Source organism: Enterobacter sp. DVT3837, assembly GCF_056238685.1.
Genome location: NZ_JBWDLA010000003.1, coordinates 1 through 57,671 on the forward strand (window position 1 = coordinate 1; position 57,671 = coordinate 57,671).

At 43.1% G+C, this 57,671-nt stretch carries 54 protein-coding genes and 1 pseudogene (1 of these 55 running past the window's edge); 49 read left to right on the forward strand and 6 right to left on the reverse strand.

Annotation, left to right across the window (positions count from 1 at the left end; genetic code table 11):
- The 14 genes from AC0XWG_RS23060 to AC0XWG_RS23125 form a co-directional block, all read left to right on the forward strand.
- Positions 1–876: RepB family plasmid replication initiator protein (locus AC0XWG_RS23060; protein ID WP_015063098.1), on the forward strand; the 876-nt coding region annotated here is incomplete at its 5' end.
- Between the two features lie 1,058 nt (positions 877–1,934).
- A complete protein-coding gene (locus AC0XWG_RS23065; protein WP_032610388.1) occupies positions 1,935–2,120 on the forward strand; it encodes a hypothetical protein in 186 nt (61 codons plus the stop codon).
- A gap of 289 nt (positions 2,121–2,409) precedes the next feature.
- Complete coding sequence (locus tag AC0XWG_RS23070) at positions 2,410–2,763, forward strand: hypothetical protein (RefSeq protein WP_015063100.1); 354 nt, start codon at positions 2,410–2,412, stop codon at positions 2,761–2,763.
- A gap of 51 nt (positions 2,764–2,814) precedes the next feature.
- Positions 2,815–3,132, forward strand: coding sequence for a type IV conjugative transfer system protein TraL (locus tag AC0XWG_RS23075; RefSeq protein ID WP_022652151.1), 318 nt, complete (start codon positions 2,815–2,817; stop codon positions 3,130–3,132).
- A gap of 11 nt (positions 3,133–3,143) precedes the next feature.
- Positions 3,144–3,929 (forward strand): TraE/TraK family type IV conjugative transfer system protein, encoded by a 786-nt coding sequence (locus AC0XWG_RS23080; protein ID WP_022652152.1) that lies wholly within the window; start codon positions 3,144–3,146, stop codon positions 3,927–3,929.
- Positions 3,930–3,931: 2 nt separating this feature from the next.
- The gene (locus AC0XWG_RS23085) at positions 3,932–5,170 is read left to right on the forward strand and encodes a TraK domain-containing protein (RefSeq protein WP_015063103.1); all 1,239 of its coding nucleotides are present in this window, start codon (positions 3,932–3,934) and stop codon (positions 5,168–5,170) included.
- Position 5,171: 1 nt separating this feature from the next.
- Positions 5,172–5,612 (forward strand): plasmid transfer protein HtdO, encoded by a 441-nt coding sequence (gene htdO / locus AC0XWG_RS23090; protein WP_015063104.1) that lies wholly within the window; start codon positions 5,172–5,174, stop codon positions 5,610–5,612.
- Positions 5,602–6,960: an IncHI-type conjugal transfer protein TrhB gene (gene trhB / locus AC0XWG_RS23095; protein WP_022652153.1), complete on the forward strand. Its 1,359-nt coding sequence runs from the start codon at positions 5,602–5,604 to the stop codon at positions 6,958–6,960. Before htdO ends, trhB begins: the two co-directional genes overlap by 11 nt.
- Positions 6,961–6,968: 8 nt before the next feature.
- The gene (locus AC0XWG_RS23100) at positions 6,969–7,475 is read left to right on the forward strand and encodes a hypothetical protein (protein WP_015063106.1); all 507 of its coding nucleotides are present in this window, start codon (positions 6,969–6,971) and stop codon (positions 7,473–7,475) included.
- Between the two features lie 105 nt (positions 7,476–7,580).
- A complete protein-coding gene (gene htdT / locus AC0XWG_RS23105) occupies positions 7,581–8,333 on the forward strand; it encodes a protein-disulfide isomerase HtdT (protein ID WP_185757620.1) in 753 nt (250 codons plus the stop codon).
- A gap of 9 nt (positions 8,334–8,342) precedes the next feature.
- Positions 8,343–9,293 (forward strand): TraV family lipoprotein, encoded by a 951-nt coding sequence (locus AC0XWG_RS23110; RefSeq protein ID WP_015063108.1) that lies wholly within the window; start codon positions 8,343–8,345, stop codon positions 9,291–9,293.
- Positions 9,294–9,301: 8 nt separating this feature from the next.
- Positions 9,302–11,983, forward strand: a complete 2,682-nt coding sequence (gene trhC / locus AC0XWG_RS23115; protein WP_015063109.1) for an IncHI-type conjugal transfer ATPase TrhC — start codon at positions 9,302–9,304, stop codon at positions 11,981–11,983.
- Positions 11,984–14,387: 2,404 nt separating this feature from the next.
- Positions 14,388–15,641, forward strand: a complete 1,254-nt coding sequence (locus AC0XWG_RS23120; protein WP_015063110.1) for a ParA family protein — start codon at positions 14,388–14,390, stop codon at positions 15,639–15,641.
- A complete protein-coding gene (locus tag AC0XWG_RS23125; protein WP_040115168.1) occupies positions 15,638–16,642 on the forward strand; it encodes a ParB family protein in 1,005 nt (334 codons plus the stop codon). The genes AC0XWG_RS23120 and AC0XWG_RS23125 overlap by 4 nt, the downstream gene beginning before the upstream one ends.
- A gap of 185 nt (positions 16,643–16,827) precedes the next feature.
- On the opposite strand, the gene AC0XWG_RS23130 is transcribed toward AC0XWG_RS23125, so the two are convergent.
- The 5 genes from AC0XWG_RS23130 to AC0XWG_RS23150 form a co-directional block, all read right to left on the reverse strand.
- Positions 16,828–17,220, reverse strand: a complete 393-nt coding sequence (locus tag AC0XWG_RS23130) for a hypothetical protein (RefSeq protein ID WP_015063112.1) — start codon at positions 17,218–17,220, stop codon at positions 16,828–16,830.
- A complete protein-coding gene (locus AC0XWG_RS23135; RefSeq protein ID WP_015063113.1) occupies positions 17,217–17,738 on the reverse strand; it encodes a hypothetical protein in 522 nt (173 codons plus the stop codon). Before AC0XWG_RS23135 ends, AC0XWG_RS23130 begins: the two co-directional genes overlap by 4 nt.
- Positions 17,731–18,570, reverse strand: a complete 840-nt coding sequence (locus AC0XWG_RS23140) for a hypothetical protein (protein WP_015063114.1) — start codon at positions 18,568–18,570, stop codon at positions 17,731–17,733. The genes AC0XWG_RS23135 and AC0XWG_RS23140 overlap by 8 nt, the downstream gene beginning before the upstream one ends.
- Positions 18,570–19,328 (reverse strand): metallophosphoesterase, encoded by a 759-nt coding sequence (locus AC0XWG_RS23145; RefSeq protein WP_475681131.1) that lies wholly within the window; start codon positions 19,326–19,328, stop codon positions 18,570–18,572. The genes AC0XWG_RS23140 and AC0XWG_RS23145 overlap by 1 nt, the downstream gene beginning before the upstream one ends.
- 236 nt (positions 19,329–19,564) lie before the next feature.
- Positions 19,565–20,545 (reverse strand): IS5-like element IS5 family transposase, encoded by a 981-nt coding sequence (locus AC0XWG_RS23150; RefSeq protein ID WP_000019403.1) that lies wholly within the window; start codon positions 20,543–20,545, stop codon positions 19,565–19,567.
- Between the two features lie 82 nt (positions 20,546–20,627).
- Between AC0XWG_RS23150 and parM the strand changes: the two are divergent.
- The 11 genes and pseudogenes from parM to trhN form a co-directional block, all read left to right on the forward strand.
- Positions 20,628–21,401: pseudogene (gene parM, locus AC0XWG_RS23155) on the forward strand (plasmid segregation protein ParM domain-containing protein); the annotation flags it as partial.
- Positions 21,402–21,427: 26 nt separating this feature from the next.
- On the forward strand, positions 21,428–22,105 hold the full coding sequence (locus tag AC0XWG_RS23160; RefSeq protein ID WP_015063117.1) for a hypothetical protein: 678 nt from the start codon (positions 21,428–21,430) through the stop codon (positions 22,103–22,105).
- A 564-nt stretch (positions 22,106–22,669) separates the two neighbouring features.
- Positions 22,670–23,122: a hypothetical protein gene (locus tag AC0XWG_RS23165; protein ID WP_015063118.1), complete on the forward strand. Its 453-nt coding sequence runs from the start codon at positions 22,670–22,672 to the stop codon at positions 23,120–23,122.
- Positions 23,112–23,546: a hypothetical protein gene (locus AC0XWG_RS23170; RefSeq protein ID WP_022652166.1), complete on the forward strand. Its 435-nt coding sequence runs from the start codon at positions 23,112–23,114 to the stop codon at positions 23,544–23,546. The genes AC0XWG_RS23165 and AC0XWG_RS23170 overlap by 11 nt, the downstream gene beginning before the upstream one ends.
- Before the next feature lie 2 nt (positions 23,547–23,548).
- On the forward strand, positions 23,549–24,106 hold the full coding sequence (locus AC0XWG_RS23175; protein ID WP_022652167.1) for a hypothetical protein: 558 nt from the start codon (positions 23,549–23,551) through the stop codon (positions 24,104–24,106).
- Between the two features lie 120 nt (positions 24,107–24,226).
- Positions 24,227–28,525 carry an IncHI-type conjugal transfer protein RSP gene (rsp, locus tag AC0XWG_RS23180; protein ID WP_475681132.1) on the forward strand — a complete coding sequence of 1,433 codons (4,299 nt, stop codon included), beginning with the start codon at positions 24,227–24,229 and terminating at the stop codon, positions 28,523–28,525.
- Between the two features lie 278 nt (positions 28,526–28,803).
- Positions 28,804–29,316 carry an IncHI-type conjugal transfer protein TrhF gene (gene trhF / locus AC0XWG_RS23185; protein WP_015063122.1) on the forward strand — a complete coding sequence of 171 codons (513 nt, stop codon included), beginning with the start codon at positions 28,804–28,806 and terminating at the stop codon, positions 29,314–29,316.
- Positions 29,303–30,811, forward strand: a complete 1,509-nt coding sequence (gene trhW / locus AC0XWG_RS23190) for an IncHI-type conjugal transfer protein TrhW (protein WP_015063123.1) — start codon at positions 29,303–29,305, stop codon at positions 30,809–30,811. The genes trhF and trhW overlap by 14 nt, the downstream gene beginning before the upstream one ends.
- A gap of 1 nt (position 30,812) precedes the next feature.
- Positions 30,813–30,944, forward strand: a complete 132-nt coding sequence (locus tag AC0XWG_RS23195) for a hypothetical protein (protein ID WP_022652169.1) — start codon at positions 30,813–30,815, stop codon at positions 30,942–30,944.
- An 11-nt stretch (positions 30,945–30,955) separates the two neighbouring features.
- The gene (gene trhU / locus AC0XWG_RS23200) at positions 30,956–32,011 is read left to right on the forward strand and encodes an IncHI-type conjugal transfer protein TrhU (protein ID WP_022652170.1); all 1,056 of its coding nucleotides are present in this window, start codon (positions 30,956–30,958) and stop codon (positions 32,009–32,011) included.
- Positions 32,012–32,029: 18 nt separating this feature from the next.
- On the forward strand, positions 32,030–35,206 hold the full coding sequence (gene trhN / locus AC0XWG_RS23205) for an IncHI-type conjugal transfer protein TrhN (protein ID WP_015063125.1): 3,177 nt from the start codon (positions 32,030–32,032) through the stop codon (positions 35,204–35,206).
- A gap of 28 nt (positions 35,207–35,234) precedes the next feature.
- Here trhN and AC0XWG_RS23210 read toward each other — a convergent pair whose 3' ends face one another.
- A complete protein-coding gene (locus tag AC0XWG_RS23210) occupies positions 35,235–36,107 on the reverse strand; it encodes a hypothetical protein (RefSeq protein ID WP_015063126.1) in 873 nt (290 codons plus the stop codon).
- Positions 36,108–36,289: 182 nt separating this feature from the next.
- Between AC0XWG_RS23210 and trhI the strand changes: the two genes are divergently transcribed.
- The 24 genes from trhI to AC0XWG_RS23330 form a co-directional block, all read left to right on the forward strand.
- Positions 36,290–38,098 (forward strand): IncHI-type conjugal transfer helicase TrhI, encoded by a 1,809-nt coding sequence (gene trhI, locus AC0XWG_RS23215; protein ID WP_015063127.1) that lies wholly within the window; start codon positions 36,290–36,292, stop codon positions 38,096–38,098.
- A 373-nt stretch (positions 38,099–38,471) separates the two neighbouring features.
- Positions 38,472–39,347: a hypothetical protein gene (locus tag AC0XWG_RS23220; RefSeq protein ID WP_040115163.1), complete on the forward strand. Its 876-nt coding sequence runs from the start codon at positions 38,472–38,474 to the stop codon at positions 39,345–39,347.
- A gap of 58 nt (positions 39,348–39,405) precedes the next feature.
- Positions 39,406–39,783 carry a hypothetical protein gene (locus AC0XWG_RS23225; RefSeq protein WP_022652171.1) on the forward strand — a complete coding sequence of 126 codons (378 nt, stop codon included), beginning with the start codon at positions 39,406–39,408 and terminating at the stop codon, positions 39,781–39,783.
- Positions 39,784–39,843: 60 nt separating this feature from the next.
- Complete coding sequence (locus tag AC0XWG_RS23230) at positions 39,844–40,830, forward strand: hypothetical protein (RefSeq protein ID WP_022652172.1); 987 nt, start codon at positions 39,844–39,846, stop codon at positions 40,828–40,830.
- 59 nt (positions 40,831–40,889) lie between these two features.
- Positions 40,890–41,942, forward strand: coding sequence for an ATP-binding protein (locus tag AC0XWG_RS23235; protein ID WP_022652173.1), 1,053 nt, complete (start codon positions 40,890–40,892; stop codon positions 41,940–41,942).
- Positions 41,943–41,980: 38 nt separating this feature from the next.
- Entirely contained in the window at positions 41,981–42,250 is a 270-nt protein-coding gene (locus tag AC0XWG_RS23240; protein ID WP_032610391.1) for a hypothetical protein, read from the forward strand.
- Between the two features lie 71 nt (positions 42,251–42,321).
- Positions 42,322–43,449, forward strand: coding sequence for a DUF3150 domain-containing protein (locus AC0XWG_RS23245; RefSeq protein ID WP_015063132.1), 1,128 nt, complete (start codon positions 42,322–42,324; stop codon positions 43,447–43,449).
- Between the two features lie 77 nt (positions 43,450–43,526).
- The gene (locus AC0XWG_RS23250; protein ID WP_015063133.1) at positions 43,527–45,539 is read left to right on the forward strand and encodes a vWA domain-containing protein; all 2,013 of its coding nucleotides are present in this window, start codon (positions 43,527–43,529) and stop codon (positions 45,537–45,539) included.
- A gap of 70 nt (positions 45,540–45,609) precedes the next feature.
- The gene (locus AC0XWG_RS23255; RefSeq protein ID WP_015063134.1) at positions 45,610–45,831 is read left to right on the forward strand and encodes a hypothetical protein; all 222 of its coding nucleotides are present in this window, start codon (positions 45,610–45,612) and stop codon (positions 45,829–45,831) included.
- A gap of 114 nt (positions 45,832–45,945) precedes the next feature.
- On the forward strand, positions 45,946–47,178 hold the full coding sequence (locus AC0XWG_RS23260) for a DUF7146 domain-containing protein (RefSeq protein WP_032610499.1): 1,233 nt from the start codon (positions 45,946–45,948) through the stop codon (positions 47,176–47,178).
- Positions 47,179–47,451: 273 nt separating this feature from the next.
- Positions 47,452–47,976, forward strand: coding sequence for a hypothetical protein (locus tag AC0XWG_RS23265; RefSeq protein WP_015063136.1), 525 nt, complete (start codon positions 47,452–47,454; stop codon positions 47,974–47,976).
- Between the two features lie 77 nt (positions 47,977–48,053).
- A complete protein-coding gene (locus AC0XWG_RS23270; protein WP_015063137.1) occupies positions 48,054–48,932 on the forward strand; it encodes a hypothetical protein in 879 nt (292 codons plus the stop codon).
- A 67-nt stretch (positions 48,933–48,999) separates the two neighbouring features.
- Complete coding sequence (locus AC0XWG_RS23275) at positions 49,000–49,935, forward strand: hypothetical protein (protein ID WP_015063138.1); 936 nt, start codon at positions 49,000–49,002, stop codon at positions 49,933–49,935.
- 77 nt (positions 49,936–50,012) lie between these two features.
- Positions 50,013–50,933, forward strand: coding sequence for a hypothetical protein (locus tag AC0XWG_RS23280; RefSeq protein WP_022652176.1), 921 nt, complete (start codon positions 50,013–50,015; stop codon positions 50,931–50,933).
- Between the two features lie 73 nt (positions 50,934–51,006).
- Positions 51,007–51,942 (forward strand): hypothetical protein, encoded by a 936-nt coding sequence (locus AC0XWG_RS23285; RefSeq protein ID WP_022652177.1) that lies wholly within the window; start codon positions 51,007–51,009, stop codon positions 51,940–51,942.
- A gap of 176 nt (positions 51,943–52,118) precedes the next feature.
- Positions 52,119–53,075, forward strand: a complete 957-nt coding sequence (locus AC0XWG_RS23290) for a hypothetical protein (RefSeq protein WP_022652178.1) — start codon at positions 52,119–52,121, stop codon at positions 53,073–53,075.
- Positions 53,076–53,483: 408 nt separating this feature from the next.
- A complete protein-coding gene (locus AC0XWG_RS23295) occupies positions 53,484–53,753 on the forward strand; it encodes a hypothetical protein (RefSeq protein WP_015063142.1) in 270 nt (89 codons plus the stop codon).
- 109 nt (positions 53,754–53,862) lie between these two features.
- Positions 53,863–54,399, forward strand: coding sequence for a hypothetical protein (locus AC0XWG_RS23300; protein ID WP_223203164.1), 537 nt, complete (start codon positions 53,863–53,865; stop codon positions 54,397–54,399).
- A 7-nt stretch (positions 54,400–54,406) separates the two neighbouring features.
- On the forward strand, positions 54,407–54,664 hold the full coding sequence (locus AC0XWG_RS23305; protein WP_015063144.1) for a hypothetical protein: 258 nt from the start codon (positions 54,407–54,409) through the stop codon (positions 54,662–54,664).
- A 73-nt stretch (positions 54,665–54,737) separates the two neighbouring features.
- Complete coding sequence (locus AC0XWG_RS23310; RefSeq protein ID WP_015063145.1) at positions 54,738–55,274, forward strand: hypothetical protein; 537 nt, start codon at positions 54,738–54,740, stop codon at positions 55,272–55,274.
- A gap of 16 nt (positions 55,275–55,290) precedes the next feature.
- Positions 55,291–55,737 carry a hypothetical protein gene (locus tag AC0XWG_RS23315; RefSeq protein ID WP_015063146.1) on the forward strand — a complete coding sequence of 149 codons (447 nt, stop codon included), beginning with the start codon at positions 55,291–55,293 and terminating at the stop codon, positions 55,735–55,737.
- On the forward strand, positions 55,730–56,338 hold the full coding sequence (locus AC0XWG_RS23320) for a hypothetical protein (protein WP_015063147.1): 609 nt from the start codon (positions 55,730–55,732) through the stop codon (positions 56,336–56,338). Before AC0XWG_RS23315 ends, AC0XWG_RS23320 begins: the two co-directional genes overlap by 8 nt.
- Entirely contained in the window at positions 56,328–57,287 is a 960-nt protein-coding gene (locus AC0XWG_RS23325) for a DNA replication terminus site-binding protein (RefSeq protein WP_015063148.1), read from the forward strand. Before AC0XWG_RS23320 ends, AC0XWG_RS23325 begins: the two co-directional genes overlap by 11 nt.
- Before the next feature lie 10 nt (positions 57,288–57,297).
- Positions 57,298–57,671, forward strand: the 5' portion of a protein-coding gene (locus tag AC0XWG_RS23330; RefSeq protein WP_015063149.1) for a hypothetical protein. 535 nt of this gene lie beyond the right edge of the window; only the first 374 of its 909 coding nucleotides appear in the window; its start codon is at positions 57,298–57,300; the stop codon falls past the right edge of the window.

Consider the following 57,671-nt stretch of genomic DNA (forward strand, 5'->3'; position numbering starts at 1 on the left):
ATGAGTGATAACAATGAGTTAGCACATCCGTTTGATGTGACCAACACGGATACAGGGAGGACTTATCAACTGAGTCCAAACTCTTCGAAATCGGTCCAACCCATTGCTTTACTGCGCTTAAGTGTTTTTACCCCGGTGGGAACTAAAGAGAAGCGATTCAGAAATTTTGAGGTTGATGCTTCTGATGAGTTGTCGAGCATGGAACTGGCCCGGTCAGAAGGATACGATGACATCCGGATCACTGGCCTTAAGCTTTCGATGTCCACGGACTTCAAGTGTTGGCTTGGGTGCATTATGGCGTTCAGTAAATATGGATTCGCCTCCGAGAAAATAACATTGTCGTTCAATGAGTTTGCAAAAATGTGTGGTATCAGTTCTACAAATATCAACAAGCGAACCCGTTCACGATTTCAGGAAGCGCTGGCAAACCTCGCGTCCGTTGTTATTTCTTTCCGTGATTCTAAAACTGAACGCTTCACTGTCACACACCTTGTGCAGAAAGCTATGATTGACCCTAAGAAGGACACAGTAGAGCTCGTGGGTGATCCCTCGATGTGGGAGCTTTACCGGTATGATCATAAAACCCTATTAAGCTTACAGGTACTGTCGGTTCTCGCCAAAAAAGAAGCTGCACAGAGCCTGTACATCTATTTTGAGGCAATGCCTGCCGGAACGTTATTCGTTAACATGAAGCGTTTGCGTGAGCGGCTTCTTTTGACGACTCCAGTACGTACTCAAAACCAGATCATCAGAAAGGCTATGTTGGAGTTAAAATCAATAGGATACCTTGAATATCAAGAGGTTAAGAAAGGTAGAGATATTCAGTTCCAGATTTTTAAGAGAAGTCCAAAGCTTGCTCTGGCAAAACAAAGCTGATCCTCTGGTTCAGTTCGCAGAAAAGTAACTTTGGATGTAATGAGGCGTACGGGCATTCATCCAAATGCTTTTTTGGACGCCTCTGCTGATATGAATACCCTTCCCTGCTTCCCTGCTTCCCTGCTTCCCTGCTTCCCTGCTTCCCTGCTTCCTTTCTTACTTTTGCTTAAGCACCCTGGGAATTTTGAGCATTCGATCGAATGCTTTATTTAACTAATTTTCACTGAGTTAGATAACGAATACTAAGCAATTGATTTTGAATGATTTAATCAGAAGTCATTCATCCAGATGCCTTTAGATAAAACTACCCATCAACGTTTGTGCATAGTGGCTATACGTGAAAAATCCCTGTCCTTCTCATGTCACACTGAGATTTGCACAGAAAATTAAAGCCTGTAATTGTCTGGGACATGATTAGAACAGAGGCGTTTTGATAAATATCCAGTTCAAAACAGAGGTCCCATAAGTAAACATAACCTCATGAAAATAAAAGCAAATCGTTTAAAAATCCCATAGTGGTGGTGAAAAGCATTTGCTTCAATGGGGGGAGAAAAGTGACCTTTGTGAAAAGCACTTGCTTCAATGGCGACAGAAAAGTGCCTTTTGTATAAAAGCATTTGCTTGAATGAGTTTGTGTAAGGTGCCTACGTTGGAAACCCCTGGCATGAATGAGGCGGGAAGATGCCTTTAGCTGAAAAGCATTTGCATGAATGGGACAGTAAAAAGGTGCCTTTAGCTGAAAGCATTTGCATGAATGGGGCCGCAAACGGTGGCATTGGTCGAAAAGCATTTGCATGAATGGTGCAGCAAACGGGGCATTGGTCGAAAAGCATTTGCATGAATGGGATAGTAAAAGGTGCTTTTGGTTGACAGGCATTTGCATGAATGGCGCCGTAACGGTGTCTTTGACCGGAAAGCATTTGGATGAATCGACCTGAAAAGGTGCCTTTGGACTGAAAGTACCTCTCTTAATGGGATTCGATAGCTGAATTTCACTAAAAAGCATTTACATGAATGGAATAGTAAAAGTTGCCCTTGGTCGAAAAGCAACTGCATGAATGAGCCCGGAAAAGGTTCCTTTGGTCGAAAAGCATTTGCATGAATGGGTTTCGGATATGTGTCTTTGCTACAAAGGCATTTGCATGAATGAGGCTGGAAAAGGCGCATTGTTTGAAAAGCATTTGCATGAATGGGGCGACACACAGGATGTGGCTGAAAAGCACTTGTATCAATGGGAAAAGTGACTTTTTTAGAATGACATCCTTACACAGAGCTTTCTCAAATATCGGACTGGATGGTTATCACAAAAATGGTGAAGAGATAGACGATGAACTTCTTCCCTATAAAGAAAAAATAACCTGCCTCACCTTCTTCAATCCGATATACACACGGTATTCACATGTGACATTCATAGGCTAAAAAAACACCAGGCGCAATTAAGGGAAAAAAAGGGTGGTTAACAGAAAAATGAAAGAAAAATAAAAAGTATTATGCAAATGCGTTTACGTGAACTCAAATCAACACGGAGTAATTATGGAACTGACATTGAATACTAACGTTGAAAGAGAACAAACTAACGCTTTTGCATTTCTGAAGTCTAAACATGCAAAAGTGCCTTTGTTTATTCTCCTGTTTTTAGCAAGTTGCGGTTTAGCGTACGCGGGTTCCGACGACGGAGCCTTCGGCGATATCTGGGCCTACATGAGCGAAGCATTAACTGGTGCGCCGGGTAAAATCATCGCTTGCGGCATGTTGTTCTCCGTAGCTTATTTCGGCGTTGTAAAACCTAACCTTGGTTTGGCGCTGGTTTCAGCATTAATGATGCTGATTATGGCAAACGGTGAAAAAATTATCAGCACGTTCCTGGATGCTGGTATCCCGCTGTGATTTGTTAGAACAATAACGATGAGGGGGATATTCCCCCTCTCTGGAGTTTTTATGACAAGTCAGTACGAGGTACCTCCACATACCTATCGTTTCCCTTACAGAATTAATATGCCTTTGTTGATTCTATTCTGGGATGCAAAGCAATTGGGTATAACATTCGTGACTATCGCGAGTGGTAATATTTTTGATTTCTTTATAACTTCTGTAGTTGTTGCGGTTGTGTTTTGGTTTGCATATAAAAAAGCAGCTGAAGAAGGAGTTAGAGGAAAACTCAAACACAAACTGTGGTGGTTCGGCTTGTTTCCAGGGAAATCAGTGTTTAGTAGTCGTTACTTTACCGATCCATTTATCAGAAACCTCTATTCTTGATGGAGCTAAGAATGAAACTTCTCAGCAAGCTTAAAATTCCATTCATTAAAAGTGCCAGTAATGGCGATTTTGATAAAAAGGACGAGACTTCGCAAAATGGAGGCGAAGACTCAAAAGGACGCTTTCGGGATTCTAAAGCTCGCTTTAGTAAAGAGATTGAAGCTTCTGAAATTGGAATTACTTATAGTGCATTGATTAAACGTGACGAAAAACTCTTACGTGTGAATTCAATTGCTATATTAGTCATCGCAGTTTTAGTGGTAAAAAATCAATTTCTTACCGATCCTGTGACTATTGTGCTTCCGCCTAATATGACGGAAGAAGTTAAAGTTGTGGGAAATAAAGCCTCAGAGTCATATAAAACTCAATGGGCCTTATTCTTCAGTACTTTAATTGGGAACATAAACCCAACAAACATAGGCTTTGTAACAACAACCATATTGGATGCGCTTTCTCCGGATTTACAGGCGAAAACCCGTGAGTCATTACAGCAGCAGACCAATATTATGCAAGCTCGTGGTGTTGAACAGTCATTTAAACCGATCGATATGTATTATGACACCAAAAATGACATGGTCTATGTCTGGGGAACGAAATCAACGCGTTTGATTAATGTTCCGGACAAAACAGAATCATCAAAATGGACGTTTGAATGGGTGCTGGGTATGAAAAACGGACGACCACGCATAGCCTATGTAAATCAGTATTCTGGTACACCAAATATTAAGAAAATTACAATCAACGGCAAAGAACAACTGGCAACACTCGATAATCCCCCGCCGTCTACAGGTAACTAATTATGACTTCTAAAAAGGGCTTTCGCTGTCACGCGATTACAGCAATGATCTTGCTGGCAACTTCGAATGTAGTCTTTGCTGAAGACTATCAGTTACCGGCGACAGTAAATAACCCGGTTGTTATGCCTGTCGGGGCAGATGAATTTCAGAATGGTGTGAAAAATGCGATTATTAAAGAATCTGGCACCGGCCCCGCGCCTGAGACGTCACAAGCAACAAAACCGACCACTGAACTACCAAGTCTTTCACCTGCAAGTAGTGCCTCCCCAGCTGTCAATGAGATAACTGGCGCATTGTCAAAAAACCCTACGCTTGTCGGTTATCAGCAACAGGTTAAATCCGGAAATTTTGATAGTTACGGAAGACCGGCAGGGAAAGAGCCTCAACAAAATGCACAAAGCACCGGGGCCCCTTCAAAAGCAGATGAGTTATATGTAGAAGCTCGTAATCGCTACAAAGAAGTGCAGCGAGTAAACGTCCCACCGGGTGGGAATATTGTACTGCCAGTTTCACGGGGTCTGCAAAACAGAATTTCAACTTCATTTAAAAACGCATCTGTAAGTACTTCAACGCCAGGTGATGAAGCCAGTATTTTCGTTAACGGCGGCGATGTATTTATTTCAACAAACACGGATAAGCCAATTGGAATAATGCTTTCAGAAGATTCAGTGCCTGAATCGACTTATAACCTGACACTGGTTCCACTGGATGTTCCTGGTGCAATGATTTCGGTCACAACTTCTTTGAGCCCGACAATGCAGGCGAAACGTGAGACATCTTTGGATAAACATAATTATGATGAGATGCTGGCACGATCCCAGTCAGAAGAGTTGGCACCATCTGACCCTCGTCAGGATGACCATAAACAGCGGATCATTGATTTACTGACTCCGGTTGCGCTAGGTGAGGTTCCTTCTGGTTTTAGTTTACAAGAAGACCGCTTGTCACGTATACCGAGCTCAGAGCAGTCCCCGTGTAATTTCAATATGTATTCAAAGTTAGGGCAAAGACTTGTGGGATCTAGGGAATTGATAGATGTCATTCTTGTTAAAAATGACAAGCCTTACGGACAAGTTGTCGCTGATCAGCAATGTATAACTGAAGGAGTAATTGCAAGTGCTTTGTTCGATAAAGCATTTCTTCAGCCTGGAGAGGAAACCGAGCTTTACATTGTGCGGGATAAATTATTTAAAGAGCGCCAGACTCGTGTAACCACACGACCAAGCCTGATTAAAAGATAAAATGAGAAAAGCTACTTTTCTTACAGGGGTCTCATTTGGACTAGTCGTTTTTTTGGGTACCAGTTATTACTACCAAACTGAGTACATTCCAAAAGGAACAGTGAATATAGTTCCCGATGACCACCGACCGGGTGAGACAGTTGACGATGCGTTTGAAGAACATACGATAATTATAAGCGACCCTACCCTTGCGCAAAAATTCGTTGGAAGCTCAACCGAGTTTGAAAGTCGGCGCGGAGTTAAGGAAATTAAAGAAGTTGGTTCGCTTAATAATGGTAAGGATTTTGCCCCTGTTGAATCCGATAATTCAGGATTGAATTTTAAAGATAAATGGCCCAGGGCGGGTGAACCTTATATCGTGCCTCAGATGACAGAAAACGAACGAAATTTGAAAGTTAAGCGCTTCCAGCAACCAAAGAGTGGAGTTAATAATGGACATTAAAAATGCCTGGGAAAATAAAACTGTCAGAATCTCAGTAATTGGTGCTGCGTTGATTGTATTGATTATCGTTATTAGTCAATCAATTTTTTCCACTCCGGTTAAAAAAGAGAAGAAAACCCAGAAAAAAGATATGCAAACTGGGTTCCTGATTGATGATTCACAAATGACTAAGCTGAGTAACGAGGAAAGCCAGAAGACTTATAACGAAATGGTCAGGCAGAACCGCATTGATCAGAATGCGGCAAAGGCAGATCGTGATAAAGCTGAAAAGGCCCAGCAAGAAAGCAAAGTACAGATTGCCAACCTTGCTTCACAAGTCCAGCAGCTCTCGACGCAGTTGACTGACATGCAGACCTCACGAAACGGTAATCGTAATCTCGACGCAGGTGGGTCACGCAAAAACGTCAATGAGCAGGCCCCAGCAACGCCATACCAGCTAAATCCAAATGCTGCGGTGAATGGGGCTAGTTCCGGATACGCTCCGATCACACCGACCCGAAATAGCCCAATGCGGACTATCACGCAGAGTTCAATTAAGACAAATGGTTCTGATGGTGTCATTCAGGTTATGCCGATATCCGAAAGCCGGATAAGAGAGGGGCGTGAGGTCGTTGCTGGCGGTGACAAAGCCCCGACACGAACTATTCGCGGCGACGGGACCGCTCCTGTAGACAGTAAAGCTCGGCATGCGGCACGTAAAGACGAAATGTTTCTCCCAGCGACGTCAATTATCACAGGGGTGCTAATTAATGGTCTGGAAGCCCCAACGAGTCTGTCGTCTAAAGCTGAACCCATGCCAGTCACTATGCGTATTAAAAAAGACATCATCATGCCAAACAATTTCACGATGGATTTGCGGGATTGTAATTTGTTGGGTTCAGCTGTGGGTGATCTGGCGTCACAGCGAGCATACATTCGGGCAACATCAATATCTTGTGTGAACTCGAAAGGAAAAGCTTTCGACGTCAAACTGGAAGCATACGCAGTTAGTGAAAATGACGGGAAAAATGGTATTCGTGGAAATCTGATAAGTAGAAATGGAAATGCGATCGCAGGTTCTGCTTTTGCAGGAGGCCTGTCAGCACTGGCTGGTAGTCTGAGCCCATCTAAGGTGTCTTCGTTAAATATCGATCCTAACTCAACGGCTGAATACCAATCGCCGAACATCGGGGCATTAGGAGCGTTGGCCGGAGCCGGAGCAGCTCAGGGCGGTCTAAACCGTCTTGTGGACTACTACACATCAATTGCTGAGCAGCAGTGGCCAATAGTCGAAGTTAGCCCAGGGCGCCCAATTACGTTTATCGTTCAATCAGGCGCAACAATACCTACAAACCTGACGAGTCGCTGAGGTTAATTATGGAAAATAACATTGAACCAGGAACAAAAAGTGATTCTGCTGAAAACGTGAAGCTTGAGGCGGCTAAACCTGTTGGGGGTATACGTACAACCAAAAAAGTAACTTTGGAAATAGATATCGAGAAAACCCTCAAGTATTTGATGCTAGCTGGCCTAGCTGTGCTTTTCGTGATCTATGGATACAAGGGGGCGAGTTTTGTTTATGAAAGCGTCAAAGCAATGTCGAATCCGTCCTACCAAATTGCAGTACTTGATATGCAAACTTTAAGGAAAGAATTTAATAAGCAGAATCCTGAGCCGGATTTGGTACAGTCTAAAAACAACTTTGAAAATTACTTTAAAGCATTAATGAAAGTTTACCGTTCTCGTGGCTATTTGGTTATTGATGCATCATTAGCAGTAACAATTCCAGATAATGTTCAAATAGTCTCTTATATCGACCTTGGTGGAAGTTTTGGTGAGGTACAATCTCTACAAGGCGAAACAAAAGAAAGTGAGATACGATAATTGAAAAAGTTACTTTTATCTCTGCTGGTCTCTATGATCACAGTGTGTCCACCCCTTACAAATGCTGCTGAAAATGTATTAAACAACACTGATGCAGCTGCATTAATGGAAAAAGCAAAAGAAGGTGGAGTGTCCACGAAACCTTTAGAGGGCGTACTGGCGAAAATGCAAAGCTATAAGCCTAAAGATGTTATTTACATCCCGACTGGAGGTCTTTATCTGTTCCAGGATGAACGTTCGCAGTTGATGGCTGTGACCACTGATGGACGTTATACAATAACGGGTGGTAGCGTCATGGACATTCTTCAGAGAAAGTCAGTCTTATCCGTAGAAGATGTACGAAAATCCTACTTTATTAATTTAGACGACGCCCCCTTTCCTCTTGATACTGTGGCATTGATCCCTTTAGGAAACCCAAAACTAAAAAGACAAGCCGCTATTTTTATCACGCTTGATTGTGATGGTTGCCAAGATTTAATAAAAAAATTCTATGACGAAAGAGAAAAATACCGGGTTGACATCATTTTAATCCCCTCCCCCGGTGAGCCAAAGCAAGAATTACGTCAACTATGGTGCAGTAAAGAAAAAGGCAAAGTGAATGACCTTGATATCTTGCGTTGGCTTATGGGAAATAAGACCGATATAGAACAAAGGCTCCTGACAAAAAAAGAGGCAGAAACATGTCCGGCTGAGCCATTGGTAGGATCTCTGATGCTGGCAGGTATTTATAAATTACAGGGCGTACCTTCAGTTGTGAGACAAGACGGACTTGCCGGTAATGGCATACCGAAAGATTTTGATTCATGGTTAAAACAAAGTGTCGAACCCTTACTCAAAAACCCATTTGCTACTAATTAAGGTAATGAAATGAACATTAAAAAAGTTATTTTCAGCGCTCTGGTTGTTGGTTCATCTTCATACCTAGCGGGTTGTACTATCGGCAGCTCAGAATCAGAATGTCCGGGAATTGAAAAAGGGGTCGTTTGTAAAGGCCCTCGTGAAGTTATGGAACTAACGAATAACCGTGATGATCTTTCCGGCCTTGCGGAGGAAGAAGCTAATTCGGGAAAGGAGAAATCGGCTGTCAATGACAGCCAGTACCCTGCCCAAATTTCGCCGCCTGGCGCTGTGCAATACCCTAAGTCTGCCGTCTTGGTAAATAAGCCTGTGACATACAAGACGACGCAAATTAAACCTGCTGGCCAAGTCCCCGTTATGTACGATGAGACATTAAAAATGGGCGCGCCAACATCAACAATCGGGCCACGGCCGATAAGCGGCGTTCCAGTTAATTCTAATGTAAGGATGACAACGAGCTACAGCTCAACAGGTGCATCCGGTAACCCTTTTATCCATCCGACTGCTGATGTCATGAAGCAAACAACACAGGTTGTATCTCCGGCACCTGTACCGCGCTACGTTGCGCCAAATTCCGATATCAGTGCTAGTAAAGACCTTTACTCCGTTAATAATGGACAGCCTGTAAACCCTACGCTCAGCTCTGGCCAGATCCAGCAATACCGTACACAAGGGTATAAACAGGCTGTGGTAGCTCCAGAACCGCTTGCTGTACTTCAGCAAGGCCGCGTCATGAGAATCACCTTTGCACCATACACGGACGATAATGACGCTTTAAACCTGCCTGGCTTTGTCTATGTGAATGTCAAACCCCAAACTTGGATTGCGGGTAAAAATTCGACATCAAATCCGGCGCGAATAGTTCCTTTGCAAGTTCAGGATGCCGCTCGTGAAAATATGCAACAGCAACAGCGAGCAACGAAAGCAGTTTCGTCTAACGGTATTATCAGACAACTCTGAGGTCGCGAATGAAATCTGCTAACATCTATAATAAAGAATTAAGTCGCCACCAGTTTGGTGGGTTTATTCCTGTATACGACCAGATTCCTGGCACGAATTATTTTCTAATAGACGGTAATCGGCTTGGGTTTATGTTTATTTGTAACCCCTCACCTGGTGTTTTTGATAATCAGCAGGATGTGTTAGCTGAATTATTTAAAATGGATTTTCCTACTGACACTATCTGTCAGACCTCATTAACAGCACTGCCGGACCTGACCTTGCATTTAAGTGCCTGGTCGGCAGTTCGTGGTGGTCGAATGGAAGGACATGATAAGCTTAAGGGGGACTTACTCACGGCCTACCAGCTGGATTATTATGATAGAAGTCTAAATGAACCCTTAAAACCGGATCATGATAAATTAATGCTTCGTGACTTTCAGATCTGGATGTCATTTTCTATTCCGTTGAAATCTGCGCTTCCTACTGAAATTGAAATTAATCGCATCGATGCACTGTACTCTGACCTAATCAGTAAGTTGAACACACTGGGCCTTTTTCCACATAAAGTTAGCGCCGAAAACTGGCTTTATTGCATGGATAAATTAATGCATCCGGGAAAAACATCACGTTGGGCTGAAGGTCATGTTGAAGTCAACACTATGAGGCGTCTTAACGAACAGCTAAATGTTCCGGGGCGAAAATATACAGTAACTGAAAATAATTTTTCATCTACAACGCAGAGTACTGATGTTTCTGAACATCGTTATTTCAAACAATTATCTGTGGTCAAGTTCCCAGAACATGTAAATTTTGGAAGCATGTATGAACTTGTAGTGAATTGGATGAATGGGCGTAAAACTATATTTAGCCCATTTATGATAACTCAAACAGTCCATTTCGCCGATCCCTTAAAATTAGCTAGAGATAACGTCAGATATAAGGCAATTACTAACAAACAAGCTAGTATCCCAACCGTCTTAACGTTTTGTCCAAGACTGAAGGACATGGATAATGATTACATGGCGGTAACACGTGAACTGGAAGATGGGGCCCGTCTTTTACACAGTTATCTGACATTTACCGTCATGGGGAATTCAGCATTAGATGTCCAGTCTGCCGCAGACCAGTTAAAATCATTTTATCTGGAAAGTCGCGTTAAAGTGGCTGATGATTCATACATCATCTTTCCATCTTTTGTCTCTTGCCTTCCAATGTGTAATGACCCCAAGACGATACTAGATCTGGACCGTTTTGAGGTAGTCAGTAATACTGGTGCAGCGCATATGACCCCTCTATTCGGCCCATGGAAAGGTAATACTGACAGACCTGTACTTAACCTCGTCTCACGAGAGGGCCAGCTGTTGGGGCTTGATATCTTCAAGACTTCTGCCAGCTATAATATGGTTGTTGGGGCGACTTCTGGTGCAGGCAAATCGTTCTGGGTTGCATACATCATTAATAACTATCTTGGTGCAGGGCCGCGTTCTAATAATCTGATCCATTATCGTGATACTTTTGAAGGTTTCAAAAACAATGCTTATGATGCATTTGACCCTGATGGAGCCCAGATTTTTGTAGTTGACGTTGGTCGCTCGTATCAGGGTATTTCGGAGCAATATACAAATAGTCAGTTTATAGATTTTGGTAAAAAGCCTGATTTTACTCTGAATCCGTTCGCATTTTTGACCGATGTCACTGTTGCAGACCGAGTTTTTGATGAAGCGCCTGTTTTCAATGACGACTCAAATAATAACGATGAAGAAAAGGATAAAGTTGCACAGACCATTATGGTCCTGAATCAGTTAAAAATAATGGCATCTGAAAAAGGAAATATTGACGACTTTCAACAATCGGTCATGCTTCAACTGATTGGTGATGAATATAACGAATCACGTAAAGTCGGAAGTACAGGCTCTATTACAGGATTTGCACGCCGCTGTTCTGCCCATGAAGATAAGCGTATTAAAGATATCGGTGAGCAATTAGGGCAATGGTGTGAAGGAGGCATTTACGGAAATCGATTTACCGAAAAGCTCCCGCCAATAAACTTCGGTAGTCGGTTTATAGTTCTTGAGCTTGAAGAGTTGAAGGGTACCCCTCACCTCCAGACAGTCGTGCTCATGTCGATCATTCAAGCTGCTCAGCATGCAATGTTTATCAAAAAGGACGGTCGCCGCCGGTTGTTCATCCTTGATGAGGCATGGGAGTATATTCGCCCGGATAATGCTTCAGGCTCCAGTAATCAGTCAAATCAGTTTTTCTCATCTTTCCTTGAAGCTGCCTGGCGCCGATTCAGGAAAACGAACTGTGCTGGTATTTGTATTACCCAGTCCTTTGAAGATTACTTCACCTCCTCGGTAGGTCGAGCCCTGACGGCCAACTCGCCGTGGAAGATCATCATGAAGCAGGAAAAGGAGAGCATAGAAGCCATGAAGGCTAATAACTACTTCTCCACGACTGATGCTGAATATGAGCGTATGAAAAACATACGAACGATAAAGCGTGCATTTTCTGAGATGCTCGTCCGATTCGAGAATTTCCAGGAGATATGTCGCCTCTATGTAGACAGGAAAATGGAGCTTTGTTTTACGACTGACAGTACCGACCGTGGAAAGCTATGGGAAATACAAAGCCGTCTTGATTGCTCTTACGGCGAAGCAATTGAGATACTGTATGAACAGGAAGTTGCTAGCAATGCAGCTGCATAACGTTTAAGTAGTACTGGATACCTCATCTTTACTGGATGAGGTATCCGTACTTTACTCAAATTACAGGTTTTTAACTGTGTTACACTGCCCTCCCCCGCAACAATTGTTCAGGTTCAGAATTTCTGGATCGAATTAACTCCCCTAAATATCCCTAAATTTTATTTGTAGATACTGTTGATTGGCTTCTCTGGGGCTTCTACTTAAGTTGATTGGTGATGTAGCTTTTATACGGCTGATGTTTAATCATGCTCGGCCTGTGCTGAGCTAAATTTCCTGCCTTGGATACGGATGTTGTGGTTGCAAGTGATAACCAAATTTGTCGCGCTACTGTATATTAGATATAAACACTATCTTTATGGTTAGCTAAGCAACCCATAATTTCTTATGTATCGATTTAAAGTTTGGTAAGACATTGAAAAACAAATAATAACTCATGTCTTGTTGGTTTGTTTAACAAGTTAGAGATAATATTTGTGAGTTGGTGTCTTTTTGTTTTGTTAGTCAATTTTCGTATTTGTGGTTATCTAAACCAACCATAACTATTAAGTTGCAGTTTTGTTTTGAACTAAAATGAAATGCCTTCTATTTAGGTTGGTATAGTCAACCATTTTCAGCTTCAAGTGATTACTAGAATATGGTTAATCGAGATGTTGTAACTGGTTGCTATCTGTAAAACAAGCGTAGTGCCATTTACCAAAAAACCTGAAATTCGCATCTTGAAATTGGGGAAGTTTATTCCTAATAAAACAATTTACTGACGATCCAACCAATTCGCTCCGCCGGGTATGTGCGCCTTAATCTCCAAAATTGGTATATAAACACCTTAAAGTTTATCCCGGGTGTTGAGTAACATTGCTTTGCATAATTTAGCCAAAGGGTTATAGGCTCAGATTCGGCGTGCTTTCTTAGTATTCTGAATGCCATCTTTTGGATCACGAGGTAAGCAGGAAGGATTTAGTTCATTCCTGAATGGCGCCTTAGCCGTCGAAAATTTTGCGGGGGCCTGGCATATTCTACTCTTTTGCCCGGTATTAGAGTCCAGGCTTTAAATTCCAACAAAGTTCTAGCACACCGAAACCTTATTTCGAAAACACTAGAAAAGGTAAAGGAAATTAAATGTTAGTAACATAGAGATAATTAGAACGGCCTACGAGATTTCAGAAGAAGTAATCTGCACAAGTCTCCACAACTTTTGTGAGAACGCCCTCTTATTTTGCTGCGAAGAATTAACATTATTGTCTGGGTTCACGCCGAACCACACGGTACTCTTTCAGTCTGTGCGCTTCAGACCGGACGTCGTCTAACCAGCTTCCCATAAATATGTAGATTTATGTTTGCACCATAAGTCATTACCACTAACGTTAGAGAGGTCCAACCCGCGTTTCATATTTCAACTTTGTACTTTTCAGTTCTTACAACCAAACTTTAATGTTGTTTTGCTTTTATCGTAGGTCATGTATAGATCCCTCCCGGGAACTGATTCATATAACCCCTTAATCGCCAGCTCTAGGCGGGATACTGTCCGGGTGCCGGAACACATTTAACCCCCTTAATCGCCAGCCCAGGGCGGGATGCTGTTCGGGTGCCTGTATATTTAACCCCCTTAATCGCCAGCTCAGGGCGGGATACTGTTCGGGTGCCTGAATATTTAACCCCCTTAATCGCCAGCTCAAGGCGGATACTGTCCAGGTGCCGGAACATTTAACCCCTTTAATCGCCAGCCCAGCGCGGGATACTGTCGGAGCGGCGGTACATTGAACCCTCTTAATCGCCAGCTCAAGGCCGAATTCTGTCCGGGTGCCGGAGCATTCAACCTCCTTAATCGCCAGCCCAGGGCGGGATGCTGTTTGGGTGCGGGAACATTTAACCCCCTTAATCGCCAGCCAAGGGAGGGACGCTGTCCGGGTGTCGGAACATTTAACCCCCTTAATCGCCAGCCAAGGGAGGGACGCTGTCCGGGTGTCGGAACATTTAACCCCCTTAATCGCCAGCCAAGGGAGGGACGCTGTCCGGGTGTCGGAACATTTAACCCCCTTAATCGCCAGCCAAGGGAGGGATGCTGTTTGAGTGCCGGAACATTTAACCCCGTTAATCGCCAGCCCAAAAAGAGATGCTTTTGAATACCGGGGAATTGACGTTAGTTGCCACATAGCTGACTCCTGTTAAGTCGGTAGTTTGCTATCGCCAATGTTGAAAGTCATTCCTTATAACTCTCTTTTTACACATAACAAAGTAAACCGATGAGGCTGATATCCCATAATCGACGAAAAAGAAACAGAACGTTAGCGTATAGTTAGAATTACGGTTACAATTAAACGCATAAGGCACGAATGTACGCATTATGCGTAAAGTGTACATATATGCGTTTAATTTCATTATTTAGGTTAAAAGGGATCGGAAGAGAATGAATCTAATTGATAAGATCGCCCTTGTCGGTCAACGAATGAAGAGCGAGCAGATTTCCCTGAAGGAGTCATTATTGGTCTCTTCAAGGGTTTCGGTCTCGGATGATAGTGTTGAAGGTGTAGATCGCCTCATCTATAACCATTGTTTGAATAAAAAAAATCTGTCAGATTTTTTTGGCAAGTCACGCGTCACCTTTAATAAAATCCTTGCCGATCTTGAAGATAGAGGTCTGGTTGGTGCTCCTATCTTTCAGAACAAAAACCATCTCTATACCAGGTGGGACGTCCAAAAAATCATGGATGCTCTGGGCTGTCCTCGGTACAGCGACTATTACCATAGCCGTGCAATCGTAACGCAGAACCATAAGGGCGGCACGGGTAAGAGTACAACTTCAGGGGCTCTTGCTGTAGCCGCAGCGCTTGATATGCATCTAAACGCAAGGACACTTTTGATCGAATGGGACCCACAAGGCTCAATTGGTAGCGGGATGATACAAAGTGTAGCGGAAGATGATGTTTTCCTCACTGCTATTGACGCCATCTTAGGGGTTTATGAAGAGGACTCAGATTACAAAAAATACCTTGATTTAGGGTATTCGGAAGAAGAAATCATTGAGAGTATGCCTTTTTCGACACACCTACCGAATCTTGATGTTATTACAGCATTTCCTACAGATGCGCGATTTAAAGATAAATACTGGCAGTGTTCCAGAGAAGAACGAACAGAGCTATTACTTCGATTCAAAGAAGTTATTCTGCCTGTTTTGAAGAAAAAATACGGCCTGATTATCATCGATACTCCACCAGAGGATTCGCCAATCACTTGGGCAGCTGATGAAGCCGCTGATGGCATTCTTGTTGCCGTATCACCTCGTGAATACGATTATGCTTCCACAACTGATTTCATGTTGACCATCAGCGAGCGTTTCAAACAATCGCCGAGCAAGGGCGAAAATCTGAGGTGGTTCAAAGTGCTGGCTGTTAACGTAGACGATAAGAGTCCATATGAAAAAATTGTTCTGGATAAACTGGTAAGAACAGTGCAGGAACTCTTTATGTCTGCAAATATTAAAAATTCCGAAGCGTTTAAAGCCGCAGCATCAAGGGGCAGAACCGTATTGGATATTAAAAAGTCTGAAGAGCTTTGCTCACCTAAGCAGCTTGATGTGGCTGAAGAATCTGTAATGGCGGTCTACCAGCAATTTATAAATGAGATTAAGAGTTTTTCTGTGAAAGAAAGGAGTAACGCATGAGTGATGAGCAGCATATCGGGAATGACAAATCCCGTTATATTAATGCACCTAAGCGTACTGAAGTCAGCCATCGCTCCGGGCTTCCAGGCCTGAAATCACAGCCTCGACTGAGGAAGCTGTTTGCTTTACATAATGGACGCAAGCTGGAAGCTGAACACATTATTGTACCGGCTGAGAAGGTGGAACTGGAAACCGCAGTACACCCTATGAACCCACGAAACCAGGAAGCTCTCACTGTAAATGCAGTTCGAGATATCCTGGAACAAATTAAGGTACGTGGTGTTGATACAGAAGGCGTTGCTGTCAAACGAAATGGGGTGTATCTGCTTATAGAGGGCAGTCGTAGGCGTTTCTGTTGTATTCAATCTGCGAAGGATTTGCCACTATGGGTGTTGCCGGATGAATTATCCCCGGAAGATATTAATTCCATCATTACAGCAGCACAGACATCACGGAGATTTTCTTACCGTGAAGTTGGATTCCAGTATTTACAGAAAATGAAAGACCTTGGATTTGCAACTAATGAAGAGCTTGCTAATTATCTCGGAATCAGCCATGTATCTGTTTCTAAGCGTATCCAGGCGGCGAAGATAGATAATTCTCTTATTGCTCTCTTTCCTGACTATGAAGGTATTCCTAACTCGTATTACAATCGCTTATCCCGACTACAGAAGTACGTCGAAAAGAATTTATTCTCTCTTGAGGAAGTTGTAGATAATGTTCGGGAGGAAATAAGGAGCTTGGATGTAACCGATATTTCCGAAGCACAGAAGACAGTAATAGATAAAATTACTACAGTAGTTGAACAGCTTGACATAAAACCTCCTAGCAAGGGGTGGGAAACTCGTGAATTAGCCGTGTTTGATAATAAAGATAAATATGCAAGGATTAGCAAAAATGCGTCTGGAAGAAAAATTAGGTTTGAATTTAATAGAATGAATAGCGAATTGATCGCAGAAATTGAGGAGTTTATAAAATCGAAGTTGAAAGAAAAAGAATAATTAAATTTTGCATTAATCCGCATCGCAAGGATGCGGATTTATTACTATGTTGACCTTAATTTCATTCCCTCCATTATCAATACTGTAAAGCCTTAATCATTCTAGATGCGTGTAACTGCATGATCTTTAGAACAAATATCCTTATAAATGAGATTGCAGGTCCCCATGACAGGGACCTAAATTAACTATTGAATGGGTTGATGTGCAGGTTCAGAAAGAAAAGGCCTGAGATCTATGTGAACTGCTGCTGCATTACTGTCATTAATTACGTTTAAAGGGGCTTTACCTGGTAAAGACATTGTTGCAACGTCGGGACCTGAAACAGTAAAGTTATTTTCCGCGCTTGGCATTACTGTGAATATTTTTATTGCAACATTCTCATGCCGATACATAGATATCCCGAACGTGGAGCCTGCTTCAGTATTACTGACATCAACTTCAACCGGTGTCCTACCGATCACTTCATTGGTCAGTATATTTTTCACAATGGCACCATCAGGTGCTGTGTAGATGCGATAAGGATAAGCAAAAGCCACCTCGCAGCAGCAAATACAGATGACGGCCAATATAGATTTCATGATTGCTCCTGTTCCAAAAATGCAAGACTTAATGATTGCGTAACTAGCGTTGTGTTTGTTTCACCCGAGCCGGGAAATTCATATCTAATACTGAACAACAATGGCAATGTGGGTCCATCACTCGACTTTTGTGAAATTTTGGTAAATGCGTTATTAATAAACGTTAATTGGTCAGTGTTGTCGTAGCAAAGGCCGAGTAAACCAACAGTCGGAACAGTAAACAATGAAACTGAACCAGGTGTTAATAACAGTTTCCCACGCGATGAATAGGTGCAACGGCTTCCGGCTAGATTTAGATCCGATAACTCAATAAATTCCTTGGTACCATTCTTGGCGAGCAGCCAGACATCAGTGCCTGAACTCTCAATCAGAAAAGTAACTTTTCCGTCGGTATAGGATTCACTTTTGTTGCTCATCACAGGGTCGAAACCTACTGAGGGGAGGTCTGCAATTTTGCTTCCAACCGACTGACAGCCAGTCAAAAGACAGATAAAAATCACTCCGGCTGCTTTAATCATTACTAGCCCTCATAATCGTTTTCTGTATGGTGCTGATATCGAATTCTTCACCTGGGTAAACCGTCAAATTTTTGGAGAAATAATTAGAACCAACGAGGAAGCTGTTACGTTTACCAACCCAAACAAACTCTGAAAACATAAAAGACCTGAGTTTATCAGTCGCTATAATCTCGTAGGTATGTGAGGACGGTAATGATGCAGTCGCGACATCTGGGATTGTGACGGAAGAGTGAATTTTTTTGGGCACATTGAGACGTAGTGCGACTTCTGGTGAAGGGTCATACTCCTTTGAAAAATCCTGTGATTTTGAAGTTTGGGGGAGGGTGAATTTTTTACCCTGGTCTGGTCCAAAAATCGCAATAACGCTTTTATTCAATTTACTTACGGACACTATCGCCTGTAATGGGGTACTGGATAGGTCATTGACGAAAGAGATTGTCAGGCTGGAACCCGGCTCTAACCATAGAATTTTTTTACCGGCTGCATCTTCATCCAGGGATACAATATTTGATAACAAAACGCCATTTTTGGCTATAACGTCAAATGCAATTTTGGGTATCACAAGGTTCAAAGGCGTAAGTGTTGACTGATTTGCGATCTGGAGATAGTTACGCTTAGTCATGCTTGTTTTAATTACAGGTCTTTGTTGACCATTAACAAGCCACATACCGTCGACATATTTTGCAGAAATAGAAATAAATTCATAGTTAGCCTCAGATTTAGCAACTGACTGCTGAGAAGTAGGCATTGGTGTTTTAGTCGATGCGGTTGCATTGATTGATGGCCACACAAATGCCAGCACCGGTAAAATTATCAGTTTTAATTTCTGCATTATAAAGCAGCCTCTATGTTGTTATCTTTTAAATCCAGGTCAAGTGGTGTTGTGTTTTGTGTGTAAATGCCGTTCTTATTAAGGATCATTTGGTGGCAAATTAGGGTTGGTGTTGAGGCCAGTATCAACTCGACCAGCGTTATTGCCGGAACTGTAGTACGAGGTATACCTGGGGCTAGTAGTGCTGGATCGCTAATTGCTGACATGAACAGCGAGCCAGTATTGATATGGAGACAGTTGCCGACGAGTACAGGTAAGTTAGTCAAAGGTAACCCATGAGCCTTTCTGATGCTATTGACCGGATTCCGACCCAGTACAACGAGGTTGACATCGCTAATATTCATTGGGCTGACTGCGTGATCCATACCAAAAAGAAACTGACTCTGAAAGATATTCACGTTTGCCTGATTAAACGCGAGGAGAGCGTTATAGGTATTGTCGAAACCCTGTCGTATGTCCGTGTAGTCGGATGGACAAACACCGATAGTAATATTTCCTTTAAAAAGCACCTTCATCACCGTGGCCAGCTGGGTGGAGAGCAGTTTGCTGATCTCCTCTTCAAGATAACTGCGGTTAATTTGTTTATGCCAACGTCCGCCTCTTGCACACCACCGTTCGTTAAGAAATGTGCTTGGGTAATAAGTCCTACGATCATTATTTGTGGGTAAGAGCTTCTTCATCATCTCTTCACCAGCCCCGGCTGCTGAGAACACTCGCACAGAACGTCCATCAAAAATACCAGTGTTTATCGCTGTCATTAACTCCATGGGCTCAGGACCATAATCAAAGAGATTCCCGGTAGGGAAAATGATTAGTTCCTCATCTGGGCTCGATATCGAATGGATAAGGGAAGGTGCGAATAAGCGGGGAAATTCTTCTCGGCTGACTCAGTCATTTCATTTCTTCATGTTTGAGCCGATTTTTTCTCCCGTAAATGCCTTGAATCAGCCTATTTAGACCGTTTCTTCGCCATTTAAGGCGTTATCCCCAGTTTTTAGTGAGATCTCTCCCACTGACGTATCATTTGGTCCGCCCGAAACAGGTTGGCCAGCGTGAATAACATCGCCAGTTGGTTATCGTTTTTCAGCAACCCCTTGTATCTGGCTTTCACGAAGCCGAACTGTCGCTTGATGATGCGAAATGGGTGCTCCACCCTGGCACGGATGCTGGCTTTCATGTATTCGATGTTGATGGCCGTTTTGTTCTTGCGTGGATGCTGTTTCAAGGTTCTTACCTTGCCGGGGCGCTCGGCGATCAGCCAGTCCACATCCACCTCGGCCAGCTCCTCGCGCTGTGGCGCTCCTTGGTAGCCGGCATCGGCTGAGACAAATTGCTCCTCTCCATGAAGCAGATTACCCAGCTGATTGAGGTCATGCTCGTTGGCCGCGGTGGTGACCAGGCTGTGGGTCAGGCCACTCTTGGCATCGACACCAATGTGGGCCTTCATGCCAAAGTGCCACTGATTGCCTTTCTTGGTCTGATGCATCTCCGGATCGCGTTGCTGCTCTTTGTTCTTGGTCGAGCTGGGTGCCTCAATGATGGTGGCATCGACCAAGGTGCCTTGAGTCATCATGACGCCTGCTTCGGCCAGCCAGCGATTGATGGTCTTGAACAATTGGCGGGCCAGTTGATGCTGCTCCAGCAGGTGGCGGAAATTCATGATGGTGGTGCGGTCCGGCAAGGCGCTATCCAGGGATAACCGGGCAAACAGACGCATGGAGGCGATTTCGTACAGGGCATCTTCCATCGCGCCATCGCTCAGGTTGTACCAATGCTGCATGCAGTGAATGCGTAGCATGGTTTCCAGCGGATAAGGTCGCCGGCCATTACCAGCCTTGGGGTAAAACGGCTCGATGACTTCCACCATGTTTTGCCATGGCAGAATCTGCTCCATGCGGGAGAGGAAAATCTCTTTTCTGGTCTGACGGCGCTTACTGCTGAATTCACTGTCGGCGAAGGTAAGTTGATGACTCATGATGAACCCTGTTCCATGGCTCCAGATGACAAACATGATCTCATATCAGGGACTTGTTCGCACCTTCCCTAGTAATGCCCTTGAAACTACCGACGTTGCGCATCAGTACGATGAGATCAGTCGTCTGAATGTTCACCATGCTCTTCATTCCTCTGGTTTAGAGCCGCAGGATGTTCATCTCTATGTAACATTGCCACTTAGTCAGTTTTATACCGCTTTGGGTGAAACCAATGACGAAAACATCCAACGGAAAAAAGACAACCTGATGAAGCCGGTTGAACGTTATATTGATGGTAAGCGTGTTTCATTTAATGTTGTTTCAGTTACCGTGTTTCCTGAGTCACTTCCGGCGGTAACTCGTGCAGATGAAATTGAGTTAATTGAATCTTTTGAATCAAGCCTGGTTATCGATTTAGGTGGGACAACACTTGATGTAGCAAGCATTACTGGTCAGCTGGAACAGATCTCCCGAGTCAAGGGTTTTGACCGTATTGGTTGTTCTATCGTATATGATGAAGTCCGTCGTTATCTGGATTCTTCAAAGCTGAACGCAAGCTACGCGTATATTCAACACTTGGTCGACAATCGTGATAACAAAGCCTCACTAAAGGTTTCTTCCGATGATCTTGATGGTGTCTTCCAAGCCGTAAATAGTGCCGTAGCGCAACTTCAAGAAAAAGTGATCAAAGCAGTCACTCAGGTGGAAGAACGTCCGCACAATGTATTCCTAGTCGGTGGGGGTTCTTACCTGATTGAACCGGCAGTGCGTGAACATTTTGATAAATCGAAAATCATCATGGTAGATAATCCGCAATTCGCTCTCTCACTGGCTATTGCAGATACTGTTTTTGCGTGATGATGGTTTTGTAAAGGGGGGGGGGTATGACAAAAAAAACTGAGAAGGAAAACGATCGCATCCAGATTAGCGCGTTTTGGTTATCGGAAAGGCAATCTCCGTATGCCTATAATTTTCTAAAAAAAAGTGACTTAACACATCGTGGCGAACAGCTTTCCATAATAAGGTCTGCAATCACTACGGGGTTAGTGCTAAATAACCTCTTCCCCGAGCTATCAAGTTTTATTAATGGACTGAATGAGAGATTAACGGCTGCTGATCTAAATCGGTTTTTTAATGATGAATTTAAAAAGAGTGATTTAAGTAATGAACAGTTGAAAGAACAAATAAGTCTTATGCTTGATTCGAAATTCAACGATTTAATTTTAAAGATTAATAATTGCAAGAATCCTGCTGCTGTATTTTCAACTAATTGTCAAACTGATGTCAGTGATGCAGTAAAGCCTGAGACAGCAAAGGAACAGCGGTTGGAATTAATGTCTACAGAACTGGCCAAAAACTCCATGCCTGTGACTGTAGAGACCTTGCCGCCTGTTGCGATCGCAAATCAGAATGATTCAGTTCTAAAAACTAATCATGGTTCTCCGGACGTTAACTTAGCTCAAACCGAAACCATGGCGCTCAGTGAACAAGCGCAAGTGCAGGGTGTGACAACAAAGCAGAAGAAAAGGGCAAATGCAAACCTCGCAAATCTTGCAAAGTAAATATAGAAGTATCAATTGATTAAAATTTGTAATCTCTCAAAAAAGTCAGCTTACCAGCTGGCTTTTTTGTTGGTATATTATTAGTAGATGAGGTTGGATGGTGAACCGGTTACATGTAGTTAATGGAACACTCAATGCTGCATAGCAAGTTAAATAATTTCGTAGAATTATAGATCCAACTCAAAAACTCATTATGAACCTCTTTGGTTGTTTCAGGTCTAACCAGTTTGTTTTATGAAACCTAATTTTAGTTATGTATACTACTAAAAAAAAGGTGGTTTAGCTCCTGTTTATGGTTGTTCGTTTGCACGATTTAAGAACAGGTGTTAAAACGGGTACAGATTTGTCCTAAAGTATTGGTTGAAGTAAGAAATATCTTACTAAAATTGGTACTTATTTATTATTTTATGTAAAAAATCTCTATGCTTTACTGGTCAAGTTAGGTTTTTTTGTTACCCTAGCACCCTATGATCCTAAGAGTTTCTGCCGTGCAATCTGGATGAGCGTAAAGAAACTAACGGCATCATGTGTAACTGTTTGATTATTATAATGAAGGCTGACTGAATGTTATCACGCAACTCACTAATACATGGTTTACGTCGAGATCAGTTAATCGAAGTTCTGTCTATTTCTGAATTCCCAGTTGTCCTGGTCGAGAATCCCTTCATTCAGCCTGAATCAACGGGCAAAAAACCTGTAATTTTTAATATTGATGAATTTCATGTTTCTATCGCTCCAATTTCCTCCCTTAAGTACGACTGGGAATGGGCTCCAATTGATACAATACTCATCGAAGTGGTCATTCCACCTGCGGAAGCAGACCTCGTAAGCGCCGAGAATGATTTTCTTCGCGATGCGGGTATTGGCCATATTCAATGCGAGCCTGGTGGTGTATCGATACGCCGTACAGTGACATTTGTTGGTGGTATCACCGCCGACAATTTGCTGTATCAGCTTAGGCTTATGTGCGTGAGTGCTTTACACCTGATTGGAGAGGAACTGGAGGATGAAAGTTAATTACAAGAAACTATTACCTCTTGTAGTGCTCGGTTTAACAATTGCGGGGGCTTACTCGCTTTTCAACGCAAGACCGGCGGAGCCCGACTTGTACGATTTTACTGGCAAAGTTCTTAAAGCCACGTCTGTTTTCCAACCCTGTGATAAAGAATCCACACCTTCGTTAAACGTTAAAATTGCAGATAACGGAAACATACATATCAATGGTGTTGCATCAAAAGTTACTTTTGTTGAAAAAGTTTCGCCTGATGAAATTTCTGTTAAGTGTGCTGGGTTACCAATCAAAAATGCTCGGCTTGTGCATACGAGTTCTTACACCATGATAATTTCGGAAGGAAAAGGTGGTTTTGTTATTTCGGATTTGATACGCATCCAGGATAATGAAGTCATCTCCGGTATATGGTTCTTTAAGAAGAGAGCATAGCAATGAAAGAACTGGAAGCTATTGGAACGAAGGCTCTACGGGCTAGGGTCTTCAGCCAGTCAGTGGCGATGGCATTTGAAGTGAACGTCGACATAAGTCGGTCTGCTGATAATTCAGCCTTCATAAGCGAGGCTGAAAAATATTACCTTACTCTCCAATTCGCCCCTCCGGCTGACAATAGAGAATATGGGTGGAATTCAGAGGGAAGTATTCTCATGAAACTATCCCAAAACGAAGCCATGGCGCTGGCTTCTGTCTTCCTGAGAATTAAACCTACACTTAAAATTGAAAAGAGAAAAACCACGCATCGCACACACCAGGCTTACAAAAATATCACTATCGGCCCAAATGACCGTGGGGGCTTGTTAGTCACGTCAGGCATTGTTCCGGTCGAAAGGGGTTCATTTAAACCCATAAATTATAATCTTCCCGTAACGCAAATGGATTGTGTTTCAACAGGACTTTTTTTGCTTGGATTCTTGACGCTTAAGATGCCATGGGTATCCTCAGAATCGATAATAACTGCTCTGCGCCTTTCGGAGTCGAAAAGCTGTCAGTGAGTTAAAAATCTTCAATTTTTAGCAAAAAATTAATATTTTTTTTCCTCTTAACGAACAAGATTTCAGATTTTTTTATCGTAGAGTAATTTTAATTCTGCGTAAAAAAAACAGGTGTTCGTCATGAGAAAATCAGGTTTATGTTTAACCCTGTTGTTTTCTTTAATTGCCTCGATTAAGTCGGTACATGCCGAGGCAATTATGATTTCCGGAAAACTCCAGGCTGATATGCCTGCCGTCACGTTTAATCCCGGCCCGGGCGATTTTGTTGCATTCGTAAACAATAATATAATTACTGCCTCAGGCTCTGGAACCGCATGTAATGTGACGGTTGATGATCGTGCGACATCAACGGTGGATAATCTTGTCTGCTTCTTTGAGTGGCTTCCAAATAGCTCTGGATTTACTGCTAACGGGTTCACGTTAACCGGGATTCCAAACAGCTCAGGAGACCTAAAACTCCCTTACAAAATTTCCTATTTTTCCGGTACAGAAAGGCAAAAAGTAGAAGTAGTGAAAGGGGAGTATACAGTTAATGCTCTCGTACCGGTTAAACCGACGATCACCGGCCTAAAGTCGTCTATGAATGGGCTGGTTCAAGAGGGTTACACACTTAAATCTTATATTAAGGATGAAGTGATCAGGAGTTTTGCCGTCTCAGTAGAACCCCGCAATTTTGTGCAATATATTTCTATCGGATCGGGTTCTGCCTGTGAAGTCCCTATTGGTGGGACCAGTTGCACGATCGATGTAGGAAGTATTAAAGTAAGTGATTCGGATTTATTGATAGGTTCACGGGAAATAACTGTCACCGCTAATTCGAAAAATAATTACTTTGCCCCTCCTGAAGCGCAAAAGCTTACGCTGACCTGGGACTACCGTCCTCCTGTTGTTGACCATACTCTCTGGAATTTCACTGATGAAGCTAAAACTATCAGTATTGGCGGTCAGCAAATCTATACCGGCGCTAAAACGGTAGCTGTAGTCGTCAAAGTGCCCCAGGAAGAGACTGAAGGCGAGTGGTGGCTACCAACAGCTATGACGCTGACGATGGTGCCGGACGGGGTTTTCAAGCCGACAACAAAAGTAACTTTGGATGACGGTACGGTTATCGACTTTAAGCAATCCTGGGCAACACCGATACGCCGTACCCTCCAGCCCGTGAGCGGACCCCAGAAGGTCGGCGATGAGTATCTGTATATCTTTGACTTAACAGACCTGACGAATGGCTCTTATGCCGCCACGTTCACTATAGAGAATAATAGCAAGAATACGTCTACGTACAATGAGCCCGAAAGCAAACTGATGCTTTCTGATAACCCCACACTCATGGTACTTAAGGATGGGGCAGCGCTGGCAAAACGAGCACCTGTTTATTTCTTAAATGAAATTATTGTTGCCGCATTCCAGGGGCAGGCCGGGGTTGCGGATATTAAAGCCGTTACTATCGATAACAAAGTTGTTGAACTCACCCCAACGAACTACAAAGGCATTTATTATCTGCCGGTGGGGGATGATCTAGATGTGAATGCTGACCACGAAATCACAGTCGTGGCGGAAAACCTGTATGGCAAGATTGTGACATTCAATACCACTTTCACGTATCAACCGACAGGGTTTGCGCTTAAAAACTTAGAAAAAGACGTCACCTTGTATTCTCGCGTTCGGCAATATACCGATCTGATGAGTCAGACAGCCGGTGATAAATGCACTCTCTTTACTACGGAAGAGAACGCGCAGGCTTATCTTGAGTGGTATGGCGGCAAATCTGATATCACTGCCTGTTACCCTCAGTGGAACAATGTACCGGACGGGCTTGAATTTTACTTTAAAGGCAGGACGCCAGGACTTACGGGGTTCTTCAATAAAACTGGCGAAAACCTGCTCGATTACCAAGTCTATATGATAAACGGTAGAGGCTCTAAAGCTGTGTCGGCCAAATACCGCCGCGTATTGACAACTCAACTGCCATATAACCCAATCCTTACTTACAAGAAAAATAAGTTGGTAACTGGGATCAACCCTAACACTGCACTAGCGTACACGACAGGTGGGGAAGCTGCTCGCCTCTTGGCAAAAGTGGTACCTGCTGATGTGACAGTCTATGTTTCGCAAAACGGGGGTGAGAACACAAAAACGACGTTTAAAAACCGTTCATCAAACAACGATGCAACTACATTCGTTCAGCGTCTGAAAGTAGCCGCAGCCCCACTGTGGACGAAAAATGTATTCGACATTGCTGTAGAGTACTCGAAGGACCCGACAATGCGGACCGCCGATACACTTAACGTGTATACGGTCCCCGACTTCAGCATTCGGGCTACGATGGAAGTCGAAGACAAAAAGACGGCTACTACAATGGAATTACCGTTGAAGGTGTCAGTTGGGCGCTATAACAATTCAACTCGCAAAAGCTCATTTAGCCGGACGACAATGGGTGACTGGGATGTAACCATTTACGCTCAGAAAAGTATCTATGGTAAAGATCCAGAAACAGGCCGTTTTAAAACGACGTATGAACGTACCCCATTAACCGAGGCATTGCCGGTGAATGATGCCGGGGTAGTCGAAACAAAAATCAAAATCGAGAATATGGACCTTGGGAACATGCGTCTTGTCGGGATAGCTAAAGTCCGTTCGCCTTTCGCTGATTTTGAATTGACCCGGGAAACAAGTGCGGTCGGCATACGTGTGTATAAGGGTGAAGAGCTGGAGGGTAATCTCTCAAAGAGCCTGATTATCGGCCGTATCCCGCTCAGTACGCTTGTGAACTTCAAATCGGCCAGCACAGCTAACTCTGATGCGCTTGCTCCTACCGAGTGGCAGGAGTCGTCAGACAATGGGCAGACATGGACGATGCTTTCGGACATGACTGGGAAGAGAAGTATTTCAATCAGAAAAACTGACGTCGGTAAGTGGCTCTACAGGGCCAAGATGACCAACAAGTTTACGTCAAAAGTGTCTTATAGCGACGTGCTGACAGTTGTAACGTACAAACAGCCTAAGCTAAGTATTGATGTTGCGGAAATTCTTGAAGGCGATGATTTACCAGTCTCGTTGCTGGATAATGATGAGCCGATTCCGCAGGGTACGGCTGAAGTAATGTGGTCGGAAGATAAAATTAATTGGGTCGCGGGTGACACTACCTATACCGTGACTGCCGCTGAGAAGCTTCCGCCAACTATCTACGCCCGGATGCGCTATCTGGATTCAGACGACCTGGCTGAAGAGTCCTCCTGGAAAGAGACGTCTGCGCGGTTAACGGTCGCTAAACCCAAGCGCCTTTCCGTTTCAGTGAGCAGCATTTCAAAGGTAGAGGTGGGAAGTAAAGTTACTTTAGATGGTAAATACTCCAACCCGAACAGTCGGTACCAGAACGGAAATGACGTCATTGAAGAATGGACTGCCCCTGACGGACAGAAAATCAGAGGGCCTAAGTTGTCGATGACGCTGACAGAGGAGATGCTGGATAAGCAAGGCTATGCGGCATTTACATACAGTGCATGGCTCGCTGACAGCAAGGAAAGTACCATTTCCACGCGGAAAGTATCGATTAAGTCCTGGGTGTATAAGTTCCCTGAAATGAAAGTCAGTACGAAGCTAAAATACACTATGGCCCCGTCGACCTTACACGTCGCCCTGACCGGAATAAAAGACGGTGACTATCCGGGAGTAACTTATTCACGGGAGTGGATCTACGATAAGGAAAATATCTCCATTTCAAAAGATGAAGGAGATACGAAAGAGTTTGCAATTGCGAAGCCGGGTAAATATACGTTGATGATCGTTTTCCGCGATAATCGTAATAACGAACAGCGTATTGAAAATACCTTCGTCGTCGATGAGCAAACTCCGATGACTGTTGAAATGACCCCAAAATTCTCTAATAAGTTCATGAGGGCTCCTCTTGATGTCACACTAAGATCTAATATTAAACTGGCGCACTCTGCTGACAGTATTGATACGGTGACGTATAAAGTAAATGGAGAGGTTGTCCAGGGTAGTAAAAACTATTGGGCTCAGGGAATTCCCGGTCTTACTGAGAAAAAATATGAAATCACGCTGGATGTTGTCAGTAAAATGGGACAGCGTGGTACAGCATCAGTAGATTTTGATGTTGTAAAAAACGCCGCTCCGCAATGTGTGCTAAGCCATACAGAATCCAATATGAGCTGGAGTTTCACAAATAAATGTGTCGATACTGATGGCAAACTGGTTCGTTATGAATGGTATATCAATGATGAACTAAGGAATGTTTTTGGCAGCACTGCGACACTATCGAAAAATCTTAATCGTGGGAAGCAAGATATCCGTGTAGTCGCATATGATGATAGTGGAGATTCAGCAACACAGCGCACGGTCGTATATGGCCCAGATGAGGAAAAATCAAAGGCTGTAGAAACAACTGGTACATCGCAGTAAGACAAATTTATGTACTGAAATAGAAGCCGGGACAGTAATGTCCCGGCTTTTTGTCTTTGGTCTTTTGAATTGATTTCGTCGGAAAAGTTACTTTGCATGAACGGTGATACAAGTCTCATGAATCACCAATCAATGGCAATAATGAAAGAAAAAGAGGGGCGTAAATTATCAGAAATAACTGGCTTTGTAGAAATAATGACGGTCCAAAACATGGATAATAGGTATTAAGGTAATGTAAAAATTAGTCCTTTGGTTCCGGTATCTGAGAGAAGCAGGTTATGAGCGAATACATACCTAAGAAGCGTGGGTTACTGAGTTTTGATTGGTACGTGCCGATCAATTTGGCAATTCTGATACTGGTACTGGCCATCTTCTTTACTCGATTTACATTTGGACATGGGCTATTAAATGGTTGTTTACCTGCTGATTTTTACATGATTGACTTGAAAGATAAATCTGTCAAGGCAGGAAACATCATTGCATTTCATATGCCAAAATCAGTCCGATTTATACGTGAAAATGAGAAGGTTATTAAAATTGTGGCGGGGGTAGGCGGAGATCGCCTAAGAGTCACAATGGATGGCGTTTATAACGGGAGCAAGTTTTATAAAGCTAATGCCAGACGTATTTCAATGAAATACAACATACCTGCTGAGTCTATTGAAAGAGAATTAACTATTCCGAAAGGAGAAGTTTTTTTAATTGGCCAAACGGATCACTCATGGGACTCACGATTTTGGGGGCCGGTTAAGTTGACTTCAGTTATTGGGAAAACATATGCGATCTATTGAATTAAAAACAACGATTAAGCCTCTGGCCACCTGCCTGGCGTTTTACGCCTTGATGTCCACCGCTACGGCTAGCCCCCAGTATCAACAGGTTGCTGACGACATTGCTAGGCAAGCTCAAGTATTGGGCGCTCAGTCAACGCCGCCGGAAACAGCAGAAGGCCCGCTCTCGTCAGGCTCTCTGGATTCTCCGGATGTCCAGAAGTACGTCCGCCAGGCTGAAGCTTTGAAGCAAAACAGGGACATCAGTCAGCCAACGAATCGGGGCTATGTACCGGGTATGAATGCTGACAGTGTGCAGGCGGTTATCGATCATACTCAGGCTATACGCGCTCAGAATAATAATTCTGAAGCAGTTAATGACATTATTCGCAGACGTGATGAAATTCAGGGAAATATTCAGCTGAACGACTCAGCACTGAAGTCTGTCGAAAATAAACCAGAAGTAATGCGCAGCCAGTCGACGAATATCGAAAAAATGTTTGGTACCTCAGGGATCACCGCCGCTGACTTCGAACGAAAAATAGATAGCAGACGGGAAGAGGTGCTTTCGACAGAAAACGGTATCACTATCTTTGCGTCATTTAGCCTGCCTGATTACGTCCTAGAAGATCTACTCCGTACCGCGTCACAAAATAAGGCGAGAGTGGTTTTTAATGGTCTGAAGAAAGGCACGACGCGTCTTCCGGAGACTCAGGCTGCAATCAATCAGTTGGTGGTGAAGGGGAAGTTTGACTCTCCACTGATTACGATTGACCCTGATGCGTTTGACCAGTACCAGGTCACGCAGGTCCCGACAATTATCTCCCGTGAGGAATCCCGATTCGCTAAAATGGTCGGTTCGTTTAACGTTGATTTCTTCCAGCGAGAACTGGCCAGAAATCCCGATCAGGATATTTTACCTAATGCTGGTACGACCTATCCGGTCGAAGAGAAAAGCATTATTAAAGAGCTCGAAGAGCGAGCACAAAAGTATGACTGGGAGGGCGCCAAGAAGCGAGCTGTTGCAGACACATGGAAGAACCAATTCATGGTTAATCTGCCTCCGGCTCAGGAGCACAAGGAATGGTTAATTGACCCGACTATCAGGGTCACTCAGGACGTGAAAGATAAGCAGGGCCGCGTCATTGCTTCTGCGGGCGAGCTGATTAACCCGCTGAGCAGGTTCCCGCAGAACCTCACCATGATAATTTTTGACCCATTGAATCCGGGGCAGCTTGATTGGGCTGAGAAGCAATATCGCCAACTTCTTGGCAGCGGACAGGTTATGCCGATGTTTACGCGAATTAAACAGGAAAATGGTTGGGACCATCTGAATGATCTGCGCGAGAAATTTAACGGGAAAGTATTCAAAGTCAATGAGCAAATTATTTCCCGCTTCCAGATTAAAAACACTCCAGTGTTGATTTCAACTGAAAAAGATAAATTCCGGATAACGCAATTCAGTGAAGCTGAAATACGTGGTGTTGGAGAAAAAATCTCGGCAGAGGAGAACTGATATGAAGATCGGATTTATTTTAGGGGCGCTGCTGGCCACATGGCTGACTCTGAATTACCCGGACCTGATGAGAGAGTATTTCAACAAAGTGGTTACGTATATGGAAAGCGTGACAACATTCATTACTAAATAGTGAGCGTGCCGGTGAAGAAGCTAAAAAAGTTACTTTTGGAAATTTTGGTTGCTGTCATGCTGTCATTTTCCCTGCCTGCAATGACCATGGCCGCAGATACCGGCGTCCCGGGAGCAATGTGCCAGTCAGCTGGTGTGTGGCAGGGACTAATCAAAAATATCTGCTGGAGTTGCATCTTCCCGATGCGGATCATGGGAATTGGTGCGGCACCTGAAGGTGCCGCACCCTCACGCCCCGGCTGCTATTGCACAGACCAAAATGGGATACCAGAAATCGGATGGCAGTTAAGTTTTTTCCAGCCAGTTAAAATCGTAGAAGTAGTGAAAAGCCCATGGTGCAGCCCATTTTTGGAGGGAACCATGTTGCAAAAATCACAGTTCGATATTGGCAAGAGCAATACTAACCAGCCTATGACTGCTACAGAAGCCGGATTCTACGACGTACATCTCTGGGAATTCCCGATCATGACAATGTTGAAATTGCTGATAATCGGTGAATGTACAGCAGAACCTTATATTGATGCCAGTCTGACGTATATCAGCGAAGTTGATCCAATGTGGGAAAGTGATCTGTTGACGCTCGTGCTGAACCCCGAAGCTGTGGTATTTGCAAACCCTATTGCCTCAATGGTATGTGCTGCTGACTGCGTGGCAGTGACTGCCGGAAAGGATAATTTGGCTGCCTATTTTTGTGCCGGTTGTGATGGTAACTTGTACCCGCTTACAGGGCACGTCTATGCGAATGATGATGCCGTCAGAACCAGTTCACTTATTACACAACGACTACTAACTAAGTTACATCGGCAAGGAATGCTAATGAGAACAATGGGAGCAGATGCAATGTGTGAGAAAACATGGGAATACTTCACTCCTCGTTCACAATATAGACTTTCAATGCTTTACCCAACGCCAGAAGCTAAAGGGCCTGATTGCTGCCATAGGCTTGGTGACTCCGTACATGATTGGTCAACACTGAAAGGTGGACGAAAGAAAATAGGCATAGATAATTATGTCTATATGCTATGGAGATATAATGACTGTTGCGTCCGTTTTAATCCCGGTGCTTAATTGCAGGAGGCTTTTAATATGAAAACTAGGAAATTAATTGCTTCAACAATTATTGCGTCTATGCTCGCAAATACTATGAGTTGGGCATTTTACGTTTCGCTCATTAACATGGTTATGACACCAAAAATATACGCAGCTGATGCGATATTTGATCAGTTGGAAAACAATTTTGACCTTGCGAACCCCAACGCAAATCGAAATGCAACAACAAGTGCTCAGGATATTGTAGAGAAGTACAAGAATGCTGATTCCGGGGAAAACCTGAGCGGAAAAATATCAGATAAATATGTAGGTAAAGCAGATTCAATAAACTTAGACGTTGGGAAGTACGGGGCGCTGAACTCAAACGAAAGTGTTATGAGTAATGCTGCATCTGACGGCAAGTCGATCGGTAAGACCGTACAGTTACCGAGCATGACGGGCGGTACGATCAACTCTAATTATACGAAAGAGGGGGCAAAGTTACTTTCCAGAGACAGTAGCGGTAACATTGGTATAAGTAACAACACGAATACAACGGCAGGAACCAAAACCAGTACAGGAGAGCTATTCAGCTCAGAGCAGAAGCACAGTGATATTCAGTTTAATTCCGGTGGCCGGTATGGAGATGAGGATGGATTCATCAATGACATCAAAAATCGAAAAAGTCAGCTGTTTGAAGCGCAGAGTTACGATGGGGTTGCCTACCGTACACTGGTGAATGCAAATAAAGACAACCCAGCATCTAATATTAAACCTAACGACCCTATGTTCAATGCTGGCCGAAATGAAATTGGTAATGCTGTAGCCGGTACAGGCAACTGGCTACAGAGTTGCAATACGGAAACAAAAAAACAAACTATTACTACGCACTATCCAGATTATAAAGAGTTTTACTGCAACTCACCCAAGAAAGATAACTTTAATAGTTGCACAATAACTCGTGATTTTTCCGTACCTGTTTATATCTCAGGTGGTAATGGTGATATGTCTATGTGCGGGGATAATTGTGTGAGGGTCTGGTTCGGCAGAAGAGACGACAACTATTGGAACGATGGAGTATATGACAACTCATTAACCTTAAAATTTCATCCTGATGCAAAGCTTGCAACTGCGAAAATAATTAATGCAGAGTGGGATGATCATATGAGGGTCACGCTTGATGGAACGCAGATTTTTGCTCACATAGATGGAGAATATAGAAGTAGCAATTATCCATCACCACAAGGGCCATGGGAGCTGAAAAAATCATGGAAGCTTGACAAAGTCTACGATATTACCGACCAGGTAAGAAACTCTGTATATCAGGAGGTGGACCGTGAAGTGACAATGGCGTCACGTGTTTGGGTAGGTGGCGGTGGGGAAGGCTATTTTGAAGTTGAGCTGACTTTTGAAAATATGAAGCTGGAGGATAAACATATACAGGAACCCGCAGGTTGTTTTGATGCAGTACAAACGCCGAATTCATTCTGTCGGTTTGACCGGTTTGTGAACATGGATGTCGGTACAAAGCGGCTCCCGGAAACTGTGCTTAAAATGGCCACACCGCTTTATAAAGGCGATACCGGGTTCTTAACCTGGAAAACAAACCTTGAAGGTTACTTCTGTGATCCCCTGGCGAAGGAAAAGCTGTGCTCATATGATGCGAAGGGAAACATCATGAAAGACGCCGCAGGAAAAGACCTCTGCTACAACTACGACGACATTAAAAATATGCCTGACGCTTGCGGCACATATAAAAATGATGCTGCGTGTGTGCTCGATACACAGACTTGTGCAGAAGGTTGGTTCGATGAAGGCACAAATACATGCTACATGTATGAGCAGAAATATACGTGTGACAGAGGTAAGGACGTCGTCAGAGAGGTAGAGTCACAGACTAACGCCTGTGTAGGTATGATCCCATGTTCTGGTGGAACATGCGAAACCGGCCCAAAAGAGGAAAACAATGATTTTGGGAAAGTGGCCGCGTACTCAAACATGGTTCAGTACATGCAGGGTGAGGCAAAATGCGAAGATCCCAACGACCCTAATTCCTGCTCCGTCTTTGAGGGGAAAGCAGAATGGTGCGGCAGGTCCGTTGGTTTTGTGAACGGGCTGGCCAAAACAGATTGCTGCGAACAGCCACAGGGTACCGCTGGCTCACTAGAGGCGATTATGCTGGCTGGGTCGATGATCCGAAACACGAACTGGACACGAGTGAATGCTCAGCTGGTAAGCTGGACCGGTGGGGAGAGTGGAACCTGGGCTTCAATGGCTAACTCGGTTGGTGAATGGACAGCATCGGCAGGTAAAACTGTTGGTCAGATGTGGAACAATGTCACCAGTTCGCTAACCAGCGTCTACGAAAATGTGGCCGGTAACCTTGGGCGAACAGTAGGTTCATCCACTGCTGGTGGAAGTGGTCAACTTGCTAAGGAGACAATGAGCTCTTTCGGGCTTGGTACCCTTAAGAAGATGGCCATGGAAAAAGCATATGACTTGCTTCCCGATACAGTAAGGGACTTCGTTTTTAAAAATGTAGCGACAACGGGTGGCGAAGTAGTCTTTTCAGCAGCAATTCAAAACTTTATGCTTGCATTAAATGTCATTGGCTGGATTTATACCGCATATCAAATAACAAAAATGTTGCTTGAAATGCTTGTGGCCTGTGATCAAAAAGAAATGGAAGCGTCTATTCATAAAAATCAGAAATCCTGTTTCACACTGGATACTGAACGCTGTGTTAAATATCTCAATATGGGATTTACAAAGAAGTGTGTTAAAAAAGCAACAGACATGTGCTGCTACAATTCAATGTTATCTCGCGTGATTATGCAGCAGGCGTATCCTCAACTTGGAATAGATCCGGTTGCTTCGAGTTGCGTTGGATTATCAATTAGTCAAATACAGAGATTAGATTTTGATAAGATCGATTTAACTGAATGGATTAACGATGCCGTCCAGGTCGGAGAAGTTCCTGATCAGTACGCTACATTCTCCGAGTCATCGATAACAGAAAATTTGCCATTTAAAAATGAAAATTACCAACTTCCATCCCAAAGAACGAAAGAATCAATGGGTGGTGAGGATAATATGATAAAAGCTAGACAGGAAAATAATCAGGCAATTAAAGAGGAGAATGTGGACTGTAGCTATCTACCACGGCCCGCGATTTGTGAAGTTGGGTCAACTTATGTAGACCCAATTACTGGGAAGGAATTACCAAAATACTAAATGTAGGGGCTGTAAAGCCCCTTTATTTTTATTTTGCTTTAAGAGTTTTTTCAGGGAAACCCTTCTGACCATATTCTCCTGCGAAAAGATAATAATCTTTACCGTTAATAGATGCAGCAACGCCACCTGGGGTAGTGAATTTTGGACTGTCAGAACGGAAAATAATACCTGAGAAGTTAGTACTAGATTCATTGCCTTTAAATGGAATGAATACGTAACGAACTACTGAATAATCACCGGCAGGTAGATTAAGTTGAGGGATTTCAGATCCAGACGCTGGGCGAATAACCTGGAAGCTGTACATGGACTTAGTCGGCATTACGTCGGCAGCTGGCTTTGAAGGGAGGTCGCAGGTACTCCATTTATTCATCACTGCCATATCAATCTTGCATGAAGCCAGAGCCGCACTTTGCTTCGAAGGATTGAACCCGAGTGCCACCTGTGACTCTTTGGTGTGATTATAAACATATGCAGCACCGGCACGTACTAAGCTTTCATCGTTATAAGGAAGTTTTTTAGGGTTCGGGACAAAGACGACGTATTGGTTAACCTGGATATATTCAGCGTCAGAGGAGCTGTACATTGATCCCAAACTCATAATACTTAATCCACTGAGCCCTCCTGTAACATAGCCCATAGAGCCACTAATTAGCAGTTTGGAAAGCAAGTTATCTGCATCGCCACCCGGCTGGACTGTTTCTTCATTAAAAGTAACGTCAAAACCGGCCAAAGAGTAAGCATTTTTGGCTACCGAGTCTTTAGAATTAGCATGCCAGTAGAGCCCATGAGTGTCGCTGTGCTGTGCAGAATTCGGGGTTTTACCAGCATCCCGGGCACAACCAACCAGCGATGCACTGGCAACAAAAGCAGAAACCAGAGATACAAAACGTTTAGTTTTCATTTGAGACCCTTCTTTGAATGATTTTTTTGTCTAGAAGCATTATTTCATACTCGTCAGTTTCTCAAACAACCAAAATGCAGAAAAAATGAAAAAATGTGAAGCGAACAAAAACCAGTCTTGTAAAGAAAAATCCCTCTAAATTAAATCGTATAATCAGTGGGACTAAATATTCAGAGGCTTTTATGGGTAAACCAACAGATGAGCAAAGGGTCATCATTGAAAATGCAAACGCAAATAATATGGTTATTGCAGCACCAGGGTCTGGGAAGTCATTTACGATGATCGAGGCTGTGATCTCAATCCTCAGGCAGTTCCCATATGCCAAGGTTGGAATGGTCACATTTACTCGCGCTGCAACAAATTCATTGGCTGAAAAGCTGAAAAGTCGGTTAAGTAAAAAAGACCAGGATAGGGTGCTGGTAAATACTTTCCACGGCTTTATCCGGATGCAACTGGACATGGTCAACTGGAAGGGCAAGATGCTGATTAGCTCGGCACAGCGTTCTGTAATTCATCGTGCGTTAAAGGAGTCAGGCGCGCCTTTCCGTTACCCGGAAGCTGAATTTGCTATTGATGCGATTGGAAGGGAAATGGATACAGACATCATTTCAGTTCGCCATACGCGTCAACAAATCCACTTGTTCAACACATACCAGGCAATATGTCAGAAAGACCACGTAGCTGACTTAAATGCACTCTCACGTTTTGTCGTGGGCCAGATGCACTCAGGAAAAATGCAGCCACTAAATTTGACGCATTTAGTTGTAGATGAGGTGCAAGACACCGACTCGATTCAGTATGCCTGGATCGCACTACATACAAGGGGTGGTGTTAACACGAGCATCGTAGGGGATGATGATCAGGCAATCTATTCTTTCAGGGCCTCCGGCGGGGTAAAAATATTCCAGCAATTTGAAAAACAATTCAGGCCAAACATATTTTATCTAAATACCTGTTTCAGGTGTGAACCAGAAATTCTTAAGGTTGCAGGGGCATTGATTGAAAAAAATGTTTACAGATACGTTAAGGATCTGCGTTCAGCTAAAAGTGGTGGTGGAAAAGTTAATTTCCGCTCATATGTTGATATGGATGAACAGATTCAAGGCATCCTCAATCTAATTAACCAAGACCCAAATGGCTGGGCAATCCTTAGCAGAGGTAATGCACATCTTGATCAGCTTGAAAGCCTCATAGAGCAGCCGGTTCTTCGTTATGGAGGCAAGTCCTTTTGGGATGAGAAAGAGACGAGCGACGTACTGCATCTGATGGCTTTCTTTCGGCAGTCCAACGATGTTCGATTAATGAAGAGGGTGCTGGCGCTTTTCGGTGAAAATGAAGAAGTTTTGGATCAAACAGCATTTAGCATGAAAGGGAGAAAAGTAACTTTTGGTGAACTGAGCATCCCAGATGCAAGTTCCCTGGAAACAAGAACACTTCACTCAAACTTCACCCGGTTTACACAGGAGACTCGGGATAAAGTTGAAATCGAAAAGCGCTTCGCAAATCTGATTAAATGGATGGAATTGTCATCAATAAAAATGAGGACTCAGAAAGGTTCACCTTCACTGACACGAATTGCGTTAGATACCTGTAAGCAATGGGCTGAGAAAAATGGCTGGCAAAACATGATAAATCGAGCTGCGGCGATGTGTTTGGGGCCTAAAAAGAAGGATGAGGAATATACGCCGGATAAAGTAGTTTTATCGACATTGCATGGTTCGAAGGGGCTAGAATGGAAAAAAGTCATTATTATGAGTTGCAATGCTGACCAGATCCCAAGCAAGAGATCAGTGGGGCAGGAAGCGATTGAAGAAGAGAGAAGACTTCTATTTGTAGGATTTACACGAGCAGAACAACAGCTGCATGTAATGTGGTACGGTGATCCGTCCTTCTTTTTAAGCGAATGCGCCGAAGAAAAATTGAAAGAGGCAGCGAATATGAGAATAGAATCAAATTTAACAGAAGAATTTTCCAATCAGTATTTACAATAATGACTCTATGTTGTATAAGAATATTGAGCTTTGTATTATCGCTCCCACATTTCAAGTAACTGACAAAAGTTACTTTGCGCATTAAGCGCGGATTCAGCCGTGAAAAGCGGCCAGCTTACTTAAGCTGCAAGGCACCACCGGCAAAATGTCACCTTTGTCGCTGGTGCCTTTCCTATGCCCGTAAAAAGGCAAACCGAATTTACCAAATCGTAACTAATTTAGCTCTTGATTGAGCTATTTTCGTTGCGTACTTCTAATGCCAGAAAGTATAAATCAGGCGGTTCATAGCTTACGGGAGATGAATGACAGGCTTTGCCTTTGTGTTGGAATATTCCATTATTCCTTCCTTCTTACTATATATAGGTGACCCCAAATGTCTAAAAGCAAAGCACGCAGTAAAGCCCTTCTTCTGGCCTTCGCCGATCTGATTCCGGATATGGACAAGGCAGTTAACAAGAAGTTATTGGAATCTCTGATTATTTACTCAGGGCATGATAATGACCTTATTGTTATTTTGAATGAAGACGGACCAACTATAATTGAACTGAACTCTTTAAAATCGGTTTCTATGCTGGCCCAAAAGCTTTCAGCTTTTTCAACTTATTATCATGTAGAAATGCAGCAAATTCATGTCAATCCAATTGACTTTGAGAAGGCTTATAAGCTACTCAAAGAAGCACCTGCAATTCCCATGTTTAAAACTTTAGCTGAACTGGATAAGTTTTTAAATGAAGAGTTTGAAAAGTATGGGTTGAACACATTCCTTGATGTGGATGACCTAGATTATTCACTCGATAAATCCAGAGAGTTAAAAAATGATCAGTTGATTGCCTGGGTTTCTGAAATTATTGTGAAGCGCGATAAATTAGCATTGCGTAATCGCTTTAATGAAGTGACAAAGGCACATTATGAAACTGTAGATGCATTGTATGCAGCCGTCCGTCCCTTAATGAAAGAATTAGGTTTTCCTGATGAACTCATGCTACATACCTTTAGTGAATTGAGCGTTTTCGATTCCAAAGGCTGGGACCATGCTATCAAATCTAAAATTGAATTTCTCACAAAACGAGAAGCGCAATATTTAGATGACAAAATGAAGGCAGAAAAACGGCAGTTAACAATTGATGAACTTTTGACTCAAGCCAATAGCGCTAAAACAGCTAAAGAACCAAGACCTTTTGGTCAGACGTTTTGTTTTGCTGTTCTTGGCATGATGTCATTGATGTTCATTGTAAATAAATTTATTTAATCCTGTTAAGGGGGAACCCTGACAGGGCTTCTCTTTGATTAAAATGAGGAGAGAAGAAATGTCACATCTTGAATATGTTAATGAAGTTAAAGTGTCCGGGATAGTTATCAGTGCAATGGAGAAAGAAATGACTGACGGTAACGTTGGGTTATTAATAAAGCTCAAAAACAGAATGAAGACTGAAATTAATGGTGAAATCGCTGAGAGAGAATTTTCTATTCAAATCAAAGTGTCACCAGAAATGTATTCAGGCTGTTTCACTGGTATAAATCAAGGTGATGAGTTAATGGTCTCCGGTTATCTTGTTGTGGATATTGTCACGTTGGAAGGGAGAGAGCACCCTCTTGACTACATGAGAGTCGTTGCAACAAGTAAGTTAGCTCACATACCTAAACCCCCCAAGGGTTTTGGGCAAAGTAGCTTTAGACAGATCTGACATTTAAACCACCCTAAAGGGGAGAAATCCCTTCATGGGAGATCTCCCTTTGGAGGCCCCATGAAACAAAAAATTAGCTCGACATCATTTATTGGTAAACAAATGGATTTTTTCTCTATATTCGATTTTGAAGAAGAGGAAAATGAAATAATACCCATAGTTGAGTCTCCGCTTGAATATATAAATAATGCAATAGCCCAAAAGCAAAGCATGCAATCAGAAGAAAAACATTCTGGCCCGGAACTGGTGCCTCATGTGTCGGATGATGTTGCATTGCTAGGTCATTGTTCCAAATTACTCAACAATCAAATTCTGCATGGAATTAGTTTTGCTTCTGAAACTGATTATCTCTTCACTTTAGAAGAATACAATGCAGAATTAGGTGGTCTGGTTATCGACTGGGCTCCTGAAGATGTATATCAGTTATACGTCGTCGCAATGGAAGAGTCGTTGGAAAACGTTAAATATCTTGTCTTTACAAAATCACTCTATACAACTGATGAATTCGGAAATATCAAAGTGAATCCGCTTCTTGAAGCAGAAACACGTTGGTATATGTCGCAGTCATTTGAGCTTACATGTGCCACTCATGGTATAGATGCTATTGAGTTTAGGTCAGAGCTTAAAAAAAGCTTGTATGAATACACGCACAGTTTTGAAAGTGAAAATGTTAAATTATCTCAATATCATCAGGATAAAGAGATTATTTTGCATGATTGTAAAGAAGATATGGGATGGGATATCTTTTTCGACCGTGACTATTTATTGGCAGAAAATAAACTGGCAGTAAAATGGACTGATCGGGATATAATGGATGTCTATTCTAAAGCATTTAAATCAACAATTAATTTGTTTGAAAAACTTGTCGTAAATAACAAGTTAACATTAAGGGATACATCAGGTTGGGTTATCGTAAACCCTACATTTGAGCGCCAGTTCGAATGGATTGAATCTGAAGTATTCGAAATTGTAGGGACTCATCTTGGTTACAACGTTGATGCTATCAGAAAACAGATGGTTACAGCGTGTAAGATGACCTTCAACTAATATGCCACTGGCAAACATCTGCCAGCGGGCGGTGTTTGCATTTTACCGGAGTTTTAAAAATGACTAACGCCGCAACTATATTAGAAACCGAAAATTCATTACTGGAAGAAAATATTGGTAATCTGTTACCCGCAAATGTTATATCTACAAAAGCATATGCGAATAAGGAACAATATTACCTGGTTAAGGCCAAAGATTTGTTTGGTATTCCTGAAATGTCCGAGGATATGATAGTTCCAGTATTTAAACGTTTATCTCCACATCGTGCAAACCTGAATAAGGATTATATACCGAATGCTCGTATACTTGAGCAAGTAGTACAATTGCTCGTAAGTAACGATATAGATTTAAGTGTATGCCTGAAAGGGGAGTCTGGTTCTGGTAAGACTGAAATGGCAATGTACATTAGCCATATGCTGAATTGGCCGCTAACCATAAAGCAAATCAACAGTAATATTCGTGCTGATGAACTTGAAGGTGAGCGTAGTCTCATTAACGGAAACACCAGTTTTGTGCCCAGCGAGCTTGTAACGGCGTTTCAGGAAGGCCACCTCATTCTTCTGGATGAAGTGGACAAGATTGACCCTGATACCGCCGCGAAGCTGCATATGCCTATAGAGCGTAAGCCCTGGTCACTAGCCGCCAACGGTGGCGAAGTGGTTAATGCCAATAAGTTTACGCGGTTTATGGGTACAGCAAACACAAACATGAGTGGGGGATCTCGTAAGTTCGTTTCATCACAGCGGCAGGATGCAGCGTTTATTAAACGCTTCCTGATTGTGGAGATGGAAAGGCCTTCAGAGGTTGCATTAACCAACGTTTTGCTTAAACGCTACAATAGCCTGCCTATGCTGGTAATTGAAAAATTCGTTTCGGTAGCCGTTGCAGTAAACAACATAGGAACTGAAGACAGTGTAATGGATATTCGTCAGCTTGTGGCATGGGTTGGAACGTCGATGACGTTAAAGACCATGTCCTTACTGGATACGTTTAAAATTGCTTTTGCGTCGGCTCTGCCTGCACATGCCAGTGGTATGGTGCTGGAAGCCATCGATTTAAAACTCGGTGACGATAAGAACCGTACAATGGAGTATTACACTGCAAAAAAGTAGTTATAGATGGGACGAGTTATCAGAAGGCTGAATGCCTTGTGACAGACTTTGCTCATCTTTCGTTTTACGGTTTTTTGAGTGCAGACGGGGATGAAACTTTCGCGATTGCACAGGAAGGAAATCAATATATAGGTCTTAAGCAGCACAATAATGACTATTCATTTATTTGTTATCAAGATTGTGACAAAGATATGGAAGCCATGATTAAGGGCCTTGAATCAAAAGGATTCATGTATCAAGGAAGTATTCAATCGACGTCTGTCGAGAGTGAATTTCCTGGAATTCTTTTAACAACACTTGAGAAGTAATAATCTTAACCCTATCGGGAAATCTTTCCCGACAGGGAGGTTTTCCCATTTTTTTAATCTGGAGAAAACCTATGACTTTCAATACTTCTAAACTTAATAAAGTTTCCGCTAAGCAAATCTGTGATAACTTTGTAAAAGCACATCCTGATTTGTTGGAAGGTGCTGTTATAACAAAAATCGAAATCAGTGGTTGTCAGGGCTCTCGGCGTACCGATAAAATCGAACTGTCCTATGGCGGCGATGATATAACGGACCAGAAGAGCGTGTCTAAAAGTGAAGTTCGCTGGATAGACATAAAGGCACTGAGTTTCAAAAGCACTATCACTAGTCGAATTTCAACACTCTGTTCACGGTTGTGTATCCGCTATAGCAATATGTGGATTTTGCCTGTCGAAAGAATGGAGGAGTTTCTGGAAGAGGCACAAGAAATTGAACGTGAATTTCAAGCCGGTATCCAGAATGTGGTTGATAACTATGACACTCATATTCAGGCTGAGAAAGATCGCAGTCCGTTGATGTCAGATTTAATCGACCAGTTGAAATTAACGAAAGATGATTTTATTAAATCATTCCGGTTTAATCTGGCGCATTTCATTCCGTTTTCACCGATTAGTGTGGAGGGGGATGAAACACAGGACTTTTATCAGGAACAACTGATAATCGATTTGGCCGATGAAGCTATGAAGGTTTATGCAAAAATCAGTAAAAATGATAATTTGCGTTCCAGCACGATTGACCGATTAAAACAGATGCAAGATAAAATCATTAGCTTTATGTTCATTCATAAAGAGGCGGTTGTTCTTGCAGAAGCTATCAAGCACGTCATGAATAATTTACCCAAAGGCGCCATTTCTTCTCCCCGTGATGTTGCGGTGTTAAAGCAATGGTTCTATTTCATGAGTGATGCGTCAATGCTGAAACGTATTATTTCTGGTGAGCAGAAAGTAACAGATTGGCTGGATTCCATTACCCGGTCATTCAATATTGATTCACAGGATAATACGGCTAACTCTCAGAATGCTTTTGAGGATGATGTTTTTTCTTCAGCAAATGTGTTCAGAGAAGATCCGCTTGAAGAAGTTGAGAAAAACGCAGTAACTGCACCTTTGTCTGCTGTTGTCCCTGAAGAAGATGTTTCCCTTCAGGCCAGTGGTAGTAATAGTGCTTTTAACAGCGAACTCGAACTGAACGGCTGGTGATTTAGTCTTGTAAAAATAACCCCAGATGGGTACTTCACCATCTGGGTGAGTACCCTTTATTAATTAAAGGTACTCAAATGAAATTTGATTTGAAATCTTCACCCCGCCATATTCAACGCCTGACGAATATAGCCAGCGTGATAAGCGGTATAAGTGGTCTTAATGTTGTAATAGACAATAAGGTACATACACCTTATTTCAACAGCGAAAAGAACGTTTGTGTATTACCTAATGGTGATTATAGCGATGAGAAATTCGTCAAGCTAATTGAAGGGTTTATATGTCATGAAGCTGGACACGGTCGCTATACAGAACATGAAGTATACCGTGAAGCTTTTGTTGGGGAACTGATTAATGCAGATGGCTTCATCAGTATAGATGATAAGCTGAACGCTGAATTTCAAACCCTTAAACAAAAGAAAATCGCATATGCCCGGGCTTACCGTCTACATGGACTTATTAATCTCTTTGATGATGTCCAGATGGAAGAGAAAACGGGTATTGACTATCAGGAGGCAAAAAAGCGCCTCGCGGTAAGTTATGCCTTGATGGTTGAAGCTGGGCGAATGACGGTTGATGTTTCTTCAAGCCCTCAAAACCCTGTTCAGTTTATTGAAATGTTCCTGCTTAATACATTGCGGGTTAACGTTCTCCAGCAAGAAGGGCATAAAGAAACGCTTGATCCATTTTTCGATTATGCAAAGAAAATCCTTGAGCCTGTAATTTTAGAAGTTGATGAGATTATTCATCAGGCTCTAAGTTGCAAAAGTACGCAAAATTGCGATTCTCTGGCGCGTAAAACCTTGGCTCTTTTAGAGCGTTTACGGGATGAAGCCAAAGAGAAACAGCAAGAAGAGGATCAGAATAAAGACCCGCAAAACGACACAGACAATTCATCTGGCTCTGAGAATGAACCTGATTCCGAAACCAATGGTGACAACCAGGGTGAAGGGGATGGAGATTCCGAAGAGCAAGACGATGATGCTGGTAATGGTAAAGCACCTATGGAAGATAATGAGCCGTCAGAGCAATCTAAAGGGGATGAAGAAAGTGCTGAGAGCGGTAACGGTGAACCTGATGGAGAGCCCGAAACCGATGAATCGGCTAACCCTGACTCGTATGATGCTGACGGAACTCCTTCCCAAATCGACAGTTCCAATGGAAATCCTTCCGATGGGGAAAGTAACTTTTCTCCTGAGCAGTGGAGTATCCTTGCCAAATTGCTGGATGATTTTCTTAACAGCGATGAGGAAAGTGAAGATTTTCATGAGGCTCTTGCAAATGAAATCTCCGTAATTGCTGCCAGTGTGTCGGATGAGGTTAAAGCTGAATTTGGTGCAAATGAGTGGGATCTTCCAGATTTGCTTATTGATCTGAATGTCTACAATGAAGCATTAAATATCAGTCAGACTCTTGGGGCAGACTTATCTGTTTTACAGCAGGTAAAAATGCGTGGTCAATTTAAAACCCGTGATAGAGGCTTGTCATTCGACATTAATCGATTGATCCAGTCTCCGATGGGTGTGAGGGATGTATTCCGGTCGCAAAGCGAATCTAAAAACCGGGGCCACGTCGGCTTGGTTATTGTTCGTGATATTTCAGGTTCTATGATTCTGGATCACCGTTATATCCACGCAATTAAGACTGACCTTGCATTAACTTTGGCGATTGAAGCTAATTCAAAAATGCACGTTGCTAATGTGATTTATCCGTTTGTCGACAAAGACTTTGAAGTTATCAAAACGTTTGATGAAAACGCGGAAGAGACGCTTTCAAAATTTTCACTCGGCTGTAAAGGGAATAATACCCCAACGGGTTCCGCCTTAATGGCTGCTGTAGAATTGTTACTTGAAAGCCAGTTTGACAGGAAAATTGTTTTCCTTATTACTGATGGTTATCCGACAGAGTCTGATTACACCATTAGTGATGTTCTTACGGTAGCTGAAAGTAACGGTATTGAAATCGCTGGTGTAGGCATTAAAACTGATGAGTTAATTGGTTTTGATGAGGGCACCTTCGTAAATGTTGATGATATTTCTTTACTGCCGAATGTGGTCAGTAAATTAGTACATCAAATTCTATCTAATTAACTCTACCCAATCGGGGCAAAATGACGCCCGGTTGGGTCGTTTTGCTCCCTGAAGGATTAAGGAGCAATATATGACTCAGATAAAGACTTACCGTGTCGAGTATGAAAAAGTCGGGATGATGCATCGTGTCCGTATTTTTGGTCGCATGGGTGAAGTTGTCAAAAGTGAATTGCCAAAAGAAGTAATTCTCCGGGATGTATCTATACCGGAGGGTAATGTAAAAATGGCAACATCAATGGTTGATGGTTTTATCCAGCGTCTTGAAAATAATGGCTTCAAGTCTGAAGCGTAATTGTTAAGGGCCATTATGGCCCTTATTCTTAGATTCTGCGTTGTGGGTTTCTCCCTGTTTTCTGCATCGCAGAGGGCATTGAGAAACCCACAATGCCAGATAAGAGAGAACAAAATGACTTATGCATCACCGGCTGTTAAGCGTACACCACATGAAGTATCTGAGCACTTTATTAAAATGGTTCACGCTCGTGTTGCGGAAGCCTCTGGCTGGCGCTATGTATTCGATAGAATACCGGCATTTAAAGATGCTTGTGATAAAGCACCTAGCCAGGTTCCTTGCCCCTTCACCGGGGACGGGAAATCAAAGTTCCGTTTCCGAAAAAAAGACCTCTATACCGGTTGTGCTATTCACAATGATTTCCCTGTGAATGCATTTTGTGACGGTATTGATGTGCTGGCAGAGTATTACAAGTTGAGCAAAACCCAGACTTGTAAGAAGATCTTGACTGATTTCTTTGGTATGGATCTGTACGCTCCGTTAACTGATGCGGATCTCGAAAGTGAACGGCGTTATAAATCAACAGTTCGTGCAACCGAAACGCTTGATAGCGATGAAGTTGAAAAACGGCTGCGTAAACTTGAAGTGTTATATCACTATACAGGTGAAATCAAGCCAGGGAGTCCTGTGGGCATGTATCTCCGAAATCGTGGTCTTAAACGAATTCTGAGTAATCTGCCTAAGGATCTTGGTCTGAACAACCGACTTTACTATATGGATAAGTCACTAGAGAAACCGTCAACTTACCCGGGAATGATCGCAATTTATCGTGATACACGGGGACGTCCTCTGACAATCCATAGAACGTTCGTAGAGAAAAATGGTGATAAGGCTCGGGTAGAGAATCCGAAACTGATGATGAAACCGCCTGCCGATATGACCGGCGGCTCAATTCAGCTGTACGACCCACACTACAACTCAGGTACCCGTACCTGGACGTTAGGTGTGGCTGAAGGCATAGAAAACGCGCTGTCAGTAACTGAAGCGACTTCAACACCGTGTTGGGCTGCGAGCTCTGCCTGGTGTCTTGAAAACGTTGAAGTGCCGGATAGTCTACTGCCTCCTCCGGATGTGAAAGAAATACAGTTTTACGTCTGGGCGGATAAGGATGTTGTGAATTCAAGAGGCGCTTGCCCGGGTATGGAGTCAGCAATACGACTTCAGGCCCGAATGGAAGAGTTTTTTGCAAAGCGATATCCCACTTCAGAGCTGACAATTAAAGTCTTTGAACCAGATTTCGATATTCCTGAAGGGACGAAAGGAATCGACTGGAACGAAGTATTGAAATTAACAGGACCTGATGGCTTCCCAGTAAAATGGGCTCCTGAATGTCTTGCTCAGCTTTAAACCCGATAACTCCCCCGCCTTTTTAGGTCGGGGGGGGTTATCTCTTTAGTGTTTAATTTCATAAATACTAAACAGATAATTAGATTTCCTTCGTGAAAATCACCTGTTATTCAGGTTTTTTTTACGGCTGAGATGCTTGCTCAGTTAAATAAATGTGCGGTACATCTGGCTACGGTCGGTTGTATGACGTGGTATATCCATATAACTCAAAACCCCTGACGGGAGTATTACCGTTAGGGTGATGCTCATCGTTTAATATAAGAGAGCATTGTTATGAAAACTGAAAATCAAGACTTATTTAATAAGTTTGCTGCTGTGATTTCATCTCGTATCGTTGAGCAACCATCATCATGCTATTATCTTCATGATAGTGAAGTTGACCTTACGATTTTAAAACACAGCATAATAGATAAGGACAAAAACCTGTTGTATGTAATTCGCCCTTCAGGTACATGTTTGTTACGCTGTGATAAATATTTTTTTCCGAATTACTATCTTACTTGTCGTGGAGATTATAAAGCATTCATTTATGTGCATTTTAATCTTGCTACAGGAAAAGCGGAAGATATCACGTGGCAACAAGCTTTAGAAGTTTTGTCCAAACCGGGAAGGCCCCCATTGAGAGGTTCTCTTGGAAGATTTGATTATTTAAAACTTGTGGTTGATGATCTTCGTACCCGTGGTTATGCCGATTTTCTACCGGCATATAATCTGGATGGACTTCGTCATTTTGCAGTAAAGGATGAGCGACCATCTCTTGTCAGTTATATCGACAATGTCATGGCTCTTTGCGCATAAACATATCACATATTTTAACTACATCCCTGATGGCCAATCCCATCGGGGGGGCCCTCAGCATTTAACCTGGAGGCCTTATGAAATTAGCTACAGATCTTGTCAATGCAGTTCTGATAAAGGATGGTGTTGTACCGGTTTCCATTACTGAGATGCCTGTACAGTCTCTTGTAAATCCTTTGACACAAGTGCATCTCAGCCTGTACCTGAAAACAACGCATTTATCGCGGTTCGTCCCTGACTATGTCGAGACTCTGAAAGATTGTCCGGTATCGTATGATATCGGCCTTGAACTTCAGCAGTGTATCAGCAGTGCTGAATTGCTCTGCGAAGACATGGAATCGCTTGAATTTATCTCTGTATGGATAGAACTCTATACGTGTAATTCAAAGCAACAACGGTTTGAGGAAAGTAACTTTTCTCTTCGTTCCGAAGATATCGAGCTGGCTAAGATGCTAGCTTGTTCCCATGATCTCTTGATTAGCCAGGCTGCTTGTTTCTGGCTTTTATATTTTGATGACTTCATGAGATATGTGCGTAATAGACTCTGTACTTTACTCAGAGAAGTTTTAATACTGATTGCCGGACTGCGGAATGCATTCTTGCACCGTAATGAAGATCAGTTAATTAAGAGAGTGAAGTACGGGAATGAAATGCTGGAGGTAACTCTTAAAGCTATTGCACTATGTTCAATGGACCGGTATCTGAAATCATTTACCTCTTTACGAACAGAAGCGGCAGCTTCGGGTTTTATCAAATGTGTTAAGTCTTATATCAGTACAGGGTGGAGACATGGTTATATAGTCTGTCACTATTATCGAAATGGACAGTCTCTTGGTAAGTCATTACCACTTTTTATAAGTGAGACGTCTGAATACAGTATACAGAAACGAGTAAATCGTCTTATATCTTCCACGATATCAGGGCGAAATAAAGATTTAGGTCTTTCTGATTTCTGATTAACACTACCCATCTGGGGATTACTCCCCTGATGGGCGTAATCCCTTTTTATAACGAGAGGATTACATGAAAATTATCGAGAAAATCATTAATGCATTTCTGATGTCACGCAATCACGCTGTGAAGGTCAGCAATGTTATCTGCTTAACTGGTTGTGACGGTAAATTTACTGGTATACGTTGTGACGCCGATGTTTCATTTGATTTTCTTCATTCGTATGCTAACGCATACAGTTCAATATTTTTAGATATCCCGTTCCCTGGGTTCGAAGACCAGAACATTACGGATTGTGTTAAACGTCAGTTAGATGTAGTGAAAAATAAACAGAATCGGTCTTTCTTTATTGACCATATTAGATTCCCGGTTACTGTCAAGGAAGGATTCACTCTACAGCGCGGTGGTAGTTACGACGTGACTGATAGTGAATATAACAAGCAACGATTGCTGCATTTAACTCGACATGGACGTTTTGGTGAAGACTATCTCACGTACAAAGAAGGACTGAGTCCCTTCTTTTCATTTGTGAATGTAGAATTACATGAAACTATGAAGGAAGGTATTCGTTTAGCACTTGATGTTTTAAATAAGATAACAACTGACCAACCTGACCGTCTTATAAAGGACTTTAAATATCATGACTGTTACAATAGTTATAATGTTCAAATATTTTGTAAGGGGTTGCCAGTTGATATTCTGGAAACGATGATCGCACCTGACTTTTTGTCATCTGACATGTCTGGTAGTCGTCAGATCATCAAAAATGCACGCCGCTATCTTAAAGGCTTTGCCCACAGTAATCGTGTTTACATGAAGTACGGTTGGCGCTTAGCGGATATCGACACGTCTGATTATGCTAAAGTCATGTCAGATAAAGAAATGCATGCCAGAGATGATCTTAAAATGTTTTGCGGTGTCTTTGTTAAAGAGTGCTTCGCATCCGGAAAAGATGAATACGAAGCCTACCTTCAAGAAAGACAACACGCTATTCGTTACGGGTATTAAAACTTATTTTCAACTTATCTAATCCCTGAGGGAACTCTTCCCTTGGGGAGAATTCCCTCTTAACCGAGGGCAATAAAATGAAAGCTATTTATAAATTAATTGAAGCGATGCTGGTGAAGATGGGTTTTGAAGGTGCTGCGATCCAAAGTGTCAATCTGGAAACCGGAGTCATTCAGAGTCTTGTTGTGAAGGTTGATATTCCAGTCCGGACTTTAAAACCGCATTTAATGCGTTATCTGCGCGACTGGGAGCCTTTATGGGGCCCTGACGTGGATAACCATCCTGTTGCACAATATTGCTCAGGAGCTGCGTTGTTGAAGGCTGGGCCGGTCACTCTTGAAACCTTGCAGTTTGAGGTTTCAGTGTCAGCAGCTCACCTGCGTCTTGTTGATGTTGAGCCAGACTGGCTGAATGAAGGTGTGAACCGTGAAAAACTGGACTATGTCTATTATCGTTCCAGCAATGCAGACAAGGATTTAATCCTTGGTATGGTTGAAAACGGTCACAATTTCATCAGCCATCTTCATGGCCAGTTACGGTCACGCTTATCTCAGGTTCTTCCGCTTATTTTCGCAGTTACAGAAAAGGTTGCGGAAAGTTCAGTTCCACAAGTGTTAACCAGGTTCTTCAGTGTTGACCATCAAATCAATACTCAGATAGTAGTTGAACCGGTACCCGTTTCAGTTGCAGACCAGATAATTTCTGCCAACTGGGATGTGAGTAGTATTTCTGGGGCTGACAAGTTCCTGAACCATGTTAATCGTTACCTGTCGGGTAGGGTGATGAAGCGGCGCATTTACGCTGTTATTGAATCTTGCAACGATGGCCCTTTAACTCTCGACGCGAATCTAGGTTGCTTTACTTCACCTCTTCTCGTCACTGAGTACAAAATGGTTCAATCGCATTCTTCATCGCTGTACAGAAAGGCTATAAATAACTCGCTTAAGCAAATCAATTCGTATGCTCCAGAGCATTCGGATGATCTGCTTTACATGTAATTAATAAATAACCCTAAGGGAAGCTCAATCCCTTTAGGGGATGCTTCCTTTATTCTTTCAAGAGGAAGTAGATATGTTTAATGAAAACGATGATATAAATTTTGTTAGCGCCATGCTTAAAAAACAACTTGGTCTGACAGTAATTCAACAGGATATTAAACTGTTTGATAAGTCTAATTTCTTTGAACAACTCTCATTCAAAGCAGAAGTGGCGACTGATGATTTGTTATTCTATCTTGATTCATATATCGAAGAGTTGATAAAACATAAAGCGCCGTATTCTGAAACCGAAGTTCTCCGGAATAAAATCAAATACCTTTTTAAAGTATATGAAAAGTCTGGGTTTCAGAAAATAACAATTCGTGGTTATCATAATGCGCATAGCACTATGAAATTTTTCGATATAGCAACATCAATATTGGCGGCCTCAGAATCGTTGCCTGAATATGATGAATTTCAGAAAGGTCTCAGAAAGGAAATTTATCAGAATAGAATGAGTGTTGACGGGAAAGTTCTTATTGCCCGGTATGCACTGAAGCAATTTTTCCATTCTGATTTTGGCGACTTTATCTATGAGTTTGAGAAAAAAATAACAGAGTGTCTATTTAATTCTCTTCAGGTTATCAAGTCTGTTAAAAATTCATTTCATAGTTTAGGTCAATATCAATATCACCGTCGTGTAAATCATGAACTGATGTTGCATCTTGAGCTGAACACTGATGAATACCCGGCTTGCATGCCTGATCTTTACATTGGTTTCAATGAGTCTGAAGGCACGACGGGGGCGTATTGCGATGATGAAAAACTCATTCGTCTTTATACCTGCGTAAGTTCCGGACACGATGTGCCGGTTATGATGAACGTTCGTTTCACTGGCAGTGATGGGAGTGTTAAGTGTGAATCCTCGCACGGAACCTTCTCTTCTGTGGGACCTTGTGGCCGAGTACAAATCTGTGACAGAGCAGCGTTGATCCATGAAGCGATTGAAGAGTTTCGGGACGGTGTTTAACCGGTCCTCATTCTCACCTCATCGTAAAAAGTAACTTTGTTCGACTAAATGATTGCGTTCACTTTCCTGTTTAACTGGCAGGATAGAATGATTTAGAAAAACATATTTTTATCCACCCACTGGGGAAGTTGCTCCCCTATGGGGCACTTCCTTTCAATTTTCCTGAGGAAGTGAAAATGACTAATTATACTGATAATCAAAACTACGTTCGTGCAGTACTGGCAGACATTGGCATTGATTTTGATGAGACAGAGATTCATATCAATGTCTCTCACTGCCAGGGCGACGAGGTTTCTTTTTCTTGCAGTATATCAGCCAGTGAATTAAGACAGTCTGTGGACCATTATGCGGAAACGCTTAATGCTACTCAACTGGATGGACTGGATGCTAATACCCTCAAGAAGCGCCTGGTTTACTTCCTTGAGGTCTTCGACCAAGTTTCCGGTCAGTATCTGGATATCTCTGGTAAACACTACGCGACTAGCCGCTTTGAATACGATGATGTCTGTTGTGATATCCTAAGTCTTTCTGCGGATAGCACACAACCTGGTGGCTATGATCGTGAAGAATACAAAAAACTGATGGAAGTTGATGGACAGGTTTTAATCGCCCGTTTTGCACTGGAACAATTCTGGAATACGCATTTTATTGGGCTTATCAACTATGTATCAGATGAAATAACATCCGGTCTTCATGATGCTTATCGCACTTTCAGTGATATAAGCATGGCCGCTTATACATTTAGTGAGTATTCATATTCACGTCGAATTACCGACGAACTGAGTCTGCATATTTCACTTCAAGAGGACGATTTCGACGATCAATTAACCGATTGTTATATGGATGAAACAACGCTGCCGTCCGGCAAAGTAGTTTTACGTCGTAATAATGAATCGATTATTGATATTTATGAAAGTTATGCTGCAAAATCTTACTTTCATATGGTTGCTCATGTTCGAGTCCTTGATCAAGATGGTGAAGTCGTTAATGAACTTTACCAAGGGGTGAATGTATCTGAATTGACTGGTGGCCGGGTTAAAATCCATGACCGTCAGGATCTAATTTATGAAGTATTCTCCACATTACGTAAACTCATCCCCGCTACAGAGGTTAAAGTCTCCGTTGCGGCATGAGTGCTGAAGATAGTTTTATATCTTCAGTTTTTTATACTCCCAAGAAGGCACGGTTATCCGTGCCTTTTTTTATTCCTCAAATCTGTTCTTTAATCCGCTATATTTCAACGTACTCATTGACCGATATGATTAACTGCATTGCTCTCCGGTCACAGCTCTTCATAAACCATCCGTTACCTTCCGCATCAACTCCAATCCAAAATTACACTCTTTCTGCTGCTTCCTTTCCTGCTCCGGTTAGTTTCAATTTTTTGACACGTGTTTCCGTTTCCGGCCGCAATCAGTCTACATGCTGGAGACTGCATAAATAAAATTTACTTACTTTGTTTTAGTTTCGCGAAAATAGGTCTCTTATCCGAAAAATGGAACGATAGAGATTTGTATACTGTTTAAAACAAAGGAGTGACTATGCCTGCCACCATAAGTCTGAGCAATATCCCTGTGAACTCGGTCTTTTCCCACGACCAAAGCCAGTTCTCTTATCGGCATGTTGATTTCAGTATTGAGTTGCTGCTTTCTTCGGGAAGTGACTCACAGCTGGAGTATCTTTTTCTCAAACCGGCAGCTGAAGTAAAGGCCGATCTACAGCGTCGTTTAGGCCGTGGGGAACTCTTTGTGACAACAGACAGTTGCGACAATTTTAGCGAAGTCTATGGCTGTATGGGACACGATTGCTGAGGGCTTTATAAAGGCAGGCGTCCGATTTTATAACAATACGAGACACAAGCACCTAATGATGACTGAATCGTTCTATGACTGGGTTGTGTACTGCATCACGGGCGTAATAATGGCGTCGGCGCTCCTCGAAGGAAAAAGAACCCGTTTCCCGGCTGCATTTTTTTACGGAAGCATTGTGCTTCTGGTTGTTTTGATTGTGGCCGGTGGCCTGAACTGGTGGTTTTACCGGTCAAAATTCGGCTCAGTCGTCGTTATTTTTGCTGCTACAACACTGTTAATGACCCGATTCAGGATGGTCATTTATGCGCTCAGGTTTCGGTCGCTGGTTGCAGGTCTGCAATCACACGTTAACAAGGGGTTCAGGATAATCCTCGTTTTACCCGAAAATGAGGACGAGAAGATCGTATTAATGAGCATGTTGTCTAAAAAAATACCCGCAGGCGCGTTGTTTTATACCCAAACTGCTCTGGGTCCATATTCAGGGGATCTACTGCATGCATTGGGACAAAAGCATCTTATGGGCGAAGGTTACCTGCTTCTCTGTGAGCAACAACTTCCTGCCCGAACCTGGCTAAGCACTGTGGAAAACGGTGAACCAGAGACGTCTCTTGCAGTCAATTTTCATTCGATCCCTGATATGGAGTGATACCCCTATGTACAATACCGATTCACAGACCGTACCAGCTGACACCCTGTGTGAAAGCAGTTCTCAGGTGAAAATTCAGTTAAGTCGAAGTGCCTCCCGGGCGCTGACGACGGCGAAAGAAATTCTTGAAACCCGGGGACTGGAATCTGTATCAACTGAAGATCTCGTTCGGGCATGCCTCGAAGAAAATCATCCTCTCGATCTGGCCAGCATCTATCTTGAGCATCGACTAAAACAGAAGGGGACCAGCATCTGCGAATTTTAGCGTTTTGCAACCTATTGGGGAAAATCCGGAATGTGTTTAAATAGCTGTAAATAAAGCAATCTACAGGTAAATCATGAAAAGCAATCTTCATCCTTTTGGAGCGTCTGGCACGAAACGAGTACTCAAAACGGACATTGCGTTGTCGCTGCTCTGTTGGATGTTTACCAGTCCCTTTAGCAACTGGACCGAAAAATATTTTACCGGCACAGAGGTGCCTGAAGCACCGATGCCCGAGTTGGGTCAGGCACCTGAGGCTATCTTTCGATTTGTGCTTAATGATGATGGTTTTGATGTTGGTTATGACGCTGTGGGTATGGATCTCTGCTGTTTCTCTATCCCACTATCTGCAATGCCAACAGTAAATCTCGACGAAGAAGAGACGTTATCCAGGCTGACTGGCGAAATGATCCACGGCGTACTGCTTTCTCTGCCTGAGTACCTTGAGATGCCAGACAGGCTTGTCTATCAGCTAAATGATGAGGTAATGGCGTTCAATTCACACTGTGGCAACGGAATTCTCCATGGATGGACGTCAGCGCAAGAGCTGTGGCGAAACGAGATCTTGCCACGCACACCTATTTTGATGCAGCACACCTCAGTCATTCACTGAGTTCCGGGGGCTCTGGATGAAAAAGCGACTTTACCTGTTGGAATGGAAACTTTGTGAGACACGAGCCTGGTTAGGATGGATGGTTTTTTGGTTGATCATCAGTTTTATGCTGTTATCTGCGATGTTGATGACAGGGCATTTGCTAAACAAGTTTGTCCTAGCGCCCGTCTGGCTGTTTATCTGGTGCTCTCCCTGGTTATGCTTCTTGTTGAAGGTACGCGTGACCGAGATTGATAAAGGGCTGGTGAATACCCTTCAGCTCGGAGGTTTACCGGTTTGTCGGTGGAGCCGTCCTGTAGTTCCCGGCATTTGGTCTGTTGATCGAATGAACGGCCGCTACAGGCTGAACCGTATTGGCACGGATGGCCTAACGGTACATTATCCGTGGCGCTTGCATTATCAGCCTTTGTTCCTGACTCCGGATAACCAGATTTCTGATATTAACGGGGGTAAACATGAATGAAAAATATGACGCTGTAGTGAGTGCAGCTACCTCCTGTCTGTTGTATGTCCGTGAAAACGGAAGGTCAGGCCTCGGGGAATGCCCGGTGGCGTATTCGAATGAACTCATCAACAGATGGCTTAGTTCGGCTGAACGTCGTAATTTGCATTCTCGTCAGTGTTTGCGTTCGATCCGAACCATTCTGAAGCAAGCCAGAAAGTGTCGTCAGCCTGATTTTAAGAGCGTGATGCATTTGCTGGTGGAAGGTAATGGCGTTATCCCGGATGTTACAGTATCGGATTTGGGTAATGTGCAGAGTATACGAAATGAACTTATTGGACTGGGCTGGTGGGTGAAGTTCGGTGTACCGCTGGACTGGCAGCGTATCAATCTGCAACACAGGCCTGTCAGTTTTGGCCTTTTGTCCGACCTTAATCGTTGTTTCAGGCATGACGGCCAGCAGGCTGAACCTCTGCCCCTTTATACAACAGGCAATTCCGATGAACTGCGGAAGGTGTTGGAAAAGTACAGCTACCGGCTGCGTATCGCATCTTCAGAAGTGGTTGAGGATGTAACGGTGTTGCGCTGTTTTATTGAAACCGGAGTGATGAATGTCCAGTGAAAATTTACCTTTCTACCGTGATCGGATTCTGGAGCGAATTGAACAGCTCAGAGCCTTTCTGAATAACCATCAGCCGGTGATGGCGGAACTGATGACTGTGGGGGCCGTCACGCGCCACGAAGAGCGGCTGAAAGAGGTTACCCCAATTGAGGTGAGTACTATTTCTGATGCCTCTGTAGATGACATTATCCGTGTATTTCAGGATTTTTGTATCGATGACATCGATGTACTCAGCAGGAATTCAACGAAAGTAACGACCAAATATCCGGGGCTGATTATTGTTCCTGAGGGTGCCGAACTGCTGAGCAGAATTATTCGCGATATCAACGACGCCAAAACTGACTTTGCCTCAGCTATGAAAAGGGTAAATGATGAGAAACACATCCGCTTTGAGGAAGTTCACCGTAAACTTCCCGGCCTTGTGACAGTGGCGTCTACTCGCAAAATTATGTTTGTGGAGGCACGGCTTAAAAAAGTTACTTTTTGCTGGCGACTAAACCGGAACCAGGTAAAAACCAACGCCAGTGAGCTCATCGCGATGCTGGATAAGCGTCGTACGGCAGCGGTCAAATCGCCAGCGACCACTGACCTGACAGTGGTTGCGAACATCGATAGGGCGAAGGCATTACTTGAAAGAAAGGTCCTACAAGACGGGGATGCGTTACGTCTTTGTCGGACCAATACCTTCCCGGTTCCGATCGCGCATCTGTTCTCATACCGTCCTGAAGGCACGGAGCGTGGAAGTAGCAAATACGCCGAGACGGATTACAAGGTGGTGAAAGCCTCACTGCCCATTTTCGCTGTTGGACAAAAGCCAGCATTTAAAGGTCTTCAGAACTGGGTGCCTGCGTCGGATGACGCACCGTCAAATGCACGAAGGATCAACCATAGCTACACGGAGCTTGTACCCGGTGCGGATCTTGGCATTTTCATTATGAGTAAGGTCTGAGGAGAAAAGCATGCAATGGATCTCCACTACCAGCCAGAAGCTCGATGAGAGACTTTATCGTGTCTGTGTCTGGGTGAAAAAATACCACGAGGACGCTATTAACCGTGTTGTATTGACGGTGGATCTCAGTAAAGCCCGACATGACCCGGGAGAGGATAAGGTACGGTCCGAGTTACTGTGTGGCCATTACTTTCTCATGAGGAAGGAAAACAATGCGAAATCGGCGCCAGCGGATCAAAACTTTGAATTTTTACCTGACGGCCGCAACCTGAGCTGGCAGACGTCGACCCCGGGGCTTCAGCAGCTTCTGCTGAACAATAATGTACCGGAGTCCCTCAGGACCCTGGCTGATTATATTCACATGCGTCTGACCAAACTGACAAT

Coding starts and splice junctions, on each gene's coding strand:
- AC0XWG_RS23065 (WP_032610388.1), top strand. CDS start 1,935: ATGAGCCCGGAAAAGGTTCCTTTGGTCGAAAAGCATTTGCATGAATGG.
- AC0XWG_RS23070 (WP_015063100.1), top strand. CDS start 2,410: ATGGAACTGACATTGAATACTAACGTTGAAAGAGAACAAACTAACGCT.
- AC0XWG_RS23075 (WP_022652151.1), top strand. CDS start 2,815: ATGACAAGTCAGTACGAGGTACCTCCACATACCTATCGTTTCCCTTAC.
- AC0XWG_RS23080 (WP_022652152.1), top strand. CDS start 3,144: ATGAAACTTCTCAGCAAGCTTAAAATTCCATTCATTAAAAGTGCCAGT.
- AC0XWG_RS23085 (WP_015063103.1), top strand. CDS start 3,932: ATGACTTCTAAAAAGGGCTTTCGCTGTCACGCGATTACAGCAATGATC.
- htdO (WP_015063104.1), top strand. CDS start 5,172: ATGAGAAAAGCTACTTTTCTTACAGGGGTCTCATTTGGACTAGTCGTT.
- trhB (WP_022652153.1), top strand. CDS start 5,602: ATGGACATTAAAAATGCCTGGGAAAATAAAACTGTCAGAATCTCAGTA.
- AC0XWG_RS23100 (WP_015063106.1), top strand. CDS start 6,969: ATGGAAAATAACATTGAACCAGGAACAAAAAGTGATTCTGCTGAAAAC.
- htdT (WP_185757620.1), top strand. CDS start 7,581: ATGGAAAAAGCAAAAGAAGGTGGAGTGTCCACGAAACCTTTAGAGGGC.
- AC0XWG_RS23110 (WP_015063108.1), top strand. CDS start 8,343: ATGAACATTAAAAAAGTTATTTTCAGCGCTCTGGTTGTTGGTTCATCT.
- trhC (WP_015063109.1), top strand. CDS start 9,302: ATGAAATCTGCTAACATCTATAATAAAGAATTAAGTCGCCACCAGTTT.
- AC0XWG_RS23120 (WP_015063110.1), top strand. CDS start 14,388: ATGAATCTAATTGATAAGATCGCCCTTGTCGGTCAACGAATGAAGAGC.
- AC0XWG_RS23125 (WP_040115168.1), top strand. CDS start 15,638: ATGAGTGATGAGCAGCATATCGGGAATGACAAATCCCGTTATATTAAT.
- AC0XWG_RS23130 (WP_015063112.1), bottom strand. CDS start 17,220: ATGAAATCTATATTGGCCGTCATCTGTATTTGCTGCTGCGAGGTGGCT.
- AC0XWG_RS23135 (WP_015063113.1), bottom strand. CDS start 17,738: ATGATTAAAGCAGCCGGAGTGATTTTTATCTGTCTTTTGACTGGCTGT.
- AC0XWG_RS23140 (WP_015063114.1), bottom strand. CDS start 18,570: ATGCAGAAATTAAAACTGATAATTTTACCGGTGCTGGCATTTGTGTGG.
- AC0XWG_RS23145 (WP_475681131.1), bottom strand. CDS start 19,328: ATGACAGCGATAAACACTGGTATTTTTGATGGACGTTCTGTGCGAGTG.
- AC0XWG_RS23150 (WP_000019403.1), bottom strand. CDS start 20,545: ATGAGTCATCAACTTACCTTCGCCGACAGTGAATTCAGCAGTAAGCGC.
- AC0XWG_RS23160 (WP_015063117.1), top strand. CDS start 21,428: ATGACAAAAAAAACTGAGAAGGAAAACGATCGCATCCAGATTAGCGCG.
- AC0XWG_RS23165 (WP_015063118.1), top strand. CDS start 22,670: ATGTTATCACGCAACTCACTAATACATGGTTTACGTCGAGATCAGTTA.
- AC0XWG_RS23170 (WP_022652166.1), top strand. CDS start 23,112: ATGAAAGTTAATTACAAGAAACTATTACCTCTTGTAGTGCTCGGTTTA.
- AC0XWG_RS23175 (WP_022652167.1), top strand. CDS start 23,549: ATGAAAGAACTGGAAGCTATTGGAACGAAGGCTCTACGGGCTAGGGTC.
- rsp (WP_475681132.1), top strand. CDS start 24,227: ATGAGAAAATCAGGTTTATGTTTAACCCTGTTGTTTTCTTTAATTGCC.
- trhF (WP_015063122.1), top strand. CDS start 28,804: ATGAGCGAATACATACCTAAGAAGCGTGGGTTACTGAGTTTTGATTGG.
- trhW (WP_015063123.1), top strand. CDS start 29,303: ATGCGATCTATTGAATTAAAAACAACGATTAAGCCTCTGGCCACCTGC.
- AC0XWG_RS23195 (WP_022652169.1), top strand. CDS start 30,813: ATGAAGATCGGATTTATTTTAGGGGCGCTGCTGGCCACATGGCTGACT.
- trhN (WP_015063125.1), top strand. CDS start 32,030: ATGAAAACTAGGAAATTAATTGCTTCAACAATTATTGCGTCTATGCTC.
- AC0XWG_RS23210 (WP_015063126.1), bottom strand. CDS start 36,107: ATGAAAACTAAACGTTTTGTATCTCTGGTTTCTGCTTTTGTTGCCAGT.
- trhI (WP_015063127.1), top strand. CDS start 36,290: ATGGGTAAACCAACAGATGAGCAAAGGGTCATCATTGAAAATGCAAAC.
- AC0XWG_RS23220 (WP_040115163.1), top strand. CDS start 38,472: ATGTCTAAAAGCAAAGCACGCAGTAAAGCCCTTCTTCTGGCCTTCGCC.
- AC0XWG_RS23225 (WP_022652171.1), top strand. CDS start 39,406: ATGTCACATCTTGAATATGTTAATGAAGTTAAAGTGTCCGGGATAGTT.
- AC0XWG_RS23230 (WP_022652172.1), top strand. CDS start 39,844: ATGAAACAAAAAATTAGCTCGACATCATTTATTGGTAAACAAATGGAT.
- AC0XWG_RS23235 (WP_022652173.1), top strand. CDS start 40,890: ATGACTAACGCCGCAACTATATTAGAAACCGAAAATTCATTACTGGAA.
- AC0XWG_RS23245 (WP_015063132.1), top strand. CDS start 42,322: ATGACTTTCAATACTTCTAAACTTAATAAAGTTTCCGCTAAGCAAATC.
- AC0XWG_RS23250 (WP_015063133.1), top strand. CDS start 43,527: ATGAAATTTGATTTGAAATCTTCACCCCGCCATATTCAACGCCTGACG.
- AC0XWG_RS23255 (WP_015063134.1), top strand. CDS start 45,610: ATGACTCAGATAAAGACTTACCGTGTCGAGTATGAAAAAGTCGGGATG.
- AC0XWG_RS23260 (WP_032610499.1), top strand. CDS start 45,946: ATGACTTATGCATCACCGGCTGTTAAGCGTACACCACATGAAGTATCT.
- AC0XWG_RS23265 (WP_015063136.1), top strand. CDS start 47,452: ATGAAAACTGAAAATCAAGACTTATTTAATAAGTTTGCTGCTGTGATT.
- AC0XWG_RS23270 (WP_015063137.1), top strand. CDS start 48,054: ATGAAATTAGCTACAGATCTTGTCAATGCAGTTCTGATAAAGGATGGT.
- AC0XWG_RS23275 (WP_015063138.1), top strand. CDS start 49,000: ATGAAAATTATCGAGAAAATCATTAATGCATTTCTGATGTCACGCAAT.
- AC0XWG_RS23280 (WP_022652176.1), top strand. CDS start 50,013: ATGAAAGCTATTTATAAATTAATTGAAGCGATGCTGGTGAAGATGGGT.
- AC0XWG_RS23285 (WP_022652177.1), top strand. CDS start 51,007: ATGTTTAATGAAAACGATGATATAAATTTTGTTAGCGCCATGCTTAAA.
- AC0XWG_RS23290 (WP_022652178.1), top strand. CDS start 52,119: ATGACTAATTATACTGATAATCAAAACTACGTTCGTGCAGTACTGGCA.
- AC0XWG_RS23295 (WP_015063142.1), top strand. CDS start 53,484: ATGCCTGCCACCATAAGTCTGAGCAATATCCCTGTGAACTCGGTCTTT.
- AC0XWG_RS23300 (WP_223203164.1), top strand. CDS start 53,863: ATGGCGTCGGCGCTCCTCGAAGGAAAAAGAACCCGTTTCCCGGCTGCA.
- AC0XWG_RS23305 (WP_015063144.1), top strand. CDS start 54,407: ATGTACAATACCGATTCACAGACCGTACCAGCTGACACCCTGTGTGAA.
- AC0XWG_RS23310 (WP_015063145.1), top strand. CDS start 54,738: ATGAAAAGCAATCTTCATCCTTTTGGAGCGTCTGGCACGAAACGAGTA.
- AC0XWG_RS23315 (WP_015063146.1), top strand. CDS start 55,291: ATGAAAAAGCGACTTTACCTGTTGGAATGGAAACTTTGTGAGACACGA.
- AC0XWG_RS23320 (WP_015063147.1), top strand. CDS start 55,730: ATGAATGAAAAATATGACGCTGTAGTGAGTGCAGCTACCTCCTGTCTG.
- AC0XWG_RS23325 (WP_015063148.1), top strand. CDS start 56,328: ATGTCCAGTGAAAATTTACCTTTCTACCGTGATCGGATTCTGGAGCGA.